This window comes from Phaeobacter sp. JH20_37 (genome assembly GCF_048056015.1).
Lineage (GTDB): Bacteria > Pseudomonadota > Alphaproteobacteria > Rhodobacterales > Rhodobacteraceae > Phaeobacter > Phaeobacter bryozoorum.
Map to the genome: position 1 here is coordinate 285,733 of NZ_JAYMWW010000013.1, position 57,343 is coordinate 343,075.

Here is a 57,343-nt window from a genome sequence, read left to right on the forward strand (position 1 = left end):
GTCATGGGGGGGATCGCGCCGGTGATCGGCCGCCATTCGGTGATCGACAGACCGCTGTCGGTCAGGCGCGTCAGCCCGCCCACCACGATCATTGCCACCACCAGCGCAAAGAGCACTGCAAGCCACGCGCGGATTGCCCCCCTTGCGCCACGGCGGGCACGGTCGATGCCGCCCGGTTGCGCCTGCGGGCGCTCCTGCGGCTCATTGCCGGACACCTCTTCGAAAATGCTGCGCTTGCTCATGCTTGCCTCTTCCAATTTCCCGTCAAGCTAGGCCGCAGACGCGACCCCGTCCAGTGGGCGACTATGGCGCAAATCGGCCCGAAGTCGCGTCTCAGTCGCGTTTTTCTTTCCAGCGGACCATCTGTCGCATGATCCCGTGCAGCATCTGCACATCGGCGCGGGTCAGCGGCATCCGGCTGAACAGGTTGCGAAACACCGTCTTCATGCTTGGGGCCTTGTCCGGCGGAAAAAAGAAACCAGCCTCGTCCAGCCGTTCCTCATAGTGATTGACCAGCGCATCAACATCGCCATGAGTGGCCCAATCCGATTTGCCAAGGTCGGTCACAACCGGCATCACCTCAGTCACCTGCCTGCGCCATTCATAAGCGGTGAGCAGGACGCATTGACCAAGGTTGAGCGAGGCGAAATCCGGGTTCACCGGAACCGATATGATGGCATTGGCTCGGGCGATGTCCTCATTCTCAAGGCCCGCCCGTTCGGGTCCGAACATCACGGCCACCCGTTCGCCAGCTGCAATTTTCTCCGCAGCCAGCTTCATCGCCGCCTCGGGGCTGTAGACCGGTTTGGTCAGCTCACGCGGGCGCGCCGTCGTCGCAAAGACAAAATCGCAATCCGCGATGGCGCCTGCCAGATCTTCGGCCAGCTGCGCCTCATCCAAGAGCCGCCCAGCACCAGAAGCCATGGCCACCGCCTTGGGGTTCGGCCAGCCATCGCGCGGGGCCACGATGCGCATCCGGTCCAGCCCGAAGTTCCACATCGCCCGGGCGGCGGCGCCGATATTCTCGCCCATCTGCGGGCGCACGAGGACAAAAGCGGGTTGAGGGGTGTCGCTGGGCATCCGTTTCTCCAAAAAATCTGCTCTGCTCTAATCGGCGCGGGCCTGATGGGCAAGGCTCGGTCGCGGGACTTCTGTGCAAACGCTGCTATATTCCCGCATAATGAGCGTAGCATCACACGGAAATATCCCACCCGGGATGTCGCCAAATCCTTGCGTCCAGTGGCAGATGCGCTAAACACCGACAACCACTGAACAGGAGCCCTCCCGATGGACAGCCCCGCTGACGCCCCCGAAACGCCGCAGATCTATCTGACGACACCTCCCAGTTTTGAGCTTGGCCGGTTTCCCGACCAGCTGGCGCGGGTGCTGGATGAAGTGGAGATCGCCTGCGTCCGGCTGGAGCTGGCCAGCCGCGATGAGGACACACTGAGCCGTGCCGGCGATGCGCTGCGCGCTGTCGCCCATGCCCGCGATGTGGCGATTGTGATCACCGATCATCAGATCCTCGCCGAGCGTCTCGGCCTTGACGGCGTGCATCTCTCCGATTCAGCCCGCCCAGTGCGCGCCGCGCGCAAGGCGCTTGGCGCCGATGCCATTGTCGGCAGTTTCTGCGGTGCCTCACGCCACGACGGGCTGACCGCCGCCGAAGCCGGCGCTGATTACGTCAGCTTTGGCCCGATTGGCACCTCCGGGCTTGGCGATGGCAATCAGGCGCAGAAAGACCTGTTTGAATGGTGGTCGCAGATGATCGAAGTGCCCGTGGTCGCCGAAGGCGGGCTGACCGTTGATCTGGTCAGTGATCTGGCACCCTATACTGATTTCTTCGGTATCGGCGATGAGATCTGGCGCGAGGAAGATCCTCTGGCGAGTCTGCGGCAGCTGATGGCCGCAATGGAAGGCTGAGACCGCCCATTTTGTCTGGCCAAGGCCACATATCAGAAACGAAGCTGACCGGCGCCACCGCCGGTCAGAGGAACAGACGCTCCACGCACCAGTATCCGCCGATCAGCGCGATGGTGAAACTGGCGGGGATGGCAACCCGGCCGCGGTATTTCGGATGCCGCCAGAACCAGAACCCCAGCAGCCCATAGGCCGCGCCGACAACGGTCAGCTGCCCCAGTTCAACGCCAACATTGAATCCCAGGAGTGCCGGCAGAAACTGCGCCTCAGGCAGGCCGAATTCGCCCAGCACCGAGGCAAATCCCAAGCCGTGCAACAGGCCAAAGCCAAAGATCACCAGAGTGCGCCAGCTGTGCAGCTTGCGGGCAAAGATATTCTCAACCGCGACAAACACGATGGATCCTGCGATCAGCGGCTCAACTATGGCCGGGTTGATATGCACCAGCCCCAATGCCCCGAGCGCCAGCGTGATTGTATGCGCTACGGTAAAGGCACTGATCTGCCATATCAGCGGCCGCAGCCGGGTGCTGAAGAAGAACAACCCCAGTACAAACAGAATATGATCCAGCCCCTTTGGCAGGATATGCGTATACCCGACCGGCACATAGTCGACGAAGGCCTCGCTTGGCGTCTTGGCCAGCCCGCCGGACAGCGGAATGGTTGGCGTGGTCTCGCCGCCTTGCAGATAGCCGGTATAAGGACCTTCCACACCGTTCTGACGCAACACCACACCGCCTGATCCCTTGGGCCAGCCGATCTTCAGCCCGCGTGCACCGGTGGGAACCTCGCCCGACAGCTGCAGGATGCTGCTGCGCGGCAGGCTGACGTCACCCGGCTCCGGGATCTCGATCCCGACCACCTCCAGTGCGATATCGCCACCCGCCTCGATCCGCAGCGCCTGCAGCCAGTCTTCGGCAAAGACCTGAACCATCGGTTTCAGCTCATCCGGGCCAAGCCCGCGCAGGTCGTCATAGTCCCGCGCCTGATCAACGGTATCCGTATCGTCCACGCCATCAAGATCGATGCCTGCGACAAATGCCTCGGCGTTCAGACGCAGGTCCATCTTCAGCCGCCCGTCGGCAATTTCAAAATCCGCAATCGTCGGCGTGACTTCATGCGCAAAAACACTAGAGTAGGAGAGGCTCCAGAAGAGCCAGACCAGCAACAGACGGCTCAGCTGGGGGAGCCTGCGACCGGCGTGGCTACGACGTCGCACCGGAGCCTCCATCGACGCCGCACGTTGCCCGTCTCTGTCATCCTGCGTCCCAGCCAGAGGTCCCATCTGCGCCATGCGTTCTGTCCACCCTGTTGTTCTTATTCTGCTCACGCTCGCCACCAATATCATCGGCGGCCGCGCCCTTGCCCATGAGTTTTGGATTGCGCCAGAAAAATATCAAGTGAAATTAGGCGCCTCGGTGCAGGCAGATCTGCGGAACGGGCAGATCTTCAGCGGGTCGCGCCTGGCGTATTTCGACCGCAATATCGCCCGCTTCGAGATCTGGGATCAGCTCGGTGCCCATCCCTACGCTGGTCGGATGGGAGATATGCCGGCATTACAGCTCGAGCCACCGGCCGAGGGGCTGCTGGTGGTGGTCCACGAAACCACGCCGGACACGCTGACCTACAAGACCTGGGAGGAGTTCGCAAAATTTGCGGCCCATAAGGATTTCGCCGACATCAAGTCCCGCCATGCCGCCCGCAACCTGCCGGATGCGGGCTTTGCAGAGCGCTATACCCGCCACGCCAAATCGCTGGTTGCGGTGGGCAACGGCGCCGGGGCGGATCGCGCAACCGGTCTGTTGACGGAGTTCGTCGCGCGGGCCAACCCCTACACCGACGATCTCACCGCTGGCCTGCCGGTTGAGCTGCTGTTCGAGGGGGCCGCGCGCCCCGACGCCCAGATCGAAGTGTTCGAGCGCAGCCCAGATGGCAATGTCGCTGTCACATTGACCCGCAGCGATTCCCAAGGGCGGGCGACGATCCCGGTCAAATCCGGTCACGTCTACCTGCTCGACGCCGTGGTGCTGCGCAGTCTGGACGCCGAGGCGGGTGCGTCCGATGATGGCGCTACCAAAAGAGGCCCCATACCGCTCTGGCAAACCCATTGGGCGGCGTTGACTTTCGCCGTTCCGTAGATCGGTTGCGCCTTGCGGGGGCGGGAAAAACGCGGCAATACGGGATTTATGACACAGGTTCCGCACTCTCCCGCTTCACCTAGATCTGAGGCTCCGGCCCCCTTGGGCGACGGCACCGCCGCAGATCAGCCTGACATCCTCTGCATTGGCTCCGTCCTCTGGGACATTATCGGCCGCTGCACGGCTGAAATGCAGCGCGGATCCGATATGCCCGGACGTATCAGCCGCCTGCCCGGCGGTGTTGCGATGAATATCGCGATGACACTGGCCCGCTTTGGTCTGCGTCCGGCCCTGCTCAGCGCAATCGGGCGCGACCCGGAGGGCGACGAGCTGGTCCATGCCTGTGCCCATCTCGGCCTTATCACCGATCATCTCTACCGCTCGGAAGATCTGCCCACCGACCGCTATATGGCCGTCGAAGGTGCCAACGGTCTGATTGCCGCGATCGCCGATGCCCATTCGCTTGAAGCCGCAGGTGCCAAGATCCTGCGACCGCTTAGCGATGGTACTCTTGGCAGTGCGGAAACGCCCTATACCGGTCCCGTCGCGCTTGATGGCAATCTGACGCTGTCGCTGCTGGACGACATCACTGCCGACCCGATCTTTGCCAAGGCGGATCTGCGCGTCGCGCCCGCCTCTCCGGGCAAGGCCGAACGCCTGCGCCCCTTTCTGCTGCGCAGCTGTGGCACGCTCTATGTGAACCTCGAAGAGGCCGGCCTGCTCTGTCAGGACGACTTCACCGACAGCGCCACCGCCGCCCGCGCCATGCTGGATCGCGGCGCAGCGCGGGTACTGGTCACCGATGGTGGCAGCACCGCCACCGAAGCCGACCACAACGGCCTGATCACCCAGGCCCCGCCGCGCGTGACCGTGGCGCGCGTCACCGGCGCCGGTGACACTTTCATGGCCGCTCATATCGCGGCCGAGGCCCGCGGCGAAGACCGCGAAACCTCCCTTGCGTCGGCATTGAAAGCCGCTGCCACCTATGTTTCAGGAGAACCACCCCTTTGATCAATATGACATTTTCCGCCGAAGTCGCCGCCGCCCGCGACTCCGGCCAGGCCATCGTTGCGCTTGAAAGCACCATCATCACCCATGGCATGCCCTATCCGCAGAACGTCGAAGTCGCCGCTCAGGTCGAAGACGACATTCGCGCCGCAGGCGCGGTGCCTGCCACCATGGCCGTGATCGAGGGCGTGCTGCACATCGGCCTTGAACCCGATCAGCTGCAGGCGCTTGGCCAGGCAAAGAACGTCGCCAAGATCTCGCGCGCGGATATGCCGGCCTGTATCGCCACAGGCGGCACCGGGGCAACAACCGTCGCAGCCACCATGATTGCCGCACGGCTGGCCGGGATCAGCGTCTTTGCCACCGGTGGCATCGGCGGTGTCCACAAAGGCGCCGAGACCAGCTTTGACATTTCCGCCGACCTTATGGAGCTGGCCCAGACCCCGGTAACCGTGGTCGCCGCAGGCGCCAAGGCGATCCTCGACATCCCGAAGACGCTCGAGGTGCTGGAAACCCAAGGCGTGCCGGTCATCGCCTATGGTCAGGACAGCTTCCCTGCGTTCTGGTCCTCAACCTCGGATCTGGCCGCCCCCCTGCGCATGGACAGCGCCGCAGAGATCGCCCGTGCCCATGCCACCCGTCAGGCGATGGAGCTGCCCGGTGGCCAGCTGATCGCGAACCCGATCCCGGCAGCAGACCAGATCGCAGCCGAGGATCTGGCCCCGGTTCTGGCCCAGGCCCAGTCCGAAGCGGACGCGGAAGGCATCAGCGGCAAGGATGTAACCCCCTTCCTGCTGCAGCGTATTTTTGAGCTGACCGAGGGCCGCTCGCTCAAGGCCAATATTGCCCTGGTGCGCAACAATGCCCGTCTCGCAGCGGAAATCGCCAAGGAATTGGTCAACTTGAAGCAATAAAAGGTCTTTCTGCGCAGCTGCCCATTGCGGTTGCGCAGTTCCCTGCCTAGCTTCCTTACGTTCCTCTTTGGTGAAACGCACAGATGACCACGCCCTTCGACGACGAAACCACCCCCCGCCGCCCCGGCCTTTTTGCCCGGCTGCGGTCGTCCTTCTTTACCGGCATCGTGGTCATTGCCCCGGTTGGCTTGACCATCTGGCTGCTATGGACCGTGATGGGCTGGATCGACGGGGTTGTGCTGCCGCTGGTGCCGCATACCGTGCGGCCAGAACAGTATATCGGGATCAACCTGCGTGGCGTCGGGCTGATTATCTTCTTGCTGTTCACCATTGTGGTTGGCTGGATCGCCAAGGGGATCATAGGCCGTTCGCTCATCGGCTTTGCCGAGAGCCTGGTGGATCGCATGCCGGTGGTGCGCTCGATCTACTCCGGGATCAAGCAGATCTCGGAAACCGTGTTTGCCCAGACCGAGCGCAGCTTTGATACCGCCTGCCTGATCCAGTATCCCCGCCGCGGCATCTGGGCGATCGGCTTTGTCTCCACCACGGCCAAGGGCGAGGTGGCCGACCGCGCTGAAACCGGCGGCAACCTTCTGTCGATCTTCGTGCCGACAACGCCGAACCCGACCTCCGGCTTTCTGCTGTTCTTCCCCGAAGAAGACGTCATCATGCTGGATATGAGCGTGGAAGAAGCTGCAAAACTGGTGATTTCCGCCGGGCTTGTCTATCCGAACGCCAAGGATCCGACCAAACCTGTCAACCCCAGCGCAGATTAAGCCTCCGCTTAAGCCCCGGCCGTTTCCTTGACGGGCGGCCGCATTTAGCCAAACATCTCGGCCAGATCCACTGTCGATGAGACGCCGATCGCGGCGCAATCCTGTTCCAGAAAGCCCTCCGCTGCGGCCCGGCCTGCCGCCTTCAGCTTTGCCAGGATCTGCGGGATCGGGATCAGCTTGGTATTGACCGATAGCTGCCGCATCAGATCATCATCAGCGATCATATGCACCAGCACCCGCTTCATTTGTCCCGGCTCCAGATGCCCGTCGGCCAACAGCCGCTGAACAAAGGAGATCGCCCGCAACTCACGCAGCAGCGAGGAATTGAAGCTGATTTCATTAACCCGGTTCTGGATCTGCTGCGGCGTCCGCGGCAGCTCATCGCGCTCCAGCGGGTTGATGCTGACAATCACCACATCCGACGGCAGCTCAGGCCGATACAGCGGAAACAGCGCCGGATTGCCGGTATAGCCGCCGTCCCAATATGGTTCCAGACGCCCGGTCTTGGGGTCCTCTATCTCAATCGCCTGAAACAGGTTGGGCAGGCAGGCCGAGGCAAGAATGGCATCGGTTGTGACCTCGTCACCGGAAAAAACCCGCACCTTTCCACTGCGCACCGAAGTGGCGCAGATAAACAGCTGCGGCCCCTGATCCGCGCAGACCTCGGCAAAATTGAACGCCTCCACGACAGGCGTCAACGGATTGCGATAAAACGGCCCGTAGCTGTAAGGCGACAGGATCTGCCCCATCGCCTCACGCGGGGAATACGGCGCGATCCAGTCCAGCGCTCCGAGCAAAGGCGCCGCATCAAGCCCCGCCAGCCAATGGGCAAAGCGCAGATCGCCGACCGCTCCCATCCGCTGCCAAAGCTGATCGAGACAGGCGCGCGCACCGGCAGGACCGCCATGAACCAGCCCGGATTTCAACGCAGCCCCGTTGAGCGCTCCGGCAGAGGTGCCGGTGATGGCAGCAATCTCCAGATCCTCACACTCCAATAGCCGGTCCAGAACACCCCAGGTAAACGCCCCATGCGCACCGCCGCCCTGCAAGGCCAGATTTATCCGCTTTGTCACACTTTATCTCCTGACCGGCGACGCAGGTCCGGACCTGCGCATTTCGCTTTTCACCTTTCCCAAAATACTCCGGGGGTGAATTGCCCCAGGTGGGGCAAGAGGGGGCTGGCCCCCTCTCCACATCCGCGTCGCGACTACAGCGCGGTCCAGCCACCATCGACGCTCAGGGTGGTGCCTGTCATCTGTGCCGCCGCATCGGAACACAGAAACACCGCCGTGCCGCCCAGCTGTTCAACCGTTGCAAACTCGCGCGAGGGCTGGCGTTCCAGCATCACTTTCTTGATCACCTCTTCCCGGCCCATATTGTATTTTTCCATCGTATCGGGGATCTGCGCCTCCACCAGCGGGGTCAGCACATAGCCCGGGCAGATCGCATTGGCGGTGATCGGCTCCTCTGCGGTTTCCAGGGCCAGCGTCTTGGTCAGACCGACAACGCCATGTTTGGCCGCAACATATGCCGATTTATAGGGAGAGGCTGTCAGCCCATGCGCCGAGGCGATATTGATCACCCGGCCCCAGCCTGCGCTGCGCATCATCGGCAGGGCCGCAGCGGCGGTGTGAAAGGCTGACGACAGGTTGATGGCAAGGATTGCGTTCCACTTGTCGACCGGAAACTCATCCACTGGCGCCACATGCTGGATACCCGCATTATTGATCAGGATGTCGCAGCGACCGGATGTGGTGATCAGAGCGCGACAGGCCTCCGCATCGGACATATCTGCCTGAATATAACGCGCCTCAACGCCGAACTCGGCAGCGATCTCGGCGGCCAGCGCATGGTCCTCATCGCGGTCGGTAAAGGAGTTCAGAACCACATCCGCCCCGGCACGCGCCATCTCCCGCGCAACCCCAAGACCAATACCGGAATTCGACCCGGTAATCACCGCACATTTGCCGCTCAACGTCATCTTGCTCTTCCCTTCCTGTGCAAAACCTGATTGGTGCAACTGTGGCATGCTGCACCTGCAAAGGAAACGGCAATCACCGCGTGAAAGTTGCAAGAAACAGCTCAAAAAAAGAGCCTGCGCGCAGACATCTGACGCCGATCAGGTGACATCCAGATTGAGGCTCTGCGGATCAACACACCGTAGGAATTGGGAACCGCAAGGTCAAAAAAAAAACGCCCGCACGAAGCGGGCGTTAAGTTATTGAGGCAGGTTTCATACAGGCAAGAAACCTATCGAGCAGTGAGACCTTTATAAGCAATTTCCCCCGCTCATCCAAGCTAAAAGTTTGAATTGACCCGACAGCGCCGTTAGCGTTGGTGTTCATGAAAATAAGGCCAGAGCGGGATTGTTGCAAAAGTGCGTCCAGATTTTTTCTTTAGAGTTCGACCGGCCTTGGCCGGAATCATCCTCAGCGCAAGCGTTAATTTTGCACAAGCAGAATCAGCGCATGGCATAGCTATGTATGGGGACCCGGCACTACCACCGGATTTTGTGTCTTTACCCTATGCAAATGCCGATGCCCCCAAGGGCGGCACCGTGGTCTTCGGCAACACCGGCGGCTTTGATACGCTGAACCCGTTTGCCCAAAAAGGCACCCCGCCCTGGCAGCTCCGTTTCTGGGGATATGAGAGCCTGATGGGGCGCTCGGCGGATGAACCTTTCACCCTCTACGGGCTGCTGGCCGAATCGATTGAGGTGCCAGAGGATCGCGCCTGGGTTGAATTCACCCTGCGCCCCGAGGCCCGATTCTCCGATGGATCGCCTGTCACGGTCGAGGATGTCATCTGGTCCTACCAGACCCTCGGCCAGGAAGGGCATATCCGCTACCGCCGGTTCTGGACCCAGATCGACAGCATCGAACAGACCGGAGAGCGCAGCCTGCGCATCACCTTCAACGAAGACAACCGCGAACTGGCGCTGATCGCCGGGCTGCGTCCGATCCTGAAAAAGGCGCAGTGGCAAGGCAAGGATTTCGCCGAGTCCGGCCTGCAGGAAGCCCCGATCGGCTCCGGCCCCTATACGGTGGCGGATTTCGAACCCGGTCGTTTCATCCGTTTTTCCCGCAACCCGGAGTACTGGGGGCAGGATCTGCCGCTGCGGCGCGGCACCAATAATTTTGATGAGATCCGGCTCGATTTCTATGGCGACCAGACCGTCCTGCTGGAGGCCTTCAAGGCCGGGGAAATTTCTGCAATCCGCGAATTCAACGCCGCCAAATGGGACAAGGCCTATGATTTTCCTGCGGTGATCTCCGGTGAGGTGATCAAGACCGTCATCCCCAATGGCAACCCTTCGGGCATGACCGGCATCGCTATGAATACCCGCCGTGCCCCATTCGACGATTGGCGGGTGCGCGAAGCGCTGATCCAGGCGTTCAACTTCGAATATATGAACGAAACGCTGACAGGTGGCACCCAGCCGAGGATTTCTTCCTATTTCTCGAACTCCTATCTGGCCATGCAGCCGGGAGCTGCCGAAGGCAAGGTGCGCGAGCTCTTGACCCCGTTCAAAGACAGCCTGCTCCCCGGCGTGATGGAGGGCTATACGCTGCCGGTCAGCGACGGGAGCGAGCGCAATCGCAAGAACCTGCGCACCGCAACCAAACTGCTGGCGGAGGCCGGATGGACGGTCCAAGACGGCATCATGCGCAACGCAGATGGCGACGCGCTTGAGATCAAGGTGCTGTTGACCCCCGGCAATCTGGGCGAAGGCGAGATGCGCTCGGTCGTGGAAATCTATGCCCGCGCTCTGGAACGTCTCGGTATCGCGCTGGAGGCCGACATGGTGGACAGTGCCCAGTTTGTCGAACGTCAGCAGGAATTCGACTACGACATGACCTTCTTCCGCCGCTCGATGTCGCTCAGCCCCGGCAACGAGCAATATCTTTACTGGGGCAGCGACGCTGCGCAGCAGCCGGGATCGCGCAATCTGATCGGGATCGAGGACCCTGCCGTGGATGCAATGATCGACGCCATGCTGACCTCCAAAAGCAAAGAGGATTTCACCGCCGCCGCCCGCGCGCTTGACCGTCTGCTGACCGCAGGACGCTATGTGATGCCGGTCTGGCAATACGCCGAAGGCCGCATCGCCCATCGCAAGGAGTTGAAATTCCCCGAGCGTCTGCCCGTCAGCGGCGATGGTATCAGCTACATGCCAGAGGTCTGGTGGTATCAGGCCGACTGACCAAGCTACAGCAAAAGCTGACAGAAGCCCGCCCCGGTCATCGGTGGCGGGCTTTTTTTTGGCCAGCCAAAACGGTTGACGCAGGAATGCTAATTCCGTATTTCGTGAAATATGGAAATAAAGCTTACATCACAGCTTTCCGCCTTGGCCCACCCCCAGCGGCTGGCGCTGTTTCGTCTGCTGATGCGGCGATATCCCGATGCGGTTCCCGCAGGCGAAATCGCGACGGCGCTGGCACAGAAGGCCAATACCGTTTCCGCTTATCTTTCAACGCTCAGCGCGGCGGGGCTGATCCTGTCGCAGCGGCAAGGCACGTCTCTGCTCTATCAGGCACATCTGAACGGGCTGCGCGGGGTGTTTGATCAGCTGCTGTCCGACTGCTGCCAGAACCGCCCGGATATCTGCAAGCCGCCGGATCACGAGACGGCGCTCATCCCCACGGCTGAGCGCCCGCTGAATGTCCTCTTCATCTGCACCGGCAACTCAGCCCGGTCGATCATGGCCGAGGCGATCCTGACCCAGGAGGGGCATGGCCGCTTCATCGCGCATTCTGCTGGCAGCCAGCCCGCGACGGCCCCACGACCCGAGGTTCTGGCGCTGCTGCGCGCCAAGGGTCATGACACCGCCACCTTGCGCTCCAAACATCTCAGCGCGGTCTCCGGCGAGGCGGCGCCGCAGATGGATTTCGTCTTTACCGTCTGCAATCACGCCGCAAATGAAGCCTGCCCAGCCTGGCCCGGTCAGCCCATGAGCGCCCATTGGGGCCTGCCTGATCCCGTGATGACCAAAGGGACAGAGGCGCAGAAACAGCTTGCCTATCAACAGGCCTACGGGCTGCTGCGAAATCGCATCCGGGCCTTTGCGGCGCTGCCTTTTGACACACTCAACCGACTGTCGTTGCAACATCATCTGGATGATATCGGCCGTCACAAAGCCACCGAACACTCCTAAGAAACGGGTTTCCCATATGAATATCCTCGTCCTCTGTACCGGCAATTCAGCGCGGTCTATCCTGCTGGAAACGCTGCTGAACACCCATGGGAATGGCCGTGTCCGCGCCTTTTCCGCCGGATCCAAACCCGCCGGAAAAGTGCATCCGCAGTCATTGGTTCTGCTGAATGAGAAAGGCCATGACACAGACGCGGCCCGGTCAAAAAGCTGGGACGAATTTGCAGGCCCCGATGCCCCTGAGATGGACCTTGTGATCACCGTCTGCGCCTCCGCCGCAGGCGAAACCTGTCCGATCTGGCCCGGCGCGCCGCTCCGCGCCCATTGGGGTATCGAGGATCCGGCCGCCGCCGCGGAGCCAGATTGGGACGCTGCCTTTCAGACCGCCTATGCGCGGCTGGAGCGCCGCGCGCTGGCCTTCCTTGATCTGCCGCTGGAGACGCTGGATCGTGACAGCCTGCGCCAGGAGCTGACACGCATCGGAGAGCTGCCATGACCACGCAGAAGCTGATGGCCGAGGGGCTAGGCACCTGTTTCCTGCTGATTGGCGTCGTGGGCTCCGGCATCATGGCCGAAACCCTGTCGGGCGGAAATGTCGGGCTGGCGCTGCTGGCCAATGCGGTGGCAACCGGCGCGATGCTCTATGTGATCATCACCACGCTGGGGCCGATCTCGGGCGCGCATTTCAATCCGGCTGTGACGCTGGCCTTTGCGCTGCGCGGTGACCACAGCTGGCGCGCGGTTCCGCCCTATCTGGCGGCGCAGATCATAGGGGGCATCCTCGGCGTCTGGGCAAGCCACGTGATGTTCGATCTGTCGATCCTGCAAAGCTCCAGCACAATGCACCGAACCGGTATGGCCCAGTGGTTCTCCGAAATCCTCGCGACATTTGGATTGCTCTTCGTGATCTTCGGCGGGTTGCGATCGCGGCCCGAGGCCGTGCCGGCGCTGGTCGCCTTCTACATCACAGGCGCCTATTGGTTCACTTCCTCCACCAGCTTTGCCAATCCGGCGGTCACCATTGCACGCGGGTTCAGCGACACCTTCGCCGGGATCTACCCCGGCCATATCCTGATGTTCATCGTGATGCAGGTGATCGGCGTCGGGCTGGCGCATCTCCTCTTGCCGCGCCTGTTCCGTCCCAGCTGACCCTGACGTGAACCCGGATCCCGGCAGAGATCGGCACCGATCCCGTCAGCCGCCTCTTGCTATTGCTGCGCCCCGGCCGGTCCACCCCGTGCCGGGGCGCAGCACGTCTGACGCGGACTTTCTTTTTTTGCAAAAAATGCTAGCATTAATACCCACGCGCAATTTTGACCCGGAGGGACCCCCCCATGCCTGTTCAAACAGCCCGCGCCAGCTGGTTCGACAGGATGCCCCGTCTCAAGCAACGGTTTCCGCATCTGCAAACTCGCTCGGCCCCATCCCTGTTCGACGACAAGGATAAGTTTGTGGCTTATCTCGCCCGAACGCACCATCTGACGCTGACCGAAGCGCGTGAGGAAGTGGATGATTTTCTCTACACCGAAAGCCTGCACCGCGAGCTGGAGCATCAGCTGAACTGATCTCTGATCCCGCATGGCTTAGGCACGCGCCAGGCGATGGCGGTTGCCTTGGTGGCGCGCGAACGTCTGCAACCTAAATCATCCTGATTGCATCAGGCTGAGCATGGTCCGGCAGCGCGCGCGGCCCCCGCTGCGCCTGCGATGATCAGGACAGGGATGTCACCCAGAGGATACTGGCGTCTTCGTCGCTGAGCGAAATCACGTTATGGCCCATCGCCGCATCATAATAGGCGCTGTCACCGCGCCGCATTTCGATCGGTTCATAGAACTCGGTATAGAGCCGCACGACGCCGGTCAGCACGTATAGGAATTCCTCGCCATCGTGGCGCACCCAACCATCAAACTCGTCCATCGAGCGCGCCCGAACGCGGGCGCGATAAGGCAGCATCCGCTTGCGCGTCAGGCTGTCGGCCAAGAGTTCATGTTCGTAGGTGGTGGTCGCATGGGCAGACCCCTGACCGGTCTTTGTGACCGTCAGACGCCCGTTCACCTGATCCCGCTGCGGCTGCGTAAACAGCTGTGGAACCGAGATCTGAAGCCCGACGGCAAGCTTCTTCAACGCCTCGTAAGTTGGTGACATCTGGCCATTTTCGATCTTTGACAGGGTCGATCGGGCCAGGCCGGCCTGATTGGCCGCATGTTCCAATGTCCAGTCCCGCGCCTTGCGCAGCTCACGCACACGGGCGCCCAGATCCAGCGGCTCGGTTTCGGCAGCCTCGCCCGACGCACGGGCAATAGTGATGAGCGATTTTGGATCACGAGAGGTCATGCTTTTTCCTATAGGCCGGGGCGCGCCATCTTGCAACGCGTGGATTGCCAAGTTAGCCAATCGACATGCAATCCCTGTTTGACAGCGGGCCCTTCGCGCCCTGCCCCGCGCCGTTCAATCTGGCTGACCACGTGCTTTACCAACGTGGGTCGGTCCAACCTGCCGCCGCGGATGCCATGGCACTTGCGGTTCTGGCGGTTCAGGCAAACGCCGAAGCGTCGACGTCACCGGGCCAGCAGCCAAGCCCCCAGGTGCAGTCCTGGACCTATGGAAACCTGCGGGCCGCTGTGCGTGGAACCGGTACGGGATTGCTGGCGCAAGGTTTGAAACCCGGCGACCGGGTGTTGCTGCGCCTTGGCAATACGCCGATCTTTCCGATCGCCTATCTGGGCGCCATTGCCGTGGGTCTGGTGCCGGTCCCTACGTCATCGCAGCTGACTGAACCGGAGGTCGCACGTATTATCGACGACCTGTCTCCGGCCGCTGTGCTGCGCGATCCCGAGGTTCGGTCGGTGCCACATCCCCACGAGATTGACCGCGACTCACTTGAGGCAATGCAGCGTCACGCTCCGGCAGAAGACAGGTTTCAGATGCCCCTCGGCGACCCTGATCAGCCCGCTTATATCGTCTATACCTCCGGGACCGGCGGAAATCCGCGCGCGGTTGCCCATGCCCATCGCGCCATCTGGGCGCGGCAGATGATGATCCGCCACTGGTATGATCTGCGCCCCGACGACCGGCTGCTGCATGCCGGGGCCTTCAACTGGACCTTCACCCTCGGCACCGGTCTGATGGACCCCTGGAGTATCGGCGCGACGGCTCTGATCCCCGTGGAGGGCACGCCAGTGACCGCGCTGCCGGAGCTGTTGCGTCAGCATCGCGCCAGCCTCTTTGCCGCCGCGCCCGGTGTCTATCGCAAGCTGCTGCAAGCTGACGGGTTGCCTGATCTTCCGGCCCTGCGCCATGGGCTGTGCGCCGGGGAAAAGCTATCGGGCCGACTGGCTCGGAGCTGGCATCAGACCACCGGCACGCAGCTCTATGAGGCCTTTGGCATGTCGGAGTGCTCCACCTTCATCTCCGCGGATCCGGCACGGGATCGCGATGCGGCTGAGGTCGGCGATACCCTGGGGTGGCCGCAGCCGGGGCGACGGGTTGCCATCCTCGATCCTGACGGCAATCCGGTCCCCCGCAACACCCCCGGCGTCATTGCCATTGATCGCCACGATCCCGGGCTGATGCTGGGCTATGTCAACGCGCCCGAGGCGACCAGGGACCGCTATAGGGGCGACTGGTTCCTGACCGGTGACCTTGGCGAAATGATGGGAGATGGCCAGATCCGCTACCTCGGTCGCAATGATGACGTGATGAATGCAGGCGGCTATCGCGTCTCCCCGCTGGAGGTGGAGGCCGCGCTGATGGCCCACCCCGATCTGGAACAGGTTGCCGTCACCTCGGTCGAGGTGAAACCCGACACTCATATTATCGTCGCGTTCTACACCGGTGCCAAAGACGTGACCGCCGAGGCGCTATCGACTTTTGCCAAGACCCGGCTGGCACGATACAAACAGCCCCGCGCCTATCTGCGCCTCGACGCGCTGCCCAGCGGAGCCAACGGAAAACTGCTGCGGCGCGCCCTGCCCGATTGCTATATTCGACACCAAAGGACCCCGTCATGAGCCTCGTTAAGCTGGATATCCTGTCCGACCCGATCTGCCCCTGGTGCTATATCGGCAAGACCCACCTGGACAAGGCGCTGGCCGACGTCGGCGATCATCCGTTTGTCATCGAGTGGCATCCGTTCCAGCTGAACCCTGACATGCCACGCGAAGGCATGGATCGGCGCGCCTATCTTGAGGCGAAATTCGGCGGCAAGGATGGCGCGGTCCGGGCCTATGCCCCGGTCGTTGAACACGCCAGCGCCGCCGGTCTGGAGATCAATTTTGAGGCCATGGAGCGCACCCCCAACACGCTGGACGCCCATCGGCTGATCCACTGGGCCGGGATCGAAGGCAAACAGGGCGCCGTGGTCGATGCTTTGTTTGACGCCTATTTCGTCAAAGCGCTGGATATTGGCGACGCCGAGGTCCTCGCCGATATCGCCGAAGCGGTCGGCATGGACCGGGCCGTCACCCTGCGCCTGTTGTCCGGCGACACAGACGCCGAGGAGATCCGCAGCCGCGATGCCCATTCGCGCAAGATGGGGATCACATCTGTCCCGACATTTGTGGTGGCCAATCAGCACGCCGTTCCCGGCGCCCAACAGCCCGAACTGTGGAAACAGGTTATCGCCGACATTCAGGCGCAGCTGGACCAGGACGCCGCTCCAAATGCGGAGCCGACCTGAGGGGCGGACGGTAACACACTGAAATACTATAAAAAACAATGAAACTGGATCGCTGACCTCTGGCGGTCCGCTTCGCATCTGGCTTACGACGCATAAAGATGCACATAATTCTGTGCGCCCCCGCTTCTGGCCCAATCCCGGTGGATATGTTAGCGCGGACAGAGTGACGCCCAGACAGCGCCCGATTACCGGGGCTCCTGATGTGTCACCAGAGGTTTCAAATGACAAAAGATATTCACATCAGCATGTCAAAAGCTGAGTTCATTGCCCTGATTGCGATGATGTTCGCAACCGTTGCATTTTCCATCGACGCCATGCTGCCAGCCCTGCCCGAAATCGGTCAGACGCTCAGCCCTGACAACCCCAACCGTGCGCAGCTGGTCATTGCCGCCTTTGCGCTTGGCATGGGGATCGGGACCTTCTTTACAGGCCCGCTTTCCGATGCCTTTGGGCGCAGGACGGTCATTTTTGCTGCGGCTGCTCTTTATATTCTCGCCGCGCTGGCGGCCTACGCTAGCTCTTCTATCGAAATGCTGCTGCTCAGCCGTGTGGTCATGGGGCTTGGCGCTGCCGGTCCGCGTGTCGTGGCTCTGGCCATCGTGCGCGATCTCTATTCCGGCCGGGAAATGGCGCGGATGATGTCCATTGCCATGCTGATCTTCACCCTGGTCCCGGCCATCGCGCCGATGCTGGGGGCTGGTATTATTCTGCTGACAAGCTGGCGTGCGATCTTCCTGGCCTTTGCGCTATTTGCGATCATCATCATCCTGTGGATGGGGCTGCGCCTGCCCGAACCCTTGCCGCGGGAAAATCGCCGTCCGTTCCGCCTGCCAAGCCTGCTGGCCGCCGTGGCCGAGATGCTCCAGCACCCGACCGTCCGGCTGTCAATGATGGTCCAGTGCCTGTGCCTGGCGATGCTGTTTTGCATGATCACATTGGTGCAGCCGATCTTTGACGTGGTCTTTGACCGCGCGGCCAGCTTCCCCTTCTGGTTTGGCTTCATTGCCGTGATGTCTGGCACCGGCAGCCTGATCAATGCCTCCGTTGTGGTCCGCCTTGGGATGCGGCGCATGGTGACCTGGGCGCTGGGGGGGCAGATCCTGCTGTCAGCGATCATGCTGAGCCTGGGCACGCTGAACCTGCCGAATGATGTGATGTTCGGCCTCTTTGTGGCCTGGCAGACAAGCGTCTTTTTCATGGCTGGGCTAACCCTAGGCAACCTCAACGCAATGGCGATGGAACCGATGGGTCATATTGCAGGTATGGCAGCCTCGATCGTCGGGGGGGTCTCCACCGTCTTTGCTGCCGCTGCGGCTGCAACCGTCGGGCTTCTGTTTGACGGCTCCATTGCGCCACTGACCGGGTCGATCCTGCTCATGGTCGCCGCAGGCTTTGTCATCATGCTGCATATGGCGCGGGTTGAGAACCGGATCGCAGCCGAATAATCCCGCCCCCAAGAGAATGAAAAGCAAAGCCCCTCCAAAATGTTGGAGGGGCTTTTTCACGTTCTCACTTCAAGCCGATCAGATCAAGCCGATCAGCTGGTTTTGGCCCTGGCCTTCTTCTTCTCGGCAACCACTTTTTCCGCCAGATCCCGCGCGATGGCAAAGGCACCTTTGATCTTGTCGCCGTCTTTCTTCCAGTCCCGACGGACGACAATCTTGTTGTCTTTCACCTTGGCCAGCCCATCCTGGGCCTGGATGAAGTCCACCAGCCCCTGGGGTGATGCGAATTTATCGTTGTGGAACTGGATCGTTGCCCCCTTGGGCCCGCCGTCCAGTTTGGCAATGCCAGCGCGTTTGCACATTGCCTTGATCCGCACCACAAGCATCAGCGTATTGACCTCCTTCGGCAGCGGACCGAAACGGTCGATAAGCTCCGCCGCAAAGCCTTCCAGCTCCACCTTGGTGCTAAGGTCGGAAAGCCGACGATACAGACCCAGACGCACATCCAGATCGGGTACGTACTCCTCTGGGATCAGGACCGGCACCCCTAGGTTGATCTGTGGCGCCCATTGATCATCGCTGCCGGTCAACCCTTCCAGCTCACCAGATTTGATCTTGGCAATCGCCTCTTCCAGCATAGACTGATAAAGCTCATAGCCCACATCACGCATCTGGCCGGATTGCTCCTCGCCCAAGAGGTTGCCAGCGCCGCGAATGTCCAGATCCTGTGACGCCAGAGAGAACCCCGCGCCCAGCGTATCCAGAGACCCCAGTACCCGCAGGCGTTTCTCGGCTCCGGGTGTCAGACGCACCCGCGGCTTGGTGGTGAGATAAGCATAGGCGCGCGTCTTTGACCGGCCCACGCGGCCCCGGATCTGATAGAGCTGCGCCAGACCAAACATATCGGCACGATGCACGACCATCGTATTGGCGGTCGGAATATCCAGGCCGGACTCCACGATTGTGGTCGCCAGCAGAATGTCGAACTTGCCATCGTAAAAGGCATTCATCCGGTCATCCAGATCCCCGGCGGCCAGCTGGCCGTGGGCGATAACGTAGCTCAGCTCGGGCAGCTGCTCCTTCAGGAAGGCCTCGACATCGGGCAGATCGGTGATGCGCGGCACCACGTAAAAGCTTTGCCCGCCACGATAATGTTCCCGCAGTAGCGCCTCGCGGATGGTGACGGCGTCAAACTCGCTGACATAGGTGCGGATCGCCAGACGGTCCACCGGCGGTGTGCCGATGATCGAGAGGTCCCGCACCCCGGTGAGGCTCAGCTGAAGCGTACGCGGAATCGGCGTCGCGGTCAGCGTCAGGACGTGAATGTCGCTGCGCATCTGTTTCAGCCGTTCTTTATGCGCGACCCCGAAATGCTGTTCCTCGTCGATGATCAGCAGGCCAAGGTTCTGAAACCGGATCGATTTGGCCAAAAGCGCATGGGTGCCAACCACGATATCAACCGTTCCGCGAGCCATGCCTTCGCGGGTTTTCGCCGCTTCCTTTGCTGAAACAAAGCGTGACAACTGCCTGACTTCCAAGGGAAACCCGCGAAACCTCTGGGCAAAAGCCGCCGCATGTTGACGGGCAAGCAGCGTCGTCGGCGCGACAATGGCCACCTGCACGCCGGACATCGCCGCAATGAAGGCCGCGCGCATCGCAATCTCGGTCTTGCCAAATCCAACGTCGCCGCAGATCAGACGATCCATCGGCGAGCCGGACTGCAAATCCTCCATCACATCGGCAATGGCACGCAGCTGGTCGTCGGTCTCCTGATAGGGGAAACGGGCGGAGAATTCCTCCCAGGCGTGCGGCGGCGGATCCATCATCGGCGCCTTGCGCAGCGCCCGTTCTGCGGCCACACGGATCAGCCGATCCGCCATCTCGCGGATGCGTTCCTTTAGCTTGGCCTTCTTGGCCTGCCAGGCACCGCCGCCGAGCCGATCCAGAAGCCCCTCATCGTGGCCGTATTTGGACAGCAGTTCAATGTTTTCGACCGGCAGGTACAGCTTTGATTGTTCTGCATATTCCAGCAGAATACACTCATGCGCCGCGCCAGCGGCGGTCACCACCTCCAGACCCTTGTAGCGGCCAATCCCATGGTCCACATGCACCACCAGATCACCGGGGCTGAGCGATTGGGTTTCAGTGAGGAAATTCTCGGCCTTGCGCCGCTTCTTGGGCGCGCGGATCAGCCGGTCACCCAGCACATCCTGTTCGGAAATCACTGTCAGATCGGCGGTCTCGAATCCGTGCTCCAGCGCCCAGACCGCCAGATGCAACCCAGATTTGCCGATCCGGGTGCCATCGCGGATCGCGATCACCTCGGCCAGGCCCTCATCCTCGATCAGGCCGGTCAAACGCTCTCGGGCGCCCTCTGAATAAGAGGCAACAACCACCGGACCCACCTGCAAACGCGCTTTAATATGATCTGCCAGCGCACTGAACAAGCTCACATTTTCCAGCTGTCGCTCCGGCGAGAAATTGCGTCCGATCCGCCCACCGGCATCAATCACCCCCGGCCCGCTGGCCTGTGGCAGCGGATGGAACTGGATCACCCGGTGATCCGCGATCGCGGCCTCCCAAGCGGCATCATCCAGATACAGCAGCCCCGGCGGCACCGGTTTATAGACGGTATCCATCCGCCCCTTCTGCGCCATCGCGATCTTGCGCGTCTCATATTGGTCCGCGATGCTGTCCCAACGCGCCAACCGAGCCGGTGTCACCTGATCGTCCAATGTCACCGTGGCTGACGGCAGATAGTCAAACAGCGTTTCCAACCGCTCATGAAAGAACGGCAACCAATGCTCGATGCCCTGGTATTTTCGCCCGGCTGAAACCGCCTCGTAAAGCGGATCATCGGTGCCCGCTGCGCCAAACTCAATCCGGTAGTTCTGCCGAAACCGGGTCACCGCCGCCTCATCAAGGATCACCTCGGAAACCGGCGCCAATTCAACCACGCTCAGCTTTTCGGTGGTCCGCTGGGTGGCGGGATCAAACCGCCGGGCCCCATCCAGCACATCCCCAAAGAGATCCAGCCGTACCGGACCGCTCTGTCCCGGCGGATAGATATCAATGATACCGCCCCGCACCGCAAAATCTCCCGGCTCCATCACCGTCGGGCTCTTGGTGAATCCCATCCGTGTGAGGTAGCTGCGCAGCGCCTCCTCGTCGATGCGACGGTCCACTTCGGCGGTAAAGGCGGAATCCTTCAGAACCTGTCGTGCAGGCACCCGCTGGGTCGCCGCATTCAGCGTGGTGAGCAGCACAAATTGCCCCGGCATCTGATGCACAAGCGCCGCCAGCGTCGCCATCCGGGCCGCGGCAATATCTGCATTGGGCGACACACGGTCATACGGCAGGCAATCCCAGCCCGGAAAGCTGATCACCGGCATGTCGGGCGCAAAAAAAGCCAGCGCCGCCCGGGTCGCTTCCATCCGCTTGTCGTCGCGCGCCACATGCAGGACAGGACCATTGCTGCTGGCCGCCTCTTTCAGGATCAGCCGCGCATCAAAACCTTCTGGTGCGCCGCCCGCGGTGATTGCCCGTTGCGCCATCTACGTCTCTCTTTCGTCGTCTGCCCGCAGGCGATTAGCCGAGGAACCCGATTTGAAGGTTCTGATACATGCCCCAGAGCGCGGTGACAAAAATCGCCACCATCCCCACCAGCTGAATGAACAGCCGGCTGAGGGTCAGCTGCCGGATCAGGGTTTCCCCCGCCAGCCCTTCGCGGTGGATCCGGCGCGCGGAGTTCCAGTTAATTAGGCCGACAAACCCCATGGGAAAGGCCAGCAGGAACACGGCCTGGGCAAATTCAACACCGTAGTAAAACCCCAGCATCCCCAGCATGGCGAGCACAAAACAGGTCATGCCCAGCACCCAGTGGCCCGATACATCGGTGATATACATCATCCGGTTCACATTGACCCGCGCAATCGCCTCCAGATCCAGCGCTGCCTGTCCACCCTGCTTGCGGGCGCGGTACACCATGTCAAACGGCACCCCCATCACCCAATGGCTGGCAGAGGACCAGACAACGGCCAGCGCGATCCAGTACCACAGGTTGGAAAAGGACCGCAGATCAATCAGCTCGGTCAAGGTATGAAACAGATCCACTGCGCGGCCCTTCTCTCGTCCAGTCTTTGCGCTCCTATATCCCCCGCGCGGCGCCCTGGCACAAGGGGTGGCCCCGCGCCGCCATAAGATGGGGACATTTGGCGCGGCGAATCTGTCACTTGTCGCCGCCGTCATTCCATGCGACCCAAAGGGAGACCACCGCGACCGCCCCCGGTCGCGCCAAAGACCTGCGAGGACCCGATGAACCCGACCGTCGCCCCATTTCCCGCTGCCCGTCCACGCCGGCTGCGCAGCACGTCTGCCCTGCGCAATCTGGTGCGTGAAACCACCTTGACCAGCGACGATCTGATCTGGCCGGTTTTTGTCCGTGACGGCGAGGCGATCGAAGAGCCGATCCCCTCCATGCCTGGTGTTACCCGGCGCAGCATCGACAAGGTGGCCGAAGCCGCCGTCGAGGCGCAGGCGCTTGGTATTCCGGCGATCTGTCTGTTTCCCTATACCGACCCCGCGCTCAAGACCGAGGATTGCGCAGAAGCCTGGAGCCCCGACAATCTGGTCAACCGCGCCATCCGCGCCATCAAATCCGCCGCACCGGATATAGCGGTGATGACCGATGTGGCGCTGGATCCCTATAATATCAACGGCCATGACGGCTATGTCGTCGATGGCGAAATCGTCAACGACGAAACCGTCGAGGCGCTGGTCAAGATGACCGTGGCCCAGGCCGATGCCGGTGCCGATATCATTGGCCCCTCCGACATGATGGATGGTCGTATCGGCGCCATGCGCCGCGCGCTTGAAGCGGCGGGCCACCGCAATGTCACCATCCTGTCCTATGCGGCCAAATACGCCTCCGCATTCTACGGACCCTTTCGCGATGCCGTCGGCGCCTCCGGCGCGCTAAAGGGGGACAAGAAGACCTATCAAATGGACCCGGGCAATACCGATGAGGCGCTGCGTATGATCGAACGCGATCTGAGCGAAGGCGCCGATATGGTGATGATCAAACCGGGGCTGGCCTATCTCGACATCTGTCAGCGGGTGAAATCCACCTTTGGCGCACCCACCTTTGCCTATCAGGTCTCCGGCGAATACGCGATGATCGAGGCCGCTGCGCAGAATGGCTGGATCGACGGCGAACGCATCATGATGGAAAGCCTCATGGCCTTCAAACGGGCGGGCTGCGATGGCGTGCTGAGCTATTACGCCCCGGCTGCGGCGCGGCTGCTGAACGGCTGATCCGCATCGGACCGGTGGCCGCTTTCGTGCATTGCGCGGGCAGCGGATCGCCTAAAATTGACGGCAGGAAGCCGCTGATTGCGGCGGTCGCAGTGATGACAGACGGCAGCTTTCCGCGTATACCATGCCACAGAGCCAGAGAACTGGCCGAAACTGAACAGTGACAGGCCGAAATGACAGCCCGCGCGGCGCCGGCCCCAGAAAACAGGCAAACAAGATGAGCAGCTCTTATTCTTCCCGTTTGACCCGGCGCGGTTTTGCGCTTGGCGCCCTCGTCGGTGCCGGTGTCACCGCCGCCTGCGGCAATGGCATCGGCAACAGCAATGCCAGCAAGATCGACGCCCGCGTCGATGCAACTCTCAGCCAGATGTACAGCCAATACCCCGGCGCCGTCGCGCTGGCCGAAAAATCAACCGGCATGCTGGTGATGCCACTGGTGACCGAGGCAGGCTTCCTTGTCGGTGGCGCCTTCGGCCGCGGCGCGCTGCGCATCGACGGCGTAACGGTGGATTATTATTCCACCGTAAAGGGGAATGCAGGCCTGCAGATCGGCGCACAGCAATACGCCCATGTGCTGTTCTTCATGACCCAGGAAGCACTGTCGAACTTCCGCCGCTCCTCCGGCTGGGCCGCGGGCGCCGATCTGGAATATGTGATCCGCGACGAAGGCGACTCGCTGGCCGCCGATACCAATACGCTGAACAGCCCTATCCTGGCAGCGGTCTTCGGACAGGCAGGGCTGCGTCTTGGCGCCACCCTGGAAGGCACCAAATACACCCGCATTATCCCCTGATCCCTGCCCGCGCGCGCCCCGGCGGAGCGGATCAGCCAAGCTGGCAAAGCGCGCGGCACGAAACAGGGTTTCGACTGTCGCGCGGCTGCCTATCTTCTGGCCCGAAATATCCCCGCCGGAGGCATGGCCTTTCCATCAGGAAAGGCCATTTTCATACCGACCTACTCAAAGGCCTTCAGGCGTTTGAACAGGCTGGAGGTGTCCCAGCGGCCGCCGCCCAGTTTCTGGACATCCTTGTAAAACTGATCGACCAGCGCCGTAACCGGCAGGCTCGCGCCGGTTTCCTCCGCCGCATCCAGACAAATGCCCAGATCCTTGCGCATCCAATCGACCGCAAACCCATGCTCGAAGTGATCGTCCAGCATGGTCTCATGCCGATTGACCATCTGCCAGCTGCCTGCCGCGCCCTGGCTGATCACTTCCACCACAGCCCGACCATCCAGCCCCGCCTTCTCGGCGAAATGCAGCGCCTCGCTCAGCCCCTGAACCAGCCCGGCGATGGCAATCTGGTTGCACATCTTGGTCATCTGGCCAGCGCCGCTGTCGCCGATCCGGCGGCAGATCCGCGCATAGGCGCCGATGATGGGCTCTGCCTTGTCATAGGCGGCCTGATCGCCGCCGCACATGACCGAGAGCACGCCATTCTCCGCCCCCGCCTGTCCGCCGGAAATCGGAGCATCGACAAAAGCCAGATCCAGATCCGCCGCAGCGCCATATAAGTCGCGCGTGACCTTCGCCGATACGGTGGTGTGATCGACAAAGATCGCCCCCGCGTCCATGCCGCCAAAGGCACCGTCATCGCCCAAGCAGACGCTGCGCAGATCATCGTCATTGCCAACGCAGGCCATCACGAACTCAGCCCCTGCCACGGCCGCACGCGGCGTTGCGGCGGCGCGGCCACCATGTTCCTTGGCCCAAGCCTCTGCCTTGGCCGCAGTGCGATTATACACCGTGACCTCGTGACCGGCGGCCACCAGATGACCGGCCATCGGATAGCCCATCACTCCCAAACCCAAGAATGCAATCTTCGCCATCTGCTTTCCCCCTGATGCGTCTTGTCCTATGTTGGCGCCACCCTAGCAGCCGCGCCGCCCGGTGCAATCTGCGAGGGCGACAATCTGCGCCATAACCGGGCCAATAACGCCAAAAACCTGAGGAAACGCACCACCGATGGGACTTCTCTTTCGCTGGCTCCTGCGCCTTGCCGCCGCTTTGATTCTGCTTCTGGTGATGGGGCTTGGTCTGGTCTATTTCCTCGCCGCGCAATCCCTGCCCGACTACGACAAGGAGATCACCCTGCCCGGCCTCCTCGCACCGGTGGAGATCGTGCGTGACAATGCCAATGTGCCGCATATCTTCGGCAGCTATGGCGCCAGCGATGAAGATGTCTATTTCGGTCTCGGCTATGCCCATGCGCAGGATCGCCTGTGGCAGATGACCACCCTGCGCCGCACCGCCATGGGCCGCCTGTCGGAGATCTTTGGCAGCCGCACCGTACAGGTCGACACGCTGATCCGGCGGCTGGACATCTACCGGCTGGCGCAGCAGTCGGTCGCCGCGCAGACGCCTGAGACGATGACCGCCCTGCGCGCCTATTCCGCAGGGGTCAATGCCCGGCTGCAAGAGATCAACGAGGATGCGCTGGGGCGCGGCGCACCTGAGATGTTCCTGTTCAATGTGCCCATGGCGCCCTGGCAGCCCGCCGACAGTATCGCGGTTATGAAACTGATGGGCCTCAAGCTATCAGGGCACATGCAGGAGGAAATCCTACGCGCCCGTACCTCTCTGGCGCTGCCGGATCCCAGCCGACTGAAGGACATCCTGCCCGACGCCCCCGGCAATGGCGTGGCGGCCCTGCCGGAATATGCCGCGCTGTTTCCCCAGCTGCCCCGTCATGCCAGCACCAGCACCGATGGCAGCCAGACGCTGCCCTTCATGCCGATTGCGCCGCGCGGGCTGGCCGGCGCCTCCAACGCCTGGGCTGCGGCACCCAGCCGGTCGGCGGCGGGCGGCACGCTGCTGGCCAATGATCCGCATCTGGAGCTGACGGCACCCGGTCTGTGGTATCTGGCGCGGCTGGAACTCGGCACCGGCGGTGTCATCGGCGCCACCATTCCCGGCATTCCCGCTGTGATCTCCGGCCGCTCGGACCTGCTGGGCTGGGGGGTGACCTCCTCTTATATGGATGATCAGGATCTGTTCATCGAACAGCTGAACCCGGACAATCCCGAGGAATACAAGACCGCCGACGGCTTCAAGCGGTTCACCAGCCGCCCTTCGATCATCAATATCAAGGATGAGACGCCGGTCACCCTGACCCTGCGCTGGACCGACAATGGCCCGGTGCTGCCCCGCTCGCTGTTCGATCTTGCGTCGATCACACCGCCCGGTCATGTGGTCAGCCTCGGCTGGACCGGCCTTAGCGCGCAAGACACCTCGATGAGCGCCGCACTCGAGCTGATGCGGGCCAATACAGTCGCAGAGGCGATCGAAATCGGCGAAGGCTATTTCGCCCCCTCGCAGAACCTGACCCTTGCCGACAGGACCACGGTCGCGCTCAAAACCGTGGGCGCCATACCGCAGCGCGACGCACGGCACCAAAGCCTGGGCCGGATGCCGAGCCAGGGCTGGCGCCCCGAGAACCAGTGGCAGGGCCGCGCACCCTATGCCGCCAACCCGGAATTTGTCTCGCCCATCGGCGGCATTCTCGGCAATACCAACAACAAGCTACTGGACCGCCCCTTCCCCAACCATGTGTCCTACACCTGGGGCGATACCCAGCGGATCAACCGCTGGAAAAAGCTGATGCAGGACCGCCAGGTCCATACCCGTGACAGCTTTATCGAGGCACAGCTCGACACCGTGTCCTATACCGCGCGCACCCTGCTGCCGCTGATTGGTGCCGATCTGTGGTTCACGGGAGAGGCCGCCCCCGAGGGTACCCGCGAACGTCAGCGCCAGATCGCCCTGACCCTGCTGTCAGAGTGGAACGGTGAGATGAACGAACATCTGCCGGAACCGCTGATCTATGCCGCCTGGGTTCGGGCTTTGCAGAAACGCCTGATCACTGACGATCTCGGCCCGCTGGCTGCTGAGTTCACGCAGGTCGACCCGCTGTTCCTTGAACGGGTCTTCCGCGATGTCGAAGGCGCCTCGGTCTGGTGCGATATCCGCCAAAGCGCACCTACAGAGAGCTGCACCGAATTGGCCCGCCTGGCCCTTGATGATGCACTGATCTGGATCGAAGAAACCTATGGGACCGCATTGGAATCCTTGCGCTGGGGCGATGCCCATCAGGCCACCCAGAACCACGAAGTGCTGGGCGAGGTGCCCCTGCTGCGGGTTTTTGTAAACATCCGTCAGTCCACCAGCGGCGGCGACAACACGCTGCAGCGGGGGCTCACCTCCGGCAAAGGCGAGCACCCGTTCAGCAACGTTCACGCCGCAGGCTATCGGGGTGTCTATGATTTTGCCGATCCTGACAGCTCCGTTTTCATCACCGCCACCGGCCAATCCGGCCATTTCCTGTCGCGGCACTACGACGACATGTCCCAGCTCTGGCGGCGCGGCGAATATATCCCGATGTCACTGGACGAGGATTTGGCCCGGGCAGCAGCCGTTGGTATCACCCGGCTGATCCCCGCGGCCCCCGCGGAATGAGGCGGGCGATCCGGCGCCCGCAGCTAAACGTATCTGTTTCAAAACAAAATACCCCGCAACCGGTCCGGTTGCGGGGTATTTTCTAGACGAACTGCGCGATCTGATCAGAGCGCCGCGAAGCGATTCTTCTGTGTCTCGGTCCACAGAACAGTCAGCTCAAACCCGGTATCGGTCTGGGTTTCGCTTTGCACAACATCCTGTTCAAACAACCAGGCACGCTGCTTTCCTTGCGCGAATGTCAGGGTGATATCATCCTCATGCCGGATCAGCCGCAGCTTGTCGGTGATATCCGCCAACAGCCCATCCAGCCCCTCGCCGGTGATCGCAGAGATGGCATGAATGCCCTCTTCACGCTCCGCGCGCTGGCGGCGGGCCTCGGCCTCTTCCTCATCCAGAAGATCAAGCTTGTTCCAGACCTCAATCCGCGCACGGCTGTCATCAACCCCGAGCGAGGTCAGAATGCTCTCGACATCCGCCGCCTGGTTCTGGGTCTCGTCATGGCTGATATCGCGTACATGCACAACCACATCGGCGGCCAACACCTCTTCCAGCGTTGCCCGGAACGCAGCAACAAGCTCGGTCGGCAGATCAGAAATAAACCCAACCGTATCCGACAGGATGATTTCCGGCCCATCCGGCAGCTCAACCCGGCGCATGGTCGGATCCAGCGTGGCAAAAAGCATGTCCTTTGCCATCACCTCGGCACCGGTCAGCCGGTTGAAAAGCGTCGATTTTCCGGCGTTGGTATAGCCCACCAGCGCCACAATCGGATAGGGAATCTTGGCCCGTGCTGCGCGATGCAGCGTCCGGGTTTTCACCACCTTGTCCAACTGCCGGCGCAGCCGAACGAGCTGCTCGTCAATGGCGCGCCTGTCGGCCTCGATCTGGGTTTCGCCGGGTCCGCCGACAAATCCCAATCCGCCACGCTGCCGCTCCAGGTGGGTCCAGGCCCGCACCAGTCGCGTGCGCTGATAGCTGAGTGCCGCCATTTCAACCTGCAACACCCCCTCACGGGTGCGCGCCCGGTCCGAGAAGATCTCGAGGATCAGCCCGGTCCGGTCAAGGATTTTGACCTTCCAGGCCTTCTCAAGATTGCGCTGCTGAACCGGCGACACCGGGCCGTCGATCAGGACCAGCTCCACCTCTTCGGCCTGGAACATCGCCTTCAGCTCTTCGATTTTCCCGGATCCAAACAGCATCCCCGCATGCGCCTTTGGCAGGCGCACGACGTCCGATCCGATCACCTCGATGTCGGGCAGAGCCTCGGCCAATGACACGCCCTCAGCAAGGGCGGACACCGCATCGCGGCGATCGCGGTCTGATTTGATATCGGGATGCACCACCCAGGCACGGGTGGGCGTCCGGTCATGCTCCATCAAGAGGCGTCTTCACCTTCATACAGGCTGATCGGCTGGGCAGGCATGATCGTCGAGATGGCGTGTTTGTAAACCAGTTGCGACTGCCCGTCCCGACGCAGCAGGACACAGAAATTGTCAAACCATGTGATCACACCCTGCAACTTTACGCCGTTGATCAGAAAGATGGTGACCGGAACCTTGGTTTTACGAACGTGGTTCAGGAAGGCATCCTGAAGATTCTGTCTGTCCGAAGCCATTATTATTATCTCGCCTTTGTTCTTGTCGCGCTGCGGACCAGCGCCCCGTTAATGAATACTATGAACGCAGATAGTCGGAGTTTCCACCCGAAAATTACTCATATGACGTCCACGGTAACCATGATTGATCAGCTGCGCCAGAGGTTTGGTGTCATAAGGGCAATGATCGCCAATGTTTCCAGCCGTCCCAACACCATGGCAAAGCACAGGATCAGTTTTGCGCTGGCTGTCAGATGGATCAGGGCGATGGGTTCGGATCCTGCGACCTCGGTCAACGGGCCGGTTGTGGACAGGGTCGCAATGGTCAGGATCAGCGCCTGTTCGAAATCCGAACCAACTGCGGCCAGACTGATGCTGATCACCGCCAGTGACAGCGCAAACAGCATGAAGAACACCCAGGCAACAAAAGCCCCGTTGCGTTGCAGTCGCCGATTGCCCTTGCCCTCGTTGCTGACGGAGGACGGATGCACCAGCCGTTCCATCTCGCGCAAGCCGTTCAGATAAAGCGCATAGACCCGCAGCAGTTTCACCCCGCCTGCCGTGGTGGCGACGCCGCCGCCGATCACCGCAAGCCCCAGTAGGATCATGCCCGGCGTATCCAGCCCCGACCATTGGCGGGCGGTTTCCCAGTCGGCGCTCTCGAACCCGGTGGTCGACAGGAACGACAGCACGGTAAAAGTCGCCCCCCACCATGAGTGCAGCCCCTGCATCAGATCACTGGTGGTTGCGACATCAAAACTGGCGATCCAATGGCGCAGGAACAACAGCAGAGGCACGCCAAAGACGATCAGCAGGCCGATGCGGAACTCTGGGTCGCGATCCAACCGGCTATGGCCGCTGGTCACCGTATCGGCCGAAAACGTCAGCCGAGACAGGGCAAAGAACATGAACAGGAACATCACCATTTCCCCGGCGATGCCACTGGCGCCATTCTCCACGCCGCCCACCGCCGAGATCCCGGAGGTGGCCAGCACCGACATCGCATGTCCCAGCGCAACAAGGGCGGTCTCGCCCGTGATGATCAACAGGATCCACAGAACCAGCGTCAGCCCGGCATAAAGCGGCGCCAGGGTTTTGGTCACCACCACCAGTTTGCGACGTGGATCAGCCCGCTGCATATGGAGCGGCGTCTCGGTGCCGCGTCCCGGCTCCCCCCGCGCGGTCACCTCAAATCCCCCCAGCGACAGCGGCGCCAGAATGGCCGAGGCCGCAACCCACATCAGCAGCCCACCCAGCCAGCCCACCATGGCCCGCCACAGATGCACGCTCGGCGGCAGGCGGTTGGGATCGGCAAATACATCCGCCCCGGTGGTGGTGATCGCGCTGACCATATCGAAATAGGCGTTGAGATAGCTGGTGTTGCCCAGGGCATCCTGCACCGGAACCGCCAGGAATGCGGGCAACACGGCAAAGCTCGCAAGCAGCGAGGTGAGCTGCCCCGGCATGCTGTACCGCGGCATCCGGTTGCCCATCGAAAGCCCGACCAGTACAACCAGCATCAATCCCAGCACACCGGAATAGAAGAAACTGCGCGAGGTCTGGTGATCATCCAGGATCAGCGCGTGAACGGCAGGCACCCACATCGCCAGCGCGGCCACCATCAGGATCAGCAGAAAGAGCGGCAGACGCAGCAGGCCGCCTGTCTTTTCCATCGGCTGTTTGCGATGACGCGCCATGTTAGAAGAAGTCAATCGAGACCTGCATCAGGCGCTCAACCTCCGGCACATCCGCAGCCATGGCAAAGAGCGCGATCACATCGCCCTCCTCGATCCGCATTCCTCCGGTCGGCCGCATCACCTTACCGTTCTTGCTAACGGCGCCGACCAGTACCCCTTCGGGGAACGCGATGTCGCGGATCATCTGCCCGGCCATGGGAGAGGTCGACATCACCTCGGCCTCGATCACCTCGGCCTCGGCATCGCCGATGGAATAGACCTGTCGCACCCGGCCATAGCGGATGTGGCGCAGGATCGAGCTCACCGTTGTGGCCCGCGGATTGATATAGGCGTCGATCCCCAGCGGCGCCATCAGCGGCACCAGCGTCGGATCGTTGATCAGTGCAATCGCCAGCGGGCAGCCTTCGGCCTTGGCCCGCACAGCGGCCAGCATATTGACCTTGTCGTCATCGGTGACCGCCAGCATGGCGTCGGCCCGGTCGATCCCCGCCTCGATCATCAGGCTGCGATCCAGACCATCGCCGTTCAGCACGATGGTTCGCTCCAGCGTCTCGGCGGCGCGTTCGGCACATTTGCGGTTGCGCTCAATCATCTTGGCACGGGTGCGCCCAGTCCGGGCCTCCAGCGCCTTGGCCACCTCAAGCCCGACATTGCCGCCGCCAACGATCACTACGCGATCCTGGCGTTTCTGTTGTTTGCCAAACACTTCGATCGTGCGGCTCACGTCATCAACATGGGCAAACACATAGGCGCTGTCCCCCACAAACAGCTGATCCCCCGGCTCTGGCGCAAACAGGGTGCCATCGCGGCGAATGCCCACAACGATGGCCCGCAGCGTCGAAAACAGATCCGTCAGCTGTCGCAGCGGCGTGTTGACCACCGGACAGTCCTCGTCAATCTGCACCCCCAACAGCTGCGCTTTGCCGTCCATGAACATCTCTGTATCAAAGGCGGCAGGCGCCGAAAGACGCTGCATCGCCGCCGCGGCCACCTCGCGCTCGGGGCTGATCACCACATCAATCGGCAGGTGGTCGCGGCGGTAGAGATCCGAATAAATCGCTTCGAGATAGCTTTTTGACCGCAGTCGCGCGATCTTGCGCTGGATCGAAAAGACCGAATGAGCCACCTGGCAGGTGACCATATTGACCTCATCCGAATGTGTGGCCGCAATGATCATGTCTGCGTCACGGGCACCGGCGCGGGTCAGCACGTCCGGGTAGGAGGCGAAGCCGGCAATCCCCTGCACATCCAGCGTATCCGTCGCGCGGCGCACCAGATCGGGATTGTTGTCCACCACGGTCACGTCATTGTGCTCCCCCGACAGGTGCCGGGCGATCTGCCAGCCGACCTGACCTGCGCCACAGATAATAACCTTCATGTGCTTGTTCCTCAGGGCGCTGCTGCGCGAAATCGCGCGTTTTGAATGACAGAAGCCGCCGGAACGGTCAATTCAATTGTCTTACCGCCCGTTCTGGCGCACAATCAAAGGATGTCCATAAGAAATCATATGCTTGCCGCACTGCTGGTGACATCAGCGCTGGCGGCCTGTGGCCCGGTTCCGGTCTATTACCGCGCCGGTGCGGATGTGGCCCGGCGCGATGCGGATCTCCTCGCCTGCGAGGTCAGCGCCCTGCGCGACGCCCCGGTGGCCACCCAGATCCGCCAGCACCCGCCGATCTTTCGCCCCGGTGGCGAGGTTTGCCGCAACGGGCGTTGCTATCACCGGGCCGGCTATTGGGAGGATGGCGGCATCTATACCGTGGACGTAAACGCCGATCTGCGCCAGCGGGTCGAGCGGTCCTGCATGGCCGCGAAGGGCTACGAAAACATCGCCGTAGAACGCTGCCCGCAATCGGTGGCGGATGCCGTCGGGGCGCGGCGCGCCGCAACCCTGCCTCAACTCAGCCAGACCTCCTGTGCGATCGAACGCCGTGGTCAGTCGCCACAGATCGTGGCGACGACGCCCTAAGGCTCAACCACGGCATACCGAGCTTTCAGCCAGAAAACCCTGACAACCCACTGATAAGCAGGGGATATGGCCTGAATCAGACCATATCCTCTTCGGTTTCCTTCTCAACATGCGCGATCCGCGCGCCTGCCTTGTTCGAGGTGACAACCCCCAGCGATTTCAGTTTGCGGTGCAAGGCGGAGCGTTCCATCCCGACAAAAGACGCGGTGCGGCTGATATTGCCGCCAAAGCGGTTGATCTGGGTCAGCAGATATTCGCGTTCAAACGCCTCGCGGGCCTCCCGCAGCGGCAGCGTCGCCAGCGCCCCGGAAAGCACAACCCGGCTCTGGTCATCAACCGCTTCTTCATCGCGGGGCAGATCCTTTGGCTCAATCGGACCGCTGCTTTCGCCAAGGATCAGAACCCGTTCCACCATGTTCTTCAACTGCCGCACATTGCCCGGCCACAGCATGGTCTGCATCAGGGCAATGGCATCCTCGCTAAGCTTGCGCAGCGGCAGGCCCTGGCTCTGGTTGAAATGCGCGATGAAATGATCCGCCAGCAGCGGAATATCCTCGCGCCGGTCGGCCAGCGAGGGCACCGGGATCGGCACCACATTCAGGCGGTGATAGAGCTCCTGACGGAAGCGATCCGCCTCAATCTCGCGCTCCAAGTCCTTGTTTGTCGCGGAAATAACCCGCAGGTCAACGCGCACCTTATCGGCCCCGCCAACCCGCTGGAACTGCTGATCCACCAGCACCCGCAGGATCTTTGACTGGGTCCCAAGCGGCATATCCGCCACCTCGTCAAAGAAGATCACGCCGCCATGCGCCTGTTCCAGCAGCCCCGGCTCAACTCCGCGTTCGGCGCTTTCCCGACCAAACAGCACCTCTTCCATACGGTCCGGCTCGATACTGGCGCAGTTCACCGTCACAAAGGGGGCAGAGGCGCGATTGGACTGGGTGTGAATATAGCGCGCTGCAATCTCCTTGCCGCTGCCCGCAGGCCCCGTCAGCATCACCCGGCCGTTGGACTTTGTCACCTTGTCCAACTGGCCAATCAGCGCACGATAGGCCGCGGAGGCCCCGATCATCTCGCTCACGCCGGCATCCTGACGCTTCAGATCGGAGTTTTCGCGGCGCAGCTTCGAAGCCTCCATCGCGCGGCGAATAACCACCAGCAACTGGTCGATATTAAAAGGTTTTTCGATGAAATCATACGCGCCCTGCTTGATCGCGGCGACGGCAATTTCAATATTTCCATGGCCGGAAATGATCACCACGGGGATTTCCGGGTTGTCGCGTTTCACCACCTTCAGGATGTCGATCCCATCCATCTGGCTGTCCTTCAGCCAGATATCGAGGATCAGGAGCGCCGGCGGCTCGGCGTTGAGCGCGGCCATGCATTCCTCAGAGCTGCCGGCCTTGCGCGTTGCATAGCCTTCATCCTCAAGGATATCGGAAACCAGCTCACGGATGTCGCGTTCGTCGTCAACAATCAGAATGTCACTCATGTCAGACCTGCTTTCACTGTACTCTTATTGGGGGCTGCCGCCTCATGTGCGGCAGGCAGGCGGATCACGGCCATGGCGCCATAATGGGCCTGACCTTCGAACACCGGTGCGTCTTCCAGCACCAGCGTTCCGCCGTGTTCTTCGATGATCTTCTTGACGATTGGCAGGCCGAGGCCGGTGCCTTCGTCACGGGTGGTCACATAGGGTTCAAACAAACGGGCACGGTCTTCTGGCAGACCGATGCCATTGTCGGCGATGGTGACCTCATAGCCGGTTTTCGTCGAGGTGACGGCAATGCGAATTTCCGGATTCAGATCCGGCACGCCACCTTTTTGCTTCAGGGTTTCAACGGCTTCGCCCGCGTTCTTGATCAGATTGGTCAAGGCCTGGCCGATCATGGTTGCATCCAGATCGGCAAGCATCGGTTCGGTGGGCAGATCGGCGGTGATGCGCAGATCAGGCTGGCCTGCCCGTTGCAGGGTCACCGCATCGCGCAACAGCTTCACCAGATCCTCTTCGCGGCGCTCCGGCTCCGGCATCCGTGCGAATTTTGAAAACTCGTCAACAATGCGGCGCAAGTCATTGGTCTGGCGCACGATCACATCTGTCATGGATTGCAGGAGATCGCTGTTCTCCTCACCCAGCTTGGGCGCGAATTTGCGCTTGATACGCTCGGCACTCAGCTGGATCGGGGTCAGCGGGTTCTTGATCTCATGGGCAATCCGACGGGCCACATCGCCCCAGGCCGCCATCCGCTGGGCGCTGACCAGGTCGGTGACATCGTCAAAGGCAACCACATAGCCCTCAAGCCGCCCCTCCTCGCTGCGCCGTGGCGACATCCGCACCAGCAGGTTCTCCAGCTGCCCCTGGCGCGTCACCTTGACCTCATCCTGCACCACATCGGCGCCGGTTTCGCTCAATTCCACAAACAGCGGCCCAAACTCCGGCACGGCCACAGCCAGTGCCAGCGACTGACGATCGCCATTCCAATCCAGCAGGCGCTCGGCGGAGCGGTTCACAAAGGTCACCCGCCCCTCAGGGTCCAGCCCGACCACACCCGAGGTCACTGACATCAGCACGGAATCAAACAACCGGCGGCGGCGTTCGATCTGGCGGGTGTTCTCAAGCAGCGTGTCGCGCTGCTCGCGCAGCTCCAGCGTCATTTGGTTGAAATAGCGCCCCAGCTGCGAAATCTCGTCATCGCCGTCGTCTTCGGGCACCTGCACGTTGAGATTGCCCGCCCCGACCCGGCGCGCGGCAATCGTCAGCCGTCCGACAGGCCGCGACAGCCGTTCGGCAAACCACATGCCCAGCCACATCGCCGCAAGGATCAGGATCACCGCAAAACCGAGGTACAACAGCACAAAGTCAAACAGAACCCGCCCGCGTTCGCTCTCCAGCTGCTGGTAGAGATGCGCAGTTTCCTTAGTGTCATCCAGGAGGCTCAGCAACTCACCGTCCACATCACGGCTGACATACAGGAAGCGGTCGACAAACGCATCCAGCCGCACCAGCGCCCGCAGTTCGCTGTTTTCCCAGTCCTGGATCAGCGTAACCCCGTTAAACGACGCCTTGCTGATGTCAGCGGTGCGCGGCTCTTCAAAGTCAAACTCATAGGAGCGTTCGCCACGGGCCCGGATGGCCCCGGCGCCATCCACCACATAAGCCTCCTGGAGGCCGCGTTGGATCTGCAATTGCCCCTGTGTCAGCACCTGGCGCAGCTGCCCGTCGCTGATGAAGAAATTGCGGTTCCGGCTGTTGTCGATATAGCGCGCCAGCGCCACCGCATCCTCCGACAGGTCGCGCTGCTGCTGCTCCTGATAGGCCTCAGCGGCGGCAAGAGAACTTCCCACGACCTGACGGACTCGGTCCGAAAACCAGCCCTCAAGGCCCACGTTCACGGTCAGGCCGGCAAACAGCGCCACGATCACGGTGGGCGTCAGCGCCAGAAAGGCGAAGGCCCCGATCAGCCGCAGATGCAGCCGGGAGCCCGCGGATTTGGCCCGTCGGGCTGCGATCAACCGCCCAACCTGCGTCAGGACCAGTGCCGCGACAGCCAGCACATAGATCAGATCAGCCAGCAGGATCAGCCGCAGCGACAGCGAGGCGACCCCTTGCGAGAACGGGCCGATGATCAGAAATGTCGAGAGCGCCAGCACAGGCCCCAGAACAACCAGCCCAAGCGCGCCGACATTGCGTGCCCTGCGGGTTCTGCGCCAGCGGTCAAGGGCCGCAAATGGCCCGTATGCCGAGCGAAGATGTGACCTCTGCGCCACGTACCGTCCCCATCCTGATGTGCGACCATTCTGGCCGACCGCCACATATCGTGATCGTCACCAGCGCGAACGCTGATCTGCCACGGTTCTGTGGCTATATTACATCAGTTTGCGACGGCGTGTCACCTCAATATCAAGGTCGGTGATCTTCTTGCGCAGCGTATTGCGGTTAATACCAAGTAAATCCGCACATTTTGCCTGATTTCCGCCGGTCATCGCGAGCGATAATTCAATCAAAGGGGTCTCAACCTCCCGCATCAACCGGGCATATAGGCCGGGTGGCGGCAGCATATCGCCGTGCAGATCGAAATAGCGCTGCAAATGGCGCGCCACTGATTCCGACAGTTTCTCGGTACTGAGGGCCGCACCGCTGGCTGCCAGCGGCTCCCCGCCCGATTGCGCGCCCAGCGCACCGTTGACTTCATCCAGGCTGATGTCCTCGCTGCGGGCGGTCAGCGCCAGACGCCGCATCACATTCTCCAGCTGGCGCACATTTCCCGGCCACGGGAACTGCCGCAGCGGTTCGCGCGCTGCCTCGCTCAACCGGCGGTGCGGTGCGCCATCATTTTCGGCCCGCGTCAGGAAATGCGCGCAAAGCAGCGGAATGTCATCCACCCGCGCCCGCAGTGCAGGCACGGGGAGCTCCGTGCCGCTGATCCGGTAATAGAGATCCTGTCGCAGCCGCCCGGCCTCCATCGCTGCGGTCAGATCCTGCTGGCTGGTGGCGATGAAACGCGGCTGGTGGTCTCCGGGGGCATCCATCATGCGAACGACGCGTGCCTGTGCCTCCTCGGAGAGATCCGCCAGCTCATCCAGCAGCAGCGTGCCGCCACGGGCCTGCGCCAGCAACTGCGCCGGACCATCGAGCGAGGCGAGATCAGCGGCCTCAGCCCTGACAAACGGCAGGGTGCGCCGATCCGAAAGATCATGCATGGACCGAGCGATCAGGGATTTTCCAGTGCCGCTCTCGCCGGTGATCAACAGCGGGATATCGGTGTTCATCACCCGCGCCACCAGACGGTAAAGCGTCTGCATCACCTCGGTGCGCCCCACCAGTGGCAGGTCCTCATGGGTCTCGCCGCTATGAAGGCCGAGATCGCGCGCGCCCTCCCCCTGCGGCGTCGAACGCCCCTGCCCCTGCGTTTGTCGCCGCTCCGTCAGCGCCTTGGCAGTCCGCTTCATCAGCTCCGGCAGGTCGAACGGTTTGGGCAGGTAATCATAGGCCTCGGCCTCAGCCGCCTTGATCGCTGTCATGATGGTGTTCTGCGCCGAGATCACGATCACCGGCAGCCCTGGCCGGTCATCGGCGATCTTGGGCAGCATCTCCAGCCCATTGCCATCCGGCATCATCACGTCGGAGATGACGACATCACCCTTGCCCTCGCCAACCCAGCGCATCAGCGTCGTCAGAGAGGAGGTCGCATGCACCTTGCACCCGGCCCGCGTCAGGGCCTGTGTCAAAACCGTGCGGATAGTGCGATCGTCATCTGCGACCAGAACGGTGCCGTCCATGATGTGCTACTCCTTGGGTGCGTCTGCGGTATGGTTGGGATCATGTGGAAACGGTGCCGGGCGCGGCGCCGTCGGCACGCGCGACAGCGACAGGCGAAACACCGTCTGCCCGGGTTCGGAACTGACCGAGATCCAGCCCTGATGATCGGCAATGATCTTGCTGACCAGCGCCAGTCCCAGACCAGTGCCATTCTCGCGGCCAGAAACAAACGGATCAAAGATATCATCGCGGATCGCCTCAGGCAGACCCGGACCGTCATCGGAAATCTCAATCTGCAGCGGCAACAGCTTGCCCGACCCATCACTGCGCCGCAGGCGGAACGAATGCTCATAGAAGGTACGGATGCGAATGGTTCCACCACCGGGATCGGCGGCCTCTGCTGCGTTCTTCAGCAGGTTCAGGACCACCTGCAACAGCTGGTCCCCGTCGCCCCAGGCCATCGGCAGCGAAGGGTCGTAATCCTCGATGATGGTCATCTGCGCGCCAAACCCCAGCAACGCAGAGCGGCGCGCCCGGTCCAGCACATCATGGATATTGACCTCCTGAAAGGCCGGGGCCGAGAGGTTGCCGAATTGCTCCACCTGTTCCAAGAGTTTCACGATCCGCCGACTTTCGCTCACGATCAGATCGGTCAGCTCCAGATCATCCCCCGACAGCCCCATGGACAGCAGCTGCGCCGCACCGGTGATCCCTGCCAGCGGGTTCTTGATCTCATGGGCCAGCATCTCGGCCATACCGATTGCGGATTGCGCGGCGGATTTGGCCGAATGGTTCTGCGTCAACCGCCCGGCCAGCTCGCGCGGGGAGAGCAGGATCAGCATCCCCCCCTGAACGCCCTGCACCCGCGCCACCTGTACATTGCATTGCAGCGGCGCCCGCCCGGGGGTGCCGACGTCGATATCGTTCACAAACAGCGGCGTGCCATTGTCGCGGGCGCGCTCCACCGCCTCGTCAATGGCCGGGGCAATGATCACATGCTGCCAGATGCCCTGGCCCAGCAGCGCCTTGCGCGAGGTATTGAGGAAGCCCTCACCGGCGGAATTCACATCCGCAATCCGGGCCTCGCGATCTATGACAAAGGCCGGAATCGGCAGCGACGCCCAGAGCGCGCTGTCTGCACCGTTCCAATCGACCTGCGTGGCGCCGGTTTTTCCGCCCTCTGCCTGTGTCATGCCGCCTGCCCGCCCATGGTTTGTGGCCCAAGATCCGGCCCAGCGCCCCCGGTCAGCGCCGCAGGCAGGAGGCTGAGCACCGTCTTGGGGTCCTTGGCTGTCAGCACCTCCCGGCGCAGCTGAGCAGGAGTGGCGGCCTCATCCATATACCAGCCCAGATGTTTGCGTGCGACCCGCAGGCCCAGATCCACGCCGTAAAAGGCGATCATCGCCTCGTAATGAGCGCTGACCATCTGAACCAGATCCGAACCGGTCGGCACATCGGGGGCTGCACTGCCCCAGATGTCATGCGCCACCTCAGCCAGCAGCCAGGGCTTGCCCTGCGCCCCGCGCCCAATCATCACGCCATCCGCACCCGAGAGTGCCAATGCACTGCGGGCCGTGGCCGTATCCACGATATCGCCATTGGCCAGCAGCGGAACCGTTAGCGCAGCTTTCACTGCTGCAATGGCCTGCCAATCTGCATTGCCCTTGTAGAACTGACACCGGGTACGGCCATGGATGGTGACCATCTGCACCCCGGCCTCCTGCGCGCGATAGGCCACATTGGCGGCGTTCAGACAGCTGTCGTCCCAGCCAAGCCGCGTCTTCAACGTCACCGGCACCGAGACCGCAGCCACCACCGCCTCAATCAGCGACAGCGCATGATCCGGTGTCTTCAGCAGGGCCGAGCCGGAATAACCATTGGTCACCTTCTTGGCCGGGCATCCCATATTGATATCAATCAGCTTTGCGCCCCGGCTTTCCACCTGCCGCGCGGCCTCTGCCATCCAATAGGCATCGCGCCCGGCAATCTGCACCGCCGTATTCTCCACATCCGCACTCAGCTCGGCCCGTTCACGCACGCCGGGCTTGGCCTGCACCATTTCCTGACTGGCAACCATCTCGCTCACCATCAGCCCGACACCAAAGCTGCGCACCAGATCGCGAAACGGCCGATCGGTGATTCCAGCCATCGGCGCCAGCGCGATGGGAGGGGTCAGAGAGGTGGAACCGAGAGTGAAGGACAACTGCCTAATCCTTGTGCATATGTGGTGTTTCTATCCGAAGCAGCCTCTATGCGACAATGAAACCCCTGGCGGCAAGGCTGCTTCTTTTGGCAGTTGCCTAATTTTTAGGCACTTTACCCAGGGTGACGCGCTGCCATTGCCTCCCCTTGCATCACCTCCTAAACATTTGCGACCCAAGAAAGAGCCTTCCCATGCCGTCTGCCCCCCTACCCACCGCGCCGGTTTCCACCGCAGCTGTTCCTGCGTCCCACCAAACCGCAGCGTTGATTGTTGCCGCAGGCAAGGGCCTGCGGGCCGGCGGCGGTCTGGCAAAACAATGGCGCCCCCTGATGGGACGCCGGGTAATCGACTGGACCATTGATGCCTTCCTACGCGCAGGCGTTCAGCGGATTGCCCTCGTTCTCGCTGCTGAGGATACCGATCACTGGCAGGAGTTTGCATCGCGCGCGGAGCTGCTGCTCACAAAGGGTGGCGACACAAGGGCGCAGTCGGTGGCCAACGGGGTGGAACTGCTCAATCAGCACGGGCTCCACAGGGTTCTGATCCATGATGCCGCCCGCCCCTGTGTCTCTCCCCGGGTGATCCGCGATGTGATGGCCGCGCTCGATAACCATCCGGCCGCCGCCCCGGCGCTGGCGGTGACCGATGCGCTGTGGCGCGGGGCTGGTGGGACGGTTACCGGCACCGAGAACCGCGACGGCCTGTTTGCTGCCCAGACCCCGCAAGGCTTTCACCTGCCGCAGATCCGCGCCGCCCACCACCAGCTTGCCGCATCCGGCGGCGACGCTGCAGACGATGTGGCCGTGGCCCGCGCGGCAGGGATTGACGTTGCCATCATTCCGGGCGACCCAGACAATATCAAAATCACCCGCCCGGAGGACTTTGACCGGGCTGCGCGCATATTAGGGGGCGACATGGATGTAAGGCTTGGTAATGGCTATGATGTTCACCGGTTCGGACCGGGGGATGAGGTCGTGCTCTGCGGTGTGCCCGTGGCCCATGATCGCGGCCTTCAGGGCCATTCCGACGCCGACGTCGGGCTGCACGCCATCACCGATGCCCTCTATGGTGCGCTGGCAGAGGGCGACATCGGTCGCCACTTCCCGCCCTCGGATCCCCAATGGAAAGGTGCCGCCAGCGATATCTTCCTGCGCCACGCCGCCGAACTGACCCGCTCCAAGGGCTATCAGATCTCCAATGTGGACTGCACGCTGGTCTGTGAATTCCCCAAGATCACGCCCCATGCCCCCGCCATGCGCGCGGCGGTGGCCGAGATTCTTTCGATTGATATCTCCCGCGTCTCGATCAAGGCGACCACCTCCGAACGGCTTGGCTTTACCGGTCGCGGCGAAGGCATCGCCGCCCTCGCCACCGCCTGCGTGGTGAAATCATGAAACGCTCGCGCCTCGCCTTTCTGATCGGCACCGTGGGCGGCATCGGCTACATGCGTCCGGCACCCGGCACATGGGGGTCGCTTGCAGCGTTGCCCATGGCTTTTGTCCTGCATCAGCTGGGCGGATTCCTCCTGCTGGCGCTGGCAACCGTGATCTGCATGGTGGTCGGCGTCTGGGCGGCGGAGGCGATGACCCGCAACCGCGAAAACATGGATCCCTCCGAATTTGTACTGGATGAGGTGGCAGGCCAGTTTGTTGCCCTCTGGGCGATTTCCTATCCCGCCTGGGCGCACGACATTGCCATCACTGCACTCTGGCCCGGCTGGATTGCCGCCTTTGTGCTGTTTCGCCTGTTTGATGTGTGGAAACCCGGCCCCGTTGGCTGGGCCGACCGTCAGAAAGGGGCCACAGGGGTGATGATGGATGATATTATCGCAGGCATCCTTGCTGCCATCGGTGTCGCCGCGCTGGCCGGCCTCACCCATGGTGTACTGGGCCTGTAAATTGCAGAGGTAAGTCCATGGACGCGTCCGACATCATCCGCAAGGCCAGCGCAAAAGGCCTGACCATCGCCACCGCAGAGAGCTGCACCGCCGGTATGATCGCCGCTGCGCTCACCGATGTGCCCGGCTCCTCGGCGGTGGTTGATCGGGGCTATGTCACCTACTCAAATCGCGCCAAGCAGGAGATGCTGGGTGTGCAGGCCGCGACACTCGAGGCTCTCGGCGCGGTCAGCGAGGAGGTCGCGATCCAGATGGCAGAAGGCGCCCGCAGCCGCGCCCGTGTCGATATCGCGGTGGCCGTGACCGGGATCGCAGGCCCCGGCGGCTCCGAACACAAACCGGAAGGCCGCGTCTGTTTTGCGCTGGCAGCCGGGGACCGCAGCACCCATGTCGAAACCGTCGATTTCGGCGCCCTTGGCCGCGACGCGGTGCGACGGGCCACCCGCGACTATGCGCTGACACTGATCCGACAGGTGCTCTGAACCCGCTGACGCAAATCACCGCCCATCTGCCGCAATTTCATATTCTGTGCGCGGATTGGGCAGCACCCCCTCGATTGTGCTCATTTTTTCGGCACTTTGACAAAAGCCTGCTTTTTTAGCGCCAACATCAAACCTGCCGCTTTTTTCAACGCTGCAACTCCGCTTTGTCAGGCCTCAGATAGAAATCAGCCTGAAATGCGGAAGGAACGGCGATGAACGCAGCCGATACAGCTTGGATTATTGTGGCCACGGCCCTTGTCCTCTTTATGACTTTGCCGGGGCTAGCCCTGTTCTACGGCGGGCTTGTCCGTGCCCGCAATGTGCTCAGCGTGTTCATGCAGTGCTATGCGATTGCCTGTTTGATGAGCGTTCTATGGCTCGCCTTCGGCTACTCCATCGCCTTTGGCAGCGGCACCTCCGGCATCTGGGGCGGCCTGGACAAGATGTTCCTGTCCGGCGTCACCGCCGATAGCCTGTCCGGCACCCTGCCCGAGGTTCTGTTCTTTGCCTTTCAGATGACCTTTGCCATCATCACGCCCGCGCTGATCGTCGGCGCCTATGTCGAGCGCATCGGCTTTGGCTTTGTGCTGGTCTTCTCCGGCCTCTGGATGCTTCTGTGCTACGCGCCGGTGGTGCATTGGATCTGGGGCGGCGGCATGATGGCCGATGGCGGCATCTTTGGGGAGACTGGCGTGCGCGACTTTGCCGGTGGTATCGTGGTCCATGAAACCGCCGGTCTGGCTGCGCTGATCATCGCTGTCTTCCTCGGCCCGCGCAAAAACCGTACCACACCGCCGCACAACCCCGGCTATGTCTTCATCGGTGCCGCGATGCTTTGGGTCGGCTGGTTCGGCTTCAACGGTGGCTCGCAGCTGGCCGCCGACGGCGGTGCGGCAATGGCGCTGACTGTGACGCATATTTCTGCCGCGACGGCCTCTCTCACCTGGGCGCTGTGGGAAAAGATCAAATACGGCAAGGCCTCAATGGTCGGTCTGGTCACCGGCACCATCGCGGGGCTGGCCTCAATCACGCCGGCCTCTGGCTTTGTCGGTCCGGTTGAGGCGCTGATGATTGGCGCTGTCGCGGGTATCCTCTGTCAGGAAGCCGTGAATCTGGTGCGCAATGTGCTGAAGATCGACGACACGCTTGATGTGTTTGCCGTGCACGGTGTCGGCGGCATCTTTGGCACCATCATGATCGCGCTCTTTGGTCAGGGCACCTGGCTGGCACAGCTGGGCGGTCTTGCGATCGTCGGTATCTTCACCGCCGTTGTGACTGTTGTTCTGGTCAAGGTTACCGCCGCGATCACCCCGCTGCGCGTCGATCCAGAGACCGAGACAAACGGCTTGGATATCTCCGTCCATGGCGAACGCGCCTATGATATGACCAGCTGACGACGCCGCACCAGCCGCCATAAGAAACGGGCCCGCATCGCGGGCCCGTTTTCTTTCAATAACTTACAATGCGTTCCTGATCAGCCATAAAGCTCCGCCGCGCGCCGCTCAAACGCCCGCACGATCCGCTGCATCGCTTCGTTGAAGACCACACCAATAATGCCCTGCAACACTGCGTTCTTGAACTCAAAATCCACGAAGAAGGACACGTCGCAGCCGCCATCCGCACGGTCGGCAAAGGCCCAGTTCGACTTCATATAGCGAAACGGACCGTCCAGATATTCGGTGTCGATCTTCTTATCCTCGGCGTAGAGCGTCACCCGGCTGCCAAAACGCTCGCGGAACACCTTGAAGGAGATCACCAGATCCGCCTCCATCACCTCCGCGGCCCCCTGCGGCACCCGGCTACGGATCCGCGCCGCCGCACACCAGGGCAGAAACTTCGGATAATCCCCGACATCAGCCACCAGATCATACATCTGCTGTGCCGTGTAGGGCATTGGCCGGGTTTCTGAATGGGTAGGCATGAGTGGCGCATTTCCTGCTATGATCATCCGGCGTCATGTCATATGAACGCGCGGGAATTTCAAGGGGGCACCCATGACACAGCGGCCATATGTCATCGATGTGATGATCTCAGCCAAGGCCATTGCGGCCCGGATCGAAGAGCTTTGCGCCGAGATCCAAGACGAATTTCAGGGCACCGACAAACTGGTGGTGGTGGGGCTGCTGCGCGGCAGCTTCGTCTTTATCGCAGATCTCGTGCGGGAACTTGACCTGCCGATCGAGGTCGATTTCCTCGAGGCGTCCTCTTATGGGGACGCGATGGAAAGCAGCCGAGAAGTTCGCATTCTCAAGGACTTGCGCGGCGCAATTGAAGGGCGCGACGTGCTGGTTGTCGAAGATATCGTCGACACCGGTCATACCCTGAACCATGTCACCCATCTGCTGCGCAGCCGTCAGCCTGCACGGTTGAAGTCGATCGCGCTGCTGGACAAACCATCACGGCGTGAGGTCGATTTCCGCTCTGACTGGATCGGCTTTGAGATCCCGGACGAATTTGTGGTGGGCTACGGAATCGACTACGCGCAGCGCAACCGCAACCTGCCCTTCATCGGCAAGGTCCGCTTCACCGATGAGGGCTAAGCGCCGCACGGAACTGCCCGGCGGGTATCAGAGCACCTAACAGGGCACCGAGAAAGGCGCGCAGACACCGCGCCTTTTTTCATGCGCCAGGGAACCGGCGGCCCCTTGCCGATTGTCGCACCCCGGTCAGCACAAAGCAGCGCAGGCGATTTGCCAAAACCGGCAGGCTCCCCCATGTCTTGGTCAAAGCAGAGATCACGAGGAGATCCGCCATGACCATGAAATATCTTGCCGCCGCGGCCACTGCCGCCGCGCTGAGCCTGACGCCCGCCCTTGCCCCGACCATCGCCAATGCGGCGCCGCCAAAATGGGCTCCCGGCCATAATAACAGCGCCGCCCATTACGCGCCTGGGCAGATCAAGAAACAGTATAAGAAGCGCCACAAGACGCGGGAGCGCATCAGCGGCGACTATATCTATATCGACGATTACGCGCGTTGGGGTCTGGCACCACCGGCCCCCGGCCACCGCTATGTGCGCAAGGATGACCGCATCTATGAGGTGGTGCGTGACACGCTGGCAATCGTAGGGGCCGTCGCACTGGTCGAAGCCCTGACAAACTGACGCCTGAGCGGGTTGAACAGGTCCACGCAAGGGCCTGTTGCAACACGCTAATCGCTCAAAATCTCGGCGATAACCTCGGCAAAGATGGCAACCCCGACCGGGATTGCCGCATCTGGGAAATCATAATCGGGATTGTGCAGCTGCGGCTGATCCAGGCCGGAGCCGAGCCAGAACATAGCTGCCTTGGCCTGCTTGCCAAACTGGCCAAAATCCTCGGACCAGCGCTGTGGCTGCGCCCGCATCCGAACGGCATGGCCTGCGCGCGTGCAGGCGCGCTGCAGCAGCGTCACCGCCTCGGCGTCATTGGTGCAGGCCTCGAACACATCATCAAACCTGATCTCACAGCCAAGGCCGCTCTCAAGGCAGGTGCTCTGAACCAAAGTCGTGGCGGCCGTGATCAGCTCCGCCATGCGCGTATCATTCACCGTGCGCAGCGTGGCCCAGACCTCCCCTTCGCCCGGAGCGATGCCAAACGTGGCCTGCCCCAGTCGCGCATGGGTCAGCGTGACCAGCGCGTAATCGGGGCCAAGATCCCCACCACCCCCCAGCGCGACCAGCCCCGGAAGCAGCTGCGCCATGGCAGATGCAGGCGAAATTCCATCCTGCGGCGCCGCCGCGTGAGAGGTCCGGCCAGTCAGCTGCACCCGCATCCCCCGCGAGGCACAATTGGCGGCACCCGCGCAGAGCGCAATCTCCCCAACCGGCAGCCCCGGCAGATTATGCAATGAAAACGCGTAGTCAGGCGCGATAGTGGCAAAGGCCGGGTCGCCGATCACCGCAGCGGCCCCCTTGCCGGTCTCTTCGGCCGGCTGGAACAGGAGCACCACCCGCCCGCGAGACGGGCGTCGGGCTGCCAGATCCTCTGCCAGCGCGGCGACCATCACCATATGGCCGTCATGGCCGCACAGATGGCCACGCCCGGAATGTTTGGATCTGTAGGGCTGCTCCGACAGCTCCTCGATTGGCAGGCCATCGAGCTCGCAGCGGATCATGACGGTCGGCCCCGCCTCCATCCCCTGATAGACTGCAGCAACGCCATGGCCGCCGAGCCCGGTCAGCAGCTGGTCCGGCTGGTATTGGCGCAGATAGCGCGCCACCACCTCCGCCGTCTTCTCCTCGGCACCCGAAACCTCGGGGATCTGGTGCAGGCGATGGCGCAGCCCGGTCAGCCGCGCCAGACGCTCCGGTGTCATGCCTGGCCGAGCTTGGCGTTCCGTGCAGCACGCAGCCGGGCAAAATCATCCCCCGCGTGATAAGATGACCGCGTCAGCGGCGTCGCCGATACCATCAGAAAGCCCTTGCCATAGGCGGCCTTCTCATAGCTCTCGAATTCTTCCGGCGTCACAAAACGGTCCACCGCATGGTGCTTCGGCGTGGGCTGAAGATATTGGCCGATGGTCAGGAAATCGATATCTGCGGCGCGCATATCGTCCATCACCTGCTTTACCTCCTGCGCATTCTCGCCAAGGCCAACCATGATGCCGGATTTGGTGAAGATCGCAGGATCCAGCTCCTTTACCCGCTGCAACAGCCGCAGGGAGTGGAAATAGCGCGCACCGGGGCGGACACCGGGATAGAGACCGGGAACGGTTTCCAGATTGTGGTTGAACACATCCGGGCGGGCCTCCACCACGGTTTCCAGCACCTCAGGGGCGCATTTCAGGAAATCCGGTGTCAGGATTTCGATCGTGGTTGTCGGGCTGCGATGGCGGACCGCGCGAATGGTCTGGGCGAAATGGTCTGCACCGCCGTCTTCCAGATCGTCGCGATCGACGGAGGTGATCACAACATGGTTGAGGCCAAGTTTCTGCACCGCATGGGCGACGCGACCCGGCTCAAACGCATCCAGCGTATCGGGCCGGCCGGTGGCGATATTGCAGAAGGTACAGCCACGGGTGCAGATTTCACCCATGATCATCATGGTGGCGTGGCCCTGGCTCCAGCATTCGCCAACATTCGGGCAGCCGGCTTCCTCACAGACCGTGACGAGGTTGTTCTCACGCATGATCTTATGCGTTTCCGCGTAGCCTTTGCCCCCTGGCGCCTTGACCCGGATCCAGCTCGGCTTCTTCGGCTGAGCATTGTCAGGACGATGCGCCTTTTCCGGGTGGCGTTGCTCGGGGATTTTCAGATCTCGCACGTCGATGTTCCCTTGCGGCAATGGTCTTTTGGTCTTCGTAACATAGTTGCAATCGCTTGGCACGACCAGTTCTGCACCTGACGATGGCGGCAAAACGGATCAGCTCTGCGCCGTAATAATCTGTCTTGATTAAGATATTTGCGCGCAATGCAGAATCTGCAACCCTGCCCGCCGGTTTTGCCTTCCACGCTATTGCAGGATCAAACCCGCCTCCGAGTCGGTCAGAAAGCGGCGCATGACCACAGCGATGCGGCGCCACCCGGACACCGCTGCACCAGCGCGCGAATACCCCATTGCGGGCGATTTAGAACTATTATAAGTCACCGCCCGACACCGAATTGATCAACTAGGAGCCGATGATGAAAGCTGGCGTAAAACTGCCCGACGTGACCTTCCGCACCCGTGTTCGCGACGAATCCGTGGGCGGCCCGAACCCGTTCCGCTGGGAAGACAAAACCACCGCTGACTATTTCGCGGGCAAGCGTGTAGTGCTGTTCTCCCTGCCCGGTGCTTTCACCCCCACATGCTCGACCTATCAGCTGCCCGGTTTTGAAAACGGCTTCGCCGACTTCCAGGCCGAAGGCATCGATGCGATCTACTGCATGTCGGTGAACGACAGCTTCGTGATGAACAAATGGGCCGAATCCCAGAACCTGAAGAACGTTGGCGTGATCCCCGACGGGTCGGGCGAATTCACCCGCAAGATGGGTATGCTGGTGGCCAAGGATAACCTGGGCTTTGGCAACCGGTCCTGGCGCTATGCAGCCATCGTCAACAACGGTGTTGTCGAGGCATGGTTCGAAGAGCCGGGCCTGTGCGACAACCACGGCGAAGATCCCTATGGCGTCTCCTCCCCGGAGACCGTTCTGGAGCACTTGAAAACAGCCAAGGCTGAGGTCGCCGCCTGATCCGCGCGACCCCGGTCAGGTCCGGACCGGCCAGAGAAAATCCGCAAACCCGGTGCCGCATGGCGCCGGGTTTTTCTATGTCAGGCCATGGGTTCAGCCGATAAGCTCATCCTGCGCCTGCTGGGCGTCATAGTGAAGTTTCAGCTGTTGCAACGCGATGCGCAGCACCACCTTGCCTGACCGCGCCGACCAGCCCAGCTGGCGTTCGGCCGCCTCCAGCCCTTCCAGATGGCAGCAACAGCGCATCACGATGTCGCTCAGCCCCTCGCCAAGCGCGTTGAGCGCGGCAGAGGCCCGGCGTTTGGCGGCTGCCGCGGCCTGTCCGGGTCGGCGACGCCGGGCGGCGGCCGGACTGCAATCGCCATCGGCAAACTGCGCCACCGATTGCGCCAGATGATCGCCGACCTGCGCCAGTTCGAAATCTTCGCGCAGCCGCTCACCGGCGCGCACCAGATCGCTGGTCAGAAACGGCGTCCCATCACGATCCGTCAGCCGCGCCAGCATATGCAGCGGCGTCTCACCCAGCCCATAGCGCGCCCGGCGTGGACGACGCGGACCGCGACCAACCTTGCGCGTCGCCAGGCTGGCGCTTTCCAGTCGGGAACGGGCGCGGTTCTCGCGGCGGGCCACAAACTGGCTGAGCGCGGTGCGCCCTTCGGGTGTGATATGATAGCGGCTGAGCCGCCCCGGCGCCGGACAGGCGATCCAGTCGCGCAGCGCCATGGCCTCGGCCAGGATGCGATCCACCACGACCTTCTTGTCACCGCTTGCCGCCTCCCGCACGACAACCGCTTTCTCCATGCCATCCGCCACCGCGAGCACCGCGCCCTGCGGGTTCAGACAGGTCAGGATTTCGACCACCTCGCTCTCGAAGGCTTCGGCGCAGGCGGGCACTGTGCCCAGGGCCAGAGCACGGGCCGACATTGGCCTGGGCCCCGGCATCGTTTCGGCGTAGTGGCGGGCCGCCAGCGACGCCAAGGCGCCATCGACCAGCGGATCGTCGCGTCGGGTTTCGACCCGTCGGACCTGTCGCAATACCGTGGACGGGTGGCAGCCCGCCTGTTTTGCAAGATTGCGGATCGAACGGCCCGCTTCGGTGTGTTCAAGATATCGGCACGCCTCCTCAGGCACCCATTCCGGCAGGCCGGATACAGCCATAGTTTGCATTTTATCACCCCACATGTGATCATTCGAAACTATCCTCCCACTGGCCGCCTACGTGTTATCCACAGACACCATTCACCGTACTGGCCTGATTTTTCTGGATAGTCTCAGTCAGAGCATCATTGGTTTCAAATTTTCATCAATCAATATCGAATAGACCGTTCGCCGAACCGGCCCATTCGGCAACACCCGCTTCAGTTGTGTTACACAGCGCTATCAACAGAGCTGGAAAGGACATGACGATGCAGGATATCTTTGGTCATCTGGCCGCTTTGCGCCGCCCTCGACTGTTGGTGCGGACCGCGCGGATCGGCGCGCGGGACTATAGTCGGCGGCGCGATTTGAAACGGGTGCTGGGCTATGGCACCCTGCCGAAACCGGCCGCTGCGGTGATGCGGCTGCTGGATCTCGAACACGATTACAACCGCCAGCGCGAGTCCGGCGATGCCGGGTATTCACTGACCCGCCATGTCGATGTGCTGATTGCCCTGATGGGCGAGGCCGAGGGGCTGCGCCGCCCGACCCTTAAAGTCGCCTGAGACCGTCGCCAGACAGGATGGATCCCAGGGCAGACCACCGGCCCGGAACGCAAAACGGCGGCCCCGAGGGACCGCCGTCTGCCTGCCAGCCGGGCTGGCATATATCGGAGTGCCGATCTCAGCCGGTCTTACATGAAGGCATCAGGCATCGAGGCTTTCTTCTCGGCGACATAGGCCTCCAGCCTGCTCAGCACTTCAGGATCGAGCGGCGGCGCCTGATAGGCGTCGAGCAGCGTTTCCACCCGGCTGCTGGCCAATGCAACGGTGTCACGCGCACCTTCTTCTTCCCAGGTTTCAAAGGGCTTATAGTCCAGCAGCTCGGATTTCCAGAATGCGGTCTTGAAATTCGCCTGCGTATGGGCGCAGCCAAGGTAGTGACCACCGGGACCAACCTCGCGGATGGCGTCCATGGCCTGGGCTTCCTCGTCCACGGCAACACCTTTGGCAAGACCATGCAGCGCGCCCAGCTGATCGGCGTCCATCACGAACTTCTCGAAATCGGCAACCAGACCGCCCTCGAGCCAGCCGCAGGAGTGCAGCTGGAAGTTCACGCCCGACAACAGGCCCATGTTGAGCGAATTGGCGGTTTCATAGGCCGCCTGCGCGTCGGGCAGCTTGGAGCCACAGAACGATCCGGCCGAACGGAACGGCAGGTTCATCCGGCGTGCAAGCTGACCGGCCCCATAGGTCACCAGCGAGGCTTCCGGCGTCCCGAAGGTCGGCGCACCGGAGTTCATGTCGATCGAGGATACAAAGGCGCCGAAGATCACCGGCGCACCGGCGCGGATCAGCTGGCTATAGGCCACGCCTGCCATCACCTCGGCCAGAACCTGAGTCAGCGTACCGGCAACCGAGACCGGCGCCATGGCACCGCCAACGATAAAGGGCGAGATGATGCAGGCCTGGTTGTGGGCGGCGTAGACCTCCAGCGCACCCATCATCACATCGTCAAAGGTCATTGGCGAGTTGATGTTGATCAGCGAGGTCATCACGGTGTTGTCGCGCACGAAATCCTTGCCAAAAAGGATCTCGCACATCTCGATGGAATCCTGCGCCCGGCTGGGCTCGGTCACCGACCCCATGAACGGCTTGTCGCTCAGGGTCATATGCGCCATCAGCATGTCGAGGTGGCGTTTGTTCACCGGTACGTCGGTCGGCTCGCAAACGGTACCGCCGGAATGGTGCAGCCATTTGGACATATAGCCCAGCTTCACGAATTTCTGGAAATCATCCAGCGTCGCGTAACGGCGCCCGCCCTTGGCATCGCGCACAAACGGCGGGCCATAGACCGGTGCCAGCACCATGTTCTTGCCGCCGATGACCACGGATTTCTCCGGGTTGCGGGCATGTTGGGTGAATTCGGACGGGGCCGTCTTGCACAGCTCGCGCGCCAGGCCGCGCGGGATCCGTACCCGCTCGCCATCAATCGTGGCCCCGGCCTCGCGCCAGCGCTCCAACGCGCCGGGGTTGTTCACGAAGTTGACACCGACCTCTTCGAGGATGGTTTCGGCGTTGGCTTCGATGGTCTGCAGCGCCTCTTCGCTCAACACTTCGAAATTCGGAATATTCCGCTCGATGTATTTTGCGGTATCAATCTTGACGCCGGTTCGTTCTGCGCGACGGGCGGCACCACCGCCTCCACGAGCGCGACGGCGCGGTGCTGCTGGAGCTGCTTCTGTCATGGTTGTTCCTCACCACAGGCATTTCGTTGCTGGTGTGATTATAGCGCCCAAGACCAAAGCCGCCGCAGGATTACGGCCATTGAAGTTGAAAAGCGACATTCCCGACAGGTTTCTCGCGCCTGCGGCCCGATATCGGCCGTAAGAGGCCGCGCGACAACCGGATCAGAGATTGTGCAAACGCGGCCCGAAACACGAAAATACCTTGCGAATTTCGCGCCGCTGCCCTATGGCGCGTGCATGACAGAGACATCCCACGACCGCCTTCTCATCATCGACTTTGGCAGCCAGGTCACGCAGCTGATTGCGCGCCGCCTGCGCGAACTGAATGTCTATTGCGAAATTCACCCCTACCAGAATGTCACGATGGATTTTGTGCGCGAAATGGCGCCCAAAGCCGTGATCTTTTCCGGTGGCCCGGACAGCGTGACCCGCGAAGGCAGCCCCCGTGCGCCGCAGGAAATCTTTGACCTTGGCGTGCCGATCCTGGGGATCTGCTATGGTCAGCAGGTGATGATGCACCAGCTGGGCGGCAAGGTGCTCTCCGGCCATGGCACCGCCGAGTTCGGTCGCGCCTATGTGACGCCGACGGTCAGCAGCCTGCCGCTGCTGGATGGCTGGTTTGCAGATGACAGCGACCGCGAACAGGTCTGGATGTCTCACGGTGATCATGTCAGCGAAATCGCGCCGGGTTTTGAGGTCTACGGCACCTCGCCCAACGCGCCTTTTGCCATCACCGCCGATGTGTCGCGCAATTTCTACGCGGTTCAGTTCCACCCGGAGGTGCATCACACCCCCAATGGTGCGAAACTCTATGAGAACTTTGTCAAGATCGCAGGTTTCACCGGCGACTGGACCATGGGTGCCTACCGCGAACAGGCGATCCAGGCGATCCGCGATCAGGTGGGCGACAAGAAAGTCATCTGCGGCCTCTCTGGCGGCGTTGACAGCTCGGTTGCGGCGATCCTGATCCACGAGGCCATCGGCGACCAGCTGACCTGTGTGTTCGTGGACCACGGGTTGCTGCGCAAGAACGAGGCCGAAGAGGTCGTCACGATGTTCCGTGACAACTACAATATTCAGCTGATCCACGCAGATGAAAGCGATCTGTTCCTGGGCGAACTGGACGGCCAGTCCGACCCGGAAACCAAGCGCAAAATCATCGGCAAACTGTTCATCGACGTGTTCCAGAAACACGCCGACACCATCGACGGAGCCGACTTCCTGGCGCAGGGTACACTCTACCCGGATGTGATCGAATCCGTGTCCTTCTCGGGCGGGCCGTCTGTCACCATCAAATCGCACCACAACGTCGGCGGCCTGCCGGAAAAAATGGGGCTGAAGCTGGTCGAGCCGCTGCGCGAGCTATTCAAGGATGAAGTCCGCGCGCTTGGCCGCGAACTGGGCCTGCCGCAAAGCTTCATCGGTCGCCACCCCTTCCCCGGACCGGGCCTTGCGATCCGCTGTCCCGGCGAAATCACCCGTGAAAAACTGGAAATCCTGCGCGAGGCGGATGCGATCTATATCGACCAGATTCGCAAGCATGGTCTCTATGATGAAATCTGGCAGGCCTTTGTGGCGATCCTGCCCGTTCGCACCGTCGGTGTGATGGGCGACGGCCGCACTTATGACTATGCCTGCGCCCTGCGCGCGGTGACATCTGTCGATGGTATGACTGCCGATTATTACCCGTTCAGCCACGAATTCCTGGGTGAAACCGCCACGCGGATCATCAATGAGGTCAAGGGTATCAACCGCTGCACCTATGACATCACCTCGAAGCCTCCGGGCACGATCGAGTGGGAATAATCTAAGCCCTTGAAACCCCGGCCAACTGGCCGGGGTTTTTCTTTTATAGAAAGCCCTGAATTTATTCTACTTTCACTGATGTCTTAACAGTTTCAAAAACTCTATTTGCGAGGTTTCAGTGAAGTTCTATTGGGAGAATCTCTGGAATGATTATCTGCCATCCGCTCAAACTGATTTTCATTAAGACCAAGAAGGTTGCTGGAACCTCGTTTGAAATCGCACTGTCCAGCTATTGTGATGAAAGCAGCATCATCACACCAATCAGCCCAAAGGATGAAGAGAGGCGGAGGGCGTTGGGCTATCCCGGCCCTCAGAACCATCAGACCCAGACTTGGCCGGATGGAAACGGGGGCACGCAGGTTTTCTTCGATCACATGACCGCCGGACAGATCCGCGCCGCAGTTCCTCAGGATATCTGGGAGACCTATACCAAAGTAACGATCCGGCGCGATCCCTACGATGCCATGGTTTCCCGCTACTACAACGAGGCGATGGATCAGAGAGATGTTCCGCTCGATATCTTTGTCCGACGCTACCGCAGCCTGTTGAGCGAAAACCGCCGTATTGCACCACTGGATGGTTCGAATTCCGCAGATGTCGTGCTGCGCTATGAGCATCTTGAGGAGGATATAAATGCGCTCGATATCGACGGGCTTTGGGAGCGGTTTTCGAACCTGAACGCCAAGGCGCCGATGCCTGCGAAAACTGGCGCTGATGCGACCAGGCTCTTCACAGCCCACCCGGAAGCGGCGGACGTGATCGAGGTCGAGGCCGTCGGCGAAATTTCCCGGTTCGGCTACACCCGCCCGGCACTGGCTGCCGCAGTCCCAACGCTTGCCACGCAGGTGTCAGAAAACGCTCAACAACGCTTAAAGCCTGAATTCATCTTCACCCTCTCAGCCGGACGTACGGGCACCGCATGGCTTGCGAAATTTCTGGGTGAGAACCTGAATATCCCGTCGGTGCATGAGCCGCTTGGCGCGAATGACTATGGCATTCGTATGCCCGGTATCGGACACATGCGTGGGTTCAATACCTACGGGATGAACGCGAATGTCTGCGACTTCTGGGAGGGCAAACTGGGCAACCTGCAAGCCCCCTATGCGGAAAGCAACCATACATTGGGCAAATGCGGGTTGATTGAGGCGCTGGTGGAACACGGTTTAGCGCCGCGAACCCGCGTGATCATCCTGCGCCGCAACCTTGGCAAACAAATCGCAAGCTATGTGAACCGTAATGATTTTTGCAATATTACAATACCTTGGCAATGGTACCTGCATCCGACCTACAATCACAAGATCCTCGACCCCGCGCCGTTCGAGCAAATGGGCGAAATCGGCATGGCGATCTGGTATGCGCTGGAGATGGAAGTGCGCTACGCCTATTACAAACAGCTCTACGGCGACCACCTCCACTTTATCGAAACCACGCTGGAGCAGGCCACGACGCCGGATGGCGCTCGAAACCTGCTGCAAGAGCTGGGCCACACCGCAGGACCGATCCTGCCGCAGAAGGTCAATGCGTCGCCACAAGGCAGCGCCACGACCAATGCGCTGGTTGAGGAAATCGAGACGCTGCTGTCACGGTTGGGGTTTGATGCCGACACCATAGCGAAGGAGTATATCGAGCGCGGGAACCGGCTGGACCTCCCCTCACTGCCCCACGCGGCAATGCTCAAGCAGACGGTTGCCGCCGAATAGACGCCTGTTCTGCGCGGCCCGGCCCCGCGACCGCAGCCGCGCAGAGATGACTTGACCCGCCTGCTAAATTAGCCCTTCTTCGTGACCAACGGGCAAAGGGGCGGCCATGGCGCAGGGTGAGTTAAGAATAGGCACGGCTGCGCTCTGGATGGTCGGGGCGATTGTCTCGTTTTCCTCGATGGCCATCGCTGGCCGCGAAGCCGGGTTGAGCCTCGACACCTTTGAGATCATGACCTATCGCAGCGCCGTCGGGATGGTTATTGTTGTCATCTGTCTGACCGCCACCGGCAGCTGGGGCCAGGTGCGGCGCGATCGGCTGGGCCTGCATCTGATCCGCAATGCCGCCCATTTCACCGGACAGAACCTGTGGTTCCTTGCGGTAACGCTGATCCCGCTTGCACAGGTTTTTGCGCTGGAGTTCACCTCGCCGCTCTGGGTGCTGCTGCTGTCACCGCTGCTGCTGGGCGAGCGGCTGACGAAGCCCCGCGTATTGGCCGCCGCGCTAGGCTTTGTCGGCATTTTGATCGTGGCCCGCCCCAGCCCGGAGACGCTGAGCCTTGGCGTTTTTGCGGCAGCGGCCTCAGCCATCTTCTTTGCGCTGACCATCCTCTTCACCAAAAGGCTGACCCGGCACGAGCCCATCAGCTCCATTCTGCTCTGGCTCACACTGCTGCAACTCGGCATGGGGCTGGTGATATCGGGGTGGGACGGGCAGATCACTCTCCCAAATGCCGCAACGGCACTTTGGCTGCTGATTATCGGCTGCGCCGGGCTTGCCGCGCATTTCTGCATGACCAAGGCGCTCTCCATTGCCCCGGCCACCGTTGTGGTTCCGATTGATTTCGCCCGACTGCCCACCATCGCCGTGGCCGGAATGTTGATTTACGGTGAAGCGCTTAACCTCTGGGTACTGATCGGGGCTGCGGTGATTTTCTGCGCAAACTACATCAATATTCTGGATGCCGCCGGACGTTTCCGCGCGCCCCGCCGACACGGTCATTCTGCCTGATTTTCTTGCCGTTGATTGCCTTTGCGTCAACATTGACCGAAAAAATCCCCCTTGCTAGCGTTTCGCAATGTAAAACCAGGCGCCCAAGTCTGGACAGGGAGGAACAATGAAACGCTATCTTGCAACGTCAGCAGCGCTGGCGCTGGCTTCCGGCGCAGCTATGGCAGGCGGTCTTGACCGCACCGGCCAGCCCGTTGGGATCATCTTTGAAAAAGGGAACTACGCAGAGCTCTCGTTCTCGCACACCAACCCGGATGTAACCGGCACGGACGTGCGGACGCTCAACCCTGCCGGAACCCCGAGCGGCAATGTCGCACTGAGCTTCAACCAGATTTCCGGTGGCATCAAATACGACCTGAACGACCGCGTATCGTTCTCGATGATTTTTGACCAGCC

52 protein-coding genes (2 of these 52 running past the window's edge) are annotated in these 57,343 nt (G+C 61.7%); 29 read left to right on the forward strand and 23 right to left on the reverse strand.

Going from position 1 to position 57,343, the window contains the following annotated elements:
* Both ctaA and VWZ87_RS06205 read right to left on the reverse strand, forming a co-directional pair.
* Positions 1–242: the start of a heme A synthase gene (ctaA, locus tag VWZ87_RS06200; RefSeq protein WP_416535960.1), read on the reverse strand. It extends 907 nt beyond the left edge of the window; the window shows 242 of its 1,149 coding nt (coding positions 1–242); the start codon lies at positions 240–242; its stop codon lies beyond the left edge, outside the window.
* Between the two features lie 91 nt (positions 243–333).
* A complete protein-coding gene (locus tag VWZ87_RS06205; RefSeq protein ID WP_340545521.1) occupies positions 334–1,080 on the reverse strand; it encodes an RNA methyltransferase in 747 nt (248 codons plus the stop codon).
* Between the two features lie 207 nt (positions 1,081–1,287).
* Between VWZ87_RS06205 and VWZ87_RS06210 the strand changes: the two genes are divergently transcribed.
* Positions 1,288–1,923: a thiamine phosphate synthase gene (locus VWZ87_RS06210; protein ID WP_416535961.1), complete on the forward strand. Its 636-nt coding sequence runs from the start codon at positions 1,288–1,290 to the stop codon at positions 1,921–1,923.
* Between the two features lie 64 nt (positions 1,924–1,987).
* On the opposite strand, the gene VWZ87_RS06215 is transcribed toward VWZ87_RS06210, so the two are convergent.
* Positions 1,988–3,211 (reverse strand): HupE/UreJ family protein, encoded by a 1,224-nt coding sequence (locus VWZ87_RS06215; protein ID WP_416535962.1) that lies wholly within the window; start codon positions 3,209–3,211, stop codon positions 1,988–1,990.
* On the opposite strand from VWZ87_RS06215, the gene VWZ87_RS06220 reads away from it, so the two are divergent.
* From VWZ87_RS06220 to VWZ87_RS06235, 4 genes are all read left to right on the forward strand, one after another.
* Positions 3,210–4,055 (forward strand): DUF4198 domain-containing protein, encoded by an 846-nt coding sequence (locus tag VWZ87_RS06220; protein WP_416535963.1) that lies wholly within the window; start codon positions 3,210–3,212, stop codon positions 4,053–4,055. The genes VWZ87_RS06215 and VWZ87_RS06220 overlap by 2 nt on opposite strands.
* Before the next feature lie 48 nt (positions 4,056–4,103).
* Entirely contained in the window at positions 4,104–5,066 is a 963-nt protein-coding gene (locus VWZ87_RS06225; protein ID WP_416535964.1) for a PfkB family carbohydrate kinase, read from the forward strand.
* A complete protein-coding gene (locus VWZ87_RS06230; protein WP_416535965.1) occupies positions 5,063–5,977 on the forward strand; it encodes a pseudouridine-5'-phosphate glycosidase in 915 nt (304 codons plus the stop codon). The genes VWZ87_RS06225 and VWZ87_RS06230 overlap by 4 nt, the downstream gene beginning before the upstream one ends.
* Positions 5,978–6,060: 83 nt before the next feature.
* Entirely contained in the window at positions 6,061–6,753 is a 693-nt protein-coding gene (locus VWZ87_RS06235) for a DUF502 domain-containing protein (RefSeq protein ID WP_340545515.1), read from the forward strand.
* Between the two features lie 44 nt (positions 6,754–6,797).
* Here VWZ87_RS06235 and VWZ87_RS06240 read toward each other — a convergent pair whose 3' ends face one another.
* Both VWZ87_RS06240 and VWZ87_RS06245 read right to left on the reverse strand, forming a co-directional pair.
* Positions 6,798–7,826: a patatin-like phospholipase family protein gene (locus VWZ87_RS06240; RefSeq protein ID WP_416535966.1), complete on the reverse strand. Its 1,029-nt coding sequence runs from the start codon at positions 7,824–7,826 to the stop codon at positions 6,798–6,800.
* 134 nt (positions 7,827–7,960) lie between these two features.
* Positions 7,961–8,734, reverse strand: a complete 774-nt coding sequence (locus VWZ87_RS06245; protein WP_044040917.1) for a 3-hydroxybutyrate dehydrogenase — start codon at positions 8,732–8,734, stop codon at positions 7,961–7,963.
* Positions 8,735–9,130: 396 nt separating this feature from the next.
* Between VWZ87_RS06245 and VWZ87_RS06250 the strand changes: the two genes are divergently transcribed.
* From VWZ87_RS06250 to VWZ87_RS06270, 5 genes are all read left to right on the forward strand, one after another.
* Positions 9,131–10,957 carry an extracellular solute-binding protein gene (locus VWZ87_RS06250; protein WP_416535967.1) on the forward strand — a complete coding sequence of 609 codons (1,827 nt, stop codon included), beginning with the start codon at positions 9,131–9,133 and terminating at the stop codon, positions 10,955–10,957.
* Between the two features lie 111 nt (positions 10,958–11,068).
* Positions 11,069–11,908, forward strand: a complete 840-nt coding sequence (locus tag VWZ87_RS06255) for a helix-turn-helix domain-containing protein (RefSeq protein ID WP_416535968.1) — start codon at positions 11,069–11,071, stop codon at positions 11,906–11,908.
* Positions 11,909–11,924: 16 nt separating this feature from the next.
* The gene (locus VWZ87_RS06260; RefSeq protein ID WP_416535969.1) at positions 11,925–12,401 is read left to right on the forward strand and encodes an arsenate reductase ArsC; all 477 of its coding nucleotides are present in this window, start codon (positions 11,925–11,927) and stop codon (positions 12,399–12,401) included.
* Positions 12,398–13,054: an aquaporin gene (locus VWZ87_RS06265; protein ID WP_416535970.1), complete on the forward strand. Its 657-nt coding sequence runs from the start codon at positions 12,398–12,400 to the stop codon at positions 13,052–13,054. Before VWZ87_RS06260 ends, VWZ87_RS06265 begins: the two co-directional genes overlap by 4 nt.
* A gap of 185 nt (positions 13,055–13,239) precedes the next feature.
* Entirely contained in the window at positions 13,240–13,470 is a 231-nt protein-coding gene (locus tag VWZ87_RS06270; RefSeq protein ID WP_014874610.1) for a hypothetical protein, read from the forward strand.
* A gap of 145 nt (positions 13,471–13,615) precedes the next feature.
* Here VWZ87_RS06270 and VWZ87_RS06275 read toward each other — a convergent pair whose 3' ends face one another.
* Positions 13,616–14,239: a helix-turn-helix domain-containing protein gene (locus VWZ87_RS06275; RefSeq protein WP_340545508.1), complete on the reverse strand. Its 624-nt coding sequence runs from the start codon at positions 14,237–14,239 to the stop codon at positions 13,616–13,618.
* A 65-nt stretch (positions 14,240–14,304) separates the two neighbouring features.
* On the opposite strand from VWZ87_RS06275, the gene VWZ87_RS06280 reads away from it, so the two are divergent.
* The 3 genes from VWZ87_RS06280 to VWZ87_RS06290 all read left to right on the forward strand — a co-directional run bounded on the left by VWZ87_RS06280 (position 14,305) and on the right by VWZ87_RS06290 (position 18,028).
* A complete protein-coding gene (locus VWZ87_RS06280; protein WP_416535971.1) occupies positions 14,305–15,915 on the forward strand; it encodes a class I adenylate-forming enzyme family protein in 1,611 nt (536 codons plus the stop codon).
* Positions 15,912–16,583, forward strand: a complete 672-nt coding sequence (locus VWZ87_RS06285; RefSeq protein ID WP_416535972.1) for a DsbA family oxidoreductase — start codon at positions 15,912–15,914, stop codon at positions 16,581–16,583. The genes VWZ87_RS06280 and VWZ87_RS06285 overlap by 4 nt, the downstream gene beginning before the upstream one ends.
* 221 nt (positions 16,584–16,804) lie before the next feature.
* Complete coding sequence (locus VWZ87_RS06290) at positions 16,805–18,028, forward strand: MFS transporter (RefSeq protein WP_416535973.1); 1,224 nt, start codon at positions 16,805–16,807, stop codon at positions 18,026–18,028.
* Positions 18,029–18,120: 92 nt separating this feature from the next.
* Here the strand turns inward: VWZ87_RS06290 and mfd are convergent, their stop codons facing one another.
* Positions 18,121–21,582 (reverse strand): transcription-repair coupling factor, encoded by a 3,462-nt coding sequence (gene mfd, locus VWZ87_RS06295; RefSeq protein WP_416536941.1) that lies wholly within the window; start codon positions 21,580–21,582, stop codon positions 18,121–18,123.
* Positions 21,583–21,616: 34 nt separating this feature from the next.
* Entirely contained in the window at positions 21,617–22,141 is a 525-nt protein-coding gene (locus VWZ87_RS06300; protein WP_340545503.1) for a component of SufBCD complex, read from the reverse strand.
* A 201-nt stretch (positions 22,142–22,342) separates the two neighbouring features.
* On the opposite strand from VWZ87_RS06300, the gene hemB reads away from it, so the two are divergent.
* Entirely contained in the window at positions 22,343–23,341 is a 999-nt protein-coding gene (gene hemB, locus VWZ87_RS06305; protein ID WP_416535975.1) for a porphobilinogen synthase, read from the forward strand.
* A 217-nt stretch (positions 23,342–23,558) separates the two neighbouring features.
* The gene (locus tag VWZ87_RS06310; protein WP_416535976.1) at positions 23,559–24,134 is read left to right on the forward strand and encodes a YSC84-related protein; all 576 of its coding nucleotides are present in this window, start codon (positions 23,559–23,561) and stop codon (positions 24,132–24,134) included.
* Between the two features lie 161 nt (positions 24,135–24,295).
* Here VWZ87_RS06310 and VWZ87_RS06315 read toward each other — a convergent pair whose 3' ends face one another.
* Positions 24,296–25,168, reverse strand: coding sequence for an NAD(P)-dependent oxidoreductase (locus VWZ87_RS06315; RefSeq protein WP_416535977.1), 873 nt, complete (start codon positions 25,166–25,168; stop codon positions 24,296–24,298).
* 136 nt (positions 25,169–25,304) lie between these two features.
* Here VWZ87_RS06315 and VWZ87_RS06320 point away from each other — a divergent pair, with 136 nt between their 5' ends.
* Complete coding sequence (locus VWZ87_RS06320) at positions 25,305–27,794, forward strand: penicillin acylase family protein (RefSeq protein ID WP_416535978.1); 2,490 nt, start codon at positions 25,305–25,307, stop codon at positions 27,792–27,794.
* Between the two features lie 104 nt (positions 27,795–27,898).
* Here the strand turns inward: VWZ87_RS06320 and hflX are convergent, their stop codons facing one another.
* From hflX to trkA, 4 genes are all read right to left on the reverse strand, one after another.
* Positions 27,899–29,170, reverse strand: a complete 1,272-nt coding sequence (gene hflX / locus VWZ87_RS06325) for a GTPase HflX (RefSeq protein WP_416535979.1) — start codon at positions 29,168–29,170, stop codon at positions 27,899–27,901.
* The gene (gene hfq, locus VWZ87_RS06330; RefSeq protein ID WP_008204623.1) at positions 29,170–29,409 is read right to left on the reverse strand and encodes an RNA chaperone Hfq; all 240 of its coding nucleotides are present in this window, start codon (positions 29,407–29,409) and stop codon (positions 29,170–29,172) included. The genes hflX and hfq overlap by 1 nt, the downstream gene beginning before the upstream one ends.
* 128 nt (positions 29,410–29,537) lie before the next feature.
* A complete protein-coding gene (locus tag VWZ87_RS06335; RefSeq protein WP_416536302.1) occupies positions 29,538–31,085 on the reverse strand; it encodes a TrkH family potassium uptake protein in 1,548 nt (515 codons plus the stop codon).
* A gap of 1 nt (position 31,086) precedes the next feature.
* The gene (gene trkA / locus VWZ87_RS06340; RefSeq protein WP_340545497.1) at positions 31,087–32,463 is read right to left on the reverse strand and encodes a Trk system potassium transporter TrkA; all 1,377 of its coding nucleotides are present in this window, start codon (positions 32,461–32,463) and stop codon (positions 31,087–31,089) included.
* A gap of 129 nt (positions 32,464–32,592) precedes the next feature.
* Between trkA and VWZ87_RS06345 the strand changes: the two genes are divergently transcribed.
* Positions 32,593–33,054, forward strand: coding sequence for a hypothetical protein (locus VWZ87_RS06345; protein WP_416535980.1), 462 nt, complete (start codon positions 32,593–32,595; stop codon positions 33,052–33,054).
* Between the two features lie 76 nt (positions 33,055–33,130).
* Here the strand turns inward: VWZ87_RS06345 and VWZ87_RS06350 are convergent, their stop codons facing one another.
* The 5 genes from VWZ87_RS06350 to dusB all read right to left on the reverse strand — a co-directional run bounded on the left by VWZ87_RS06350 (position 33,131) and on the right by dusB (position 40,517).
* A complete protein-coding gene (locus tag VWZ87_RS06350) occupies positions 33,131–34,546 on the reverse strand; it encodes a sigma-54-dependent transcriptional regulator (RefSeq protein WP_340545495.1) in 1,416 nt (471 codons plus the stop codon).
* A complete protein-coding gene (locus tag VWZ87_RS06355) occupies positions 34,543–36,822 on the reverse strand; it encodes an ATP-binding protein (protein WP_416535981.1) in 2,280 nt (759 codons plus the stop codon). The genes VWZ87_RS06350 and VWZ87_RS06355 overlap by 4 nt, the downstream gene beginning before the upstream one ends.
* 99 nt (positions 36,823–36,921) lie before the next feature.
* Entirely contained in the window at positions 36,922–38,334 is a 1,413-nt protein-coding gene (locus VWZ87_RS06360; RefSeq protein WP_340545493.1) for a response regulator, read from the reverse strand.
* Between the two features lie 6 nt (positions 38,335–38,340).
* Positions 38,341–39,507, reverse strand: a complete 1,167-nt coding sequence (locus VWZ87_RS06365) for a two-component system sensor histidine kinase NtrB (RefSeq protein ID WP_416535983.1) — start codon at positions 39,505–39,507, stop codon at positions 38,341–38,343.
* Positions 39,504–40,517 carry a tRNA dihydrouridine synthase DusB gene (gene dusB, locus VWZ87_RS06370; RefSeq protein ID WP_416535985.1) on the reverse strand — a complete coding sequence of 338 codons (1,014 nt, stop codon included), beginning with the start codon at positions 40,515–40,517 and terminating at the stop codon, positions 39,504–39,506. The genes VWZ87_RS06365 and dusB overlap by 4 nt, the downstream gene beginning before the upstream one ends.
* Before the next feature lie 191 nt (positions 40,518–40,708).
* Between dusB and VWZ87_RS06375 the strand changes: the two genes are divergently transcribed.
* The 4 genes from VWZ87_RS06375 (at position 40,709) to VWZ87_RS06390 (ending at position 44,290) form a co-directional block, all read left to right on the forward strand.
* Entirely contained in the window at positions 40,709–41,911 is a 1,203-nt protein-coding gene (locus VWZ87_RS06375; protein ID WP_416535987.1) for a bifunctional 2-C-methyl-D-erythritol 4-phosphate cytidylyltransferase/2-C-methyl-D-erythritol 2,4-cyclodiphosphate synthase, read from the forward strand.
* Positions 41,908–42,414 (forward strand): phosphatidylglycerophosphatase A, encoded by a 507-nt coding sequence (locus VWZ87_RS06380; protein WP_340545489.1) that lies wholly within the window; start codon positions 41,908–41,910, stop codon positions 42,412–42,414. The genes VWZ87_RS06375 and VWZ87_RS06380 overlap by 4 nt, the downstream gene beginning before the upstream one ends.
* 17 nt (positions 42,415–42,431) lie before the next feature.
* On the forward strand, positions 42,432–42,896 hold the full coding sequence (locus VWZ87_RS06385) for a CinA family protein (RefSeq protein WP_416535989.1): 465 nt from the start codon (positions 42,432–42,434) through the stop codon (positions 42,894–42,896).
* 212 nt (positions 42,897–43,108) lie between these two features.
* A complete protein-coding gene (locus VWZ87_RS06390; RefSeq protein ID WP_416535991.1) occupies positions 43,109–44,290 on the forward strand; it encodes an ammonium transporter in 1,182 nt (393 codons plus the stop codon).
* Positions 44,291–44,370: 80 nt separating this feature from the next.
* On the opposite strand, the gene VWZ87_RS06395 is transcribed toward VWZ87_RS06390, so the two are convergent.
* Positions 44,371–44,817: a type II toxin-antitoxin system RatA family toxin gene (locus VWZ87_RS06395; RefSeq protein WP_416535993.1), complete on the reverse strand. Its 447-nt coding sequence runs from the start codon at positions 44,815–44,817 to the stop codon at positions 44,371–44,373.
* A 73-nt stretch (positions 44,818–44,890) separates the two neighbouring features.
* Here VWZ87_RS06395 and hpt point away from each other — a divergent pair, with 73 nt between their 5' ends.
* Both hpt and VWZ87_RS06405 read left to right on the forward strand, forming a co-directional pair.
* On the forward strand, positions 44,891–45,436 hold the full coding sequence (gene hpt / locus VWZ87_RS06400; RefSeq protein WP_340545485.1) for a hypoxanthine phosphoribosyltransferase: 546 nt from the start codon (positions 44,891–44,893) through the stop codon (positions 45,434–45,436).
* Between the two features lie 212 nt (positions 45,437–45,648).
* Positions 45,649–45,999 carry a hypothetical protein gene (locus VWZ87_RS06405; RefSeq protein WP_340545484.1) on the forward strand — a complete coding sequence of 117 codons (351 nt, stop codon included), beginning with the start codon at positions 45,649–45,651 and terminating at the stop codon, positions 45,997–45,999.
* Between the two features lie 47 nt (positions 46,000–46,046).
* On the opposite strand, the gene VWZ87_RS06410 is transcribed toward VWZ87_RS06405, so the two are convergent.
* Positions 46,047–47,192, reverse strand: coding sequence for an amidohydrolase (locus VWZ87_RS06410; protein WP_416535994.1), 1,146 nt, complete (start codon positions 47,190–47,192; stop codon positions 46,047–46,049).
* A complete protein-coding gene (gene lipA / locus VWZ87_RS06415) occupies positions 47,189–48,139 on the reverse strand; it encodes a lipoyl synthase (protein ID WP_340545482.1) in 951 nt (316 codons plus the stop codon). Before lipA ends, VWZ87_RS06410 begins: the two co-directional genes overlap by 4 nt.
* Before the next feature lie 359 nt (positions 48,140–48,498).
* Between lipA and VWZ87_RS06420 the strand changes: the two genes are divergently transcribed.
* Entirely contained in the window at positions 48,499–49,047 is a 549-nt protein-coding gene (locus VWZ87_RS06420; RefSeq protein WP_340545481.1) for a peroxiredoxin, read from the forward strand.
* Positions 49,048–49,140: 93 nt separating this feature from the next.
* Here the strand turns inward: VWZ87_RS06420 and VWZ87_RS06425 are convergent, their stop codons facing one another.
* Positions 49,141–50,214: a DUF6456 domain-containing protein gene (locus tag VWZ87_RS06425; protein WP_340545480.1), complete on the reverse strand. Its 1,074-nt coding sequence runs from the start codon at positions 50,212–50,214 to the stop codon at positions 49,141–49,143.
* A 239-nt stretch (positions 50,215–50,453) separates the two neighbouring features.
* On the opposite strand from VWZ87_RS06425, the gene VWZ87_RS06430 reads away from it, so the two are divergent.
* Complete coding sequence (locus VWZ87_RS06430) at positions 50,454–50,750, forward strand: DUF6477 family protein (RefSeq protein ID WP_340545479.1); 297 nt, start codon at positions 50,454–50,456, stop codon at positions 50,748–50,750.
* Between the two features lie 128 nt (positions 50,751–50,878).
* Here the strand turns inward: VWZ87_RS06430 and VWZ87_RS06435 are convergent, their stop codons facing one another.
* The gene (locus tag VWZ87_RS06435; RefSeq protein WP_416535996.1) at positions 50,879–52,432 is read right to left on the reverse strand and encodes a trimethylamine methyltransferase family protein; all 1,554 of its coding nucleotides are present in this window, start codon (positions 52,430–52,432) and stop codon (positions 50,879–50,881) included.
* Between the two features lie 237 nt (positions 52,433–52,669).
* Here VWZ87_RS06435 and guaA point away from each other — a divergent pair, with 237 nt between their 5' ends.
* The 4 genes from guaA to VWZ87_RS06455 all read left to right on the forward strand — a co-directional run.
* On the forward strand, positions 52,670–54,238 hold the full coding sequence (gene guaA / locus VWZ87_RS06440) for a glutamine-hydrolyzing GMP synthase (RefSeq protein ID WP_340545477.1): 1,569 nt from the start codon (positions 52,670–52,672) through the stop codon (positions 54,236–54,238).
* 374 nt (positions 54,239–54,612) lie between these two features.
* On the forward strand, positions 54,613–55,938 hold the full coding sequence (locus tag VWZ87_RS06445; protein WP_416535998.1) for a hypothetical protein: 1,326 nt from the start codon (positions 54,613–54,615) through the stop codon (positions 55,936–55,938).
* A 106-nt stretch (positions 55,939–56,044) separates the two neighbouring features.
* Positions 56,045–56,947 (forward strand): DMT family transporter, encoded by a 903-nt coding sequence (locus VWZ87_RS06450; protein ID WP_416536000.1) that lies wholly within the window; start codon positions 56,045–56,047, stop codon positions 56,945–56,947.
* 106 nt (positions 56,948–57,053) lie between these two features.
* Positions 57,054–57,343 carry the 5' portion of an OmpP1/FadL family transporter gene (locus VWZ87_RS06455; RefSeq protein ID WP_416536002.1) on the forward strand. It continues 868 nt past the right edge of the window, so the window shows 290 of its 1,158 coding nt (coding positions 1–290); its start codon is at positions 57,054–57,056; the stop codon falls past the right edge of the window.

What these genes read in the sequence shown, in the direction of transcription:
- VWZ87_RS06205 (WP_340545521.1), bottom strand. Translation starts at nt 1,080, where the DNA reads ATGCCCAGCGACACCCCTCAACCCGCTTTTGTCCTCGTGCGCCCGCAG.
- VWZ87_RS06210 (WP_416535961.1), top strand. Translation starts at nt 1,288, where the DNA reads ATGGACAGCCCCGCTGACGCCCCCGAAACGCCGCAGATCTATCTGACG.
- VWZ87_RS06220 (WP_416535963.1), top strand. Translation starts at nt 3,210, where the DNA reads ATGCGTTCTGTCCACCCTGTTGTTCTTATTCTGCTCACGCTCGCCACC.
- VWZ87_RS06215 (WP_416535962.1), bottom strand. Translation starts at nt 3,211, where the DNA reads ATGGCGCAGATGGGACCTCTGGCTGGGACGCAGGATGACAGAGACGGG.
- VWZ87_RS06225 (WP_416535964.1), top strand. Translation starts at nt 4,104, where the DNA reads ATGACACAGGTTCCGCACTCTCCCGCTTCACCTAGATCTGAGGCTCCG.
- VWZ87_RS06235 (WP_340545515.1), top strand. Translation starts at nt 6,061, where the DNA reads ATGACCACGCCCTTCGACGACGAAACCACCCCCCGCCGCCCCGGCCTT.
- VWZ87_RS06245 (WP_044040917.1), bottom strand. Translation starts at nt 8,734, where the DNA reads ATGACGTTGAGCGGCAAATGTGCGGTGATTACCGGGTCGAATTCCGGT.
- VWZ87_RS06255 (WP_416535968.1), top strand. Translation starts at nt 11,069, where the DNA reads ATGGAAATAAAGCTTACATCACAGCTTTCCGCCTTGGCCCACCCCCAG.
- VWZ87_RS06260 (WP_416535969.1), top strand. Translation starts at nt 11,925, where the DNA reads ATGAATATCCTCGTCCTCTGTACCGGCAATTCAGCGCGGTCTATCCTG.
- VWZ87_RS06265 (WP_416535970.1), top strand. Translation starts at nt 12,398, where the DNA reads ATGACCACGCAGAAGCTGATGGCCGAGGGGCTAGGCACCTGTTTCCTG.
- VWZ87_RS06270 (WP_014874610.1), top strand. Translation starts at nt 13,240, where the DNA reads ATGCCTGTTCAAACAGCCCGCGCCAGCTGGTTCGACAGGATGCCCCGT.
- VWZ87_RS06275 (WP_340545508.1), bottom strand. Translation starts at nt 14,239, where the DNA reads ATGACCTCTCGTGATCCAAAATCGCTCATCACTATTGCCCGTGCGTCG.
- VWZ87_RS06280 (WP_416535971.1), top strand. Translation starts at nt 14,305, where the DNA reads ATGCAATCCCTGTTTGACAGCGGGCCCTTCGCGCCCTGCCCCGCGCCG.
- VWZ87_RS06285 (WP_416535972.1), top strand. Translation starts at nt 15,912, where the DNA reads ATGAGCCTCGTTAAGCTGGATATCCTGTCCGACCCGATCTGCCCCTGG.
- VWZ87_RS06290 (WP_416535973.1), top strand. Translation starts at nt 16,805, where the DNA reads ATGACAAAAGATATTCACATCAGCATGTCAAAAGCTGAGTTCATTGCC.
- mfd (WP_416536941.1), bottom strand. Translation starts at nt 21,582, where the DNA reads ATGGCGCAACGGGCAATCACCGCGGGCGGCGCACCAGAAGGTTTTGAT.
- hemB (WP_416535975.1), top strand. Translation starts at nt 22,343, where the DNA reads ATGAACCCGACCGTCGCCCCATTTCCCGCTGCCCGTCCACGCCGGCTG.
- VWZ87_RS06310 (WP_416535976.1), top strand. Translation starts at nt 23,559, where the DNA reads ATGAGCAGCTCTTATTCTTCCCGTTTGACCCGGCGCGGTTTTGCGCTT.
- VWZ87_RS06315 (WP_416535977.1), bottom strand. Translation starts at nt 25,168, where the DNA reads ATGGCGAAGATTGCATTCTTGGGTTTGGGAGTGATGGGCTATCCGATG.
- VWZ87_RS06320 (WP_416535978.1), top strand. Translation starts at nt 25,305, where the DNA reads ATGGGACTTCTCTTTCGCTGGCTCCTGCGCCTTGCCGCCGCTTTGATT.
- hflX (WP_416535979.1), bottom strand. Translation starts at nt 29,170, where the DNA reads ATGGAGCATGACCGGACGCCCACCCGTGCCTGGGTGGTGCATCCCGAT.
- hfq (WP_008204623.1), bottom strand. Translation starts at nt 29,409, where the DNA reads ATGGCTTCGGACAGACAGAATCTTCAGGATGCCTTCCTGAACCACGTT.
- VWZ87_RS06335 (WP_416536302.1), bottom strand. Translation starts at nt 31,085, where the DNA reads ATGGCGCGTCATCGCAAACAGCCGATGGAAAAGACAGGCGGCCTGCTG.
- trkA (WP_340545497.1), bottom strand. Translation starts at nt 32,463, where the DNA reads ATGAAGGTTATTATCTGTGGCGCAGGTCAGGTCGGCTGGCAGATCGCC.
- VWZ87_RS06345 (WP_416535980.1), top strand. Translation starts at nt 32,593, where the DNA reads ATGCTTGCCGCACTGCTGGTGACATCAGCGCTGGCGGCCTGTGGCCCG.
- VWZ87_RS06350 (WP_340545495.1), bottom strand. Translation starts at nt 34,546, where the DNA reads ATGAGTGACATTCTGATTGTTGACGACGAACGCGACATCCGTGAGCTG.
- VWZ87_RS06360 (WP_340545493.1), bottom strand. Translation starts at nt 38,334, where the DNA reads ATGGACGGCACCGTTCTGGTCGCAGATGACGATCGCACTATCCGCACG.
- VWZ87_RS06365 (WP_416535983.1), bottom strand. Translation starts at nt 39,507, where the DNA reads ATGACACAGGCAGAGGGCGGAAAAACCGGCGCCACGCAGGTCGATTGG.
- VWZ87_RS06375 (WP_416535987.1), top strand. Translation starts at nt 40,709, where the DNA reads ATGCCGTCTGCCCCCCTACCCACCGCGCCGGTTTCCACCGCAGCTGTT.
- VWZ87_RS06380 (WP_340545489.1), top strand. Translation starts at nt 41,908, where the DNA reads ATGAAACGCTCGCGCCTCGCCTTTCTGATCGGCACCGTGGGCGGCATC.
- VWZ87_RS06385 (WP_416535989.1), top strand. Translation starts at nt 42,432, where the DNA reads ATGGACGCGTCCGACATCATCCGCAAGGCCAGCGCAAAAGGCCTGACC.
- VWZ87_RS06390 (WP_416535991.1), top strand. Translation starts at nt 43,109, where the DNA reads ATGAACGCAGCCGATACAGCTTGGATTATTGTGGCCACGGCCCTTGTC.
- VWZ87_RS06395 (WP_416535993.1), bottom strand. Translation starts at nt 44,817, where the DNA reads ATGCCTACCCATTCAGAAACCCGGCCAATGCCCTACACGGCACAGCAG.
- hpt (WP_340545485.1), top strand. Translation starts at nt 44,891, where the DNA reads ATGACACAGCGGCCATATGTCATCGATGTGATGATCTCAGCCAAGGCC.
- VWZ87_RS06405 (WP_340545484.1), top strand. Translation starts at nt 45,649, where the DNA reads ATGACCATGAAATATCTTGCCGCCGCGGCCACTGCCGCCGCGCTGAGC.
- VWZ87_RS06410 (WP_416535994.1), bottom strand. Translation starts at nt 47,192, where the DNA reads ATGACACCGGAGCGTCTGGCGCGGCTGACCGGGCTGCGCCATCGCCTG.
- VWZ87_RS06420 (WP_340545481.1), top strand. Translation starts at nt 48,499, where the DNA reads ATGAAAGCTGGCGTAAAACTGCCCGACGTGACCTTCCGCACCCGTGTT.
- VWZ87_RS06425 (WP_340545480.1), bottom strand. Translation starts at nt 50,214, where the DNA reads ATGCAAACTATGGCTGTATCCGGCCTGCCGGAATGGGTGCCTGAGGAG.
- VWZ87_RS06430 (WP_340545479.1), top strand. Translation starts at nt 50,454, where the DNA reads ATGCAGGATATCTTTGGTCATCTGGCCGCTTTGCGCCGCCCTCGACTG.
- VWZ87_RS06435 (WP_416535996.1), bottom strand. Translation starts at nt 52,432, where the DNA reads ATGACAGAAGCAGCTCCAGCAGCACCGCGCCGTCGCGCTCGTGGAGGC.
- guaA (WP_340545477.1), top strand. Translation starts at nt 52,670, where the DNA reads ATGACAGAGACATCCCACGACCGCCTTCTCATCATCGACTTTGGCAGC.
- VWZ87_RS06445 (WP_416535998.1), top strand. Translation starts at nt 54,613, where the DNA reads ATGACCGCCGGACAGATCCGCGCCGCAGTTCCTCAGGATATCTGGGAG.
- VWZ87_RS06450 (WP_416536000.1), top strand. Translation starts at nt 56,045, where the DNA reads ATGGCGCAGGGTGAGTTAAGAATAGGCACGGCTGCGCTCTGGATGGTC.